The organism is Enterococcus sp. GC34 (assembly GCF_040886645.1).
Classification (GTDB): Bacteria; Bacillota; Bacilli; order Lactobacillales; family Enterococcaceae; genus Enterococcus; species Enterococcus faecalis.
Map to the genome: position 1 here is coordinate 57,672 of NZ_JBFOEF010000009.1, position 55,640 is coordinate 113,311.

At 34.8% G+C, this 55,640-nt stretch carries 49 protein-coding genes, 11 tRNA genes, 1 pseudogene and 2 riboswitches (1 of these 63 only partly in view); of the genes and pseudogenes, 8 read left to right on the top strand and 53 right to left on the bottom strand.

The window, feature by feature from the left end; all coding sequences use genetic code 11:
- On the bottom strand, window positions 1–1,060 hold the 5' portion of the coding sequence (gene ebpB / locus AB3I72_RS10365) for an endocarditis and biofilm-associated pilus minor subunit EbpB (RefSeq protein WP_016614403.1). The gene continues 371 nt to the left of window position 1, outside the view; the window shows 1,060 of its 1,431 coding nt (coding positions 1–1,060); the start codon lies at window positions 1,058–1,060; its stop codon lies off the left edge, out of view.
- A 3-nt stretch (window positions 1,061–1,063) separates the two neighbouring features.
- Entirely contained in the window at window positions 1,064–4,528 is a 3,465-nt protein-coding gene (gene ebpA / locus AB3I72_RS10370; RefSeq protein WP_154641458.1) for an endocarditis and biofilm-associated pilus tip protein EbpA, read from the bottom strand.
- A gap of 174 nt (window positions 4,529–4,702) precedes the next feature.
- On the opposite strand from ebpA, the gene AB3I72_RS10375 reads away from it, so the two are divergent.
- Window positions 4,703–6,124 (top strand): helix-turn-helix domain-containing protein, encoded by a 1,422-nt coding sequence (locus AB3I72_RS10375; protein ID WP_016616830.1) that lies wholly within the window; start codon window positions 4,703–4,705, stop codon window positions 6,122–6,124.
- A 185-nt stretch (window positions 6,125–6,309) separates the two neighbouring features.
- Here AB3I72_RS10375 and AB3I72_RS10380 read toward each other — a convergent pair whose 3' ends face one another.
- From AB3I72_RS10380 to AB3I72_RS10470, 19 genes are all read right to left on the bottom strand, one after another.
- Window positions 6,310–6,705, bottom strand: a complete 396-nt coding sequence (locus AB3I72_RS10380; RefSeq protein WP_002358131.1) for a DUF805 domain-containing protein — start codon at window positions 6,703–6,705, stop codon at window positions 6,310–6,312.
- A gap of 70 nt (window positions 6,706–6,775) precedes the next feature.
- Window positions 6,776–7,489 carry a DsbA family protein gene (locus AB3I72_RS10385; protein WP_016614407.1) on the bottom strand — a complete coding sequence of 238 codons (714 nt, stop codon included), beginning with the start codon at window positions 7,487–7,489 and terminating at the stop codon, window positions 6,776–6,778.
- Between the two features lie 139 nt (window positions 7,490–7,628).
- Entirely contained in the window at window positions 7,629–8,075 is a 447-nt protein-coding gene (locus AB3I72_RS10390) for a GNAT family N-acetyltransferase (protein ID WP_002396414.1), read from the bottom strand.
- Between the two features lie 369 nt (window positions 8,076–8,444).
- Window positions 8,445–8,687, bottom strand: coding sequence for a hypothetical protein (locus tag AB3I72_RS10395; protein WP_002358134.1), 243 nt, complete (start codon window positions 8,685–8,687; stop codon window positions 8,445–8,447).
- A gap of 69 nt (window positions 8,688–8,756) precedes the next feature.
- Complete coding sequence (locus AB3I72_RS10400; protein ID WP_002391595.1) at window positions 8,757–9,188, bottom strand: universal stress protein; 432 nt, start codon at window positions 9,186–9,188, stop codon at window positions 8,757–8,759.
- Window positions 9,189–9,240: 52 nt separating this feature from the next.
- Window positions 9,241–9,546, bottom strand: a complete 306-nt coding sequence (locus tag AB3I72_RS10405; protein WP_002375233.1) for a hypothetical protein — start codon at window positions 9,544–9,546, stop codon at window positions 9,241–9,243.
- Between the two features lie 17 nt (window positions 9,547–9,563).
- Window positions 9,564–9,761, bottom strand: a complete 198-nt coding sequence (locus AB3I72_RS10410) for a hypothetical protein (protein ID WP_002360617.1) — start codon at window positions 9,759–9,761, stop codon at window positions 9,564–9,566.
- A 71-nt stretch (window positions 9,762–9,832) separates the two neighbouring features.
- On the bottom strand, window positions 9,833–10,222 hold the full coding sequence (locus AB3I72_RS10415; protein WP_002382082.1) for a hypothetical protein: 390 nt from the start codon (window positions 10,220–10,222) through the stop codon (window positions 9,833–9,835).
- 4 nt (window positions 10,223–10,226) lie between these two features.
- Window positions 10,227–11,549: a Y-family DNA polymerase gene (locus tag AB3I72_RS10420; RefSeq protein ID WP_033600808.1), complete on the bottom strand. Its 1,323-nt coding sequence runs from the start codon at window positions 11,547–11,549 to the stop codon at window positions 10,227–10,229.
- Between the two features lie 141 nt (window positions 11,550–11,690).
- Window positions 11,691–12,845 (bottom strand): multidrug efflux MFS transporter EmeA, encoded by a 1,155-nt coding sequence (gene emeA, locus AB3I72_RS10425; protein ID WP_002358140.1) that lies wholly within the window; start codon window positions 12,843–12,845, stop codon window positions 11,691–11,693.
- Between the two features lie 192 nt (window positions 12,846–13,037).
- Window positions 13,038–13,478, bottom strand: coding sequence for a GNAT family N-acetyltransferase (locus AB3I72_RS10430; protein WP_289864529.1), 441 nt, complete (start codon window positions 13,476–13,478; stop codon window positions 13,038–13,040).
- Between the two features lie 23 nt (window positions 13,479–13,501).
- Window positions 13,502–14,260, bottom strand: a complete 759-nt coding sequence (locus AB3I72_RS10435) for an aminoglycoside adenylyltransferase domain-containing protein (protein WP_061101024.1) — start codon at window positions 14,258–14,260, stop codon at window positions 13,502–13,504.
- 30 nt (window positions 14,261–14,290) lie between these two features.
- On the bottom strand, window positions 14,291–14,797 hold the full coding sequence (locus tag AB3I72_RS10440; protein WP_033592179.1) for a GNAT family N-acetyltransferase: 507 nt from the start codon (window positions 14,795–14,797) through the stop codon (window positions 14,291–14,293).
- Between the two features lie 72 nt (window positions 14,798–14,869).
- A complete protein-coding gene (locus AB3I72_RS10445) occupies window positions 14,870–15,169 on the bottom strand; it encodes a hypothetical protein (RefSeq protein WP_002390034.1) in 300 nt (99 codons plus the stop codon).
- A gap of 27 nt (window positions 15,170–15,196) precedes the next feature.
- Complete coding sequence (locus AB3I72_RS10450; RefSeq protein WP_002393496.1) at window positions 15,197–15,763, bottom strand: kinase; 567 nt, start codon at window positions 15,761–15,763, stop codon at window positions 15,197–15,199.
- Between the two features lie 9 nt (window positions 15,764–15,772).
- Window positions 15,773–16,777, bottom strand: coding sequence for a LacI family DNA-binding transcriptional regulator (locus AB3I72_RS10455; protein ID WP_002360622.1), 1,005 nt, complete (start codon window positions 16,775–16,777; stop codon window positions 15,773–15,775).
- 6 nt (window positions 16,778–16,783) lie between these two features.
- Window positions 16,784–18,274, bottom strand: coding sequence for a UDP-glucose--hexose-1-phosphate uridylyltransferase (gene galT / locus AB3I72_RS10460; protein ID WP_176944890.1), 1,491 nt, complete (start codon window positions 18,272–18,274; stop codon window positions 16,784–16,786).
- Between the two features lie 14 nt (window positions 18,275–18,288).
- Window positions 18,289–19,278 carry a UDP-glucose 4-epimerase GalE gene (gene galE, locus AB3I72_RS10465; RefSeq protein ID WP_002361578.1) on the bottom strand — a complete coding sequence of 330 codons (990 nt, stop codon included), beginning with the start codon at window positions 19,276–19,278 and terminating at the stop codon, window positions 18,289–18,291.
- 15 nt (window positions 19,279–19,293) lie between these two features.
- Window positions 19,294–20,457 (bottom strand): galactokinase, encoded by a 1,164-nt coding sequence (locus AB3I72_RS10470; RefSeq protein WP_010712274.1) that lies wholly within the window; start codon window positions 20,455–20,457, stop codon window positions 19,294–19,296.
- A 198-nt stretch (window positions 20,458–20,655) separates the two neighbouring features.
- Here AB3I72_RS10470 and galM point away from each other — a divergent pair, with 198 nt between their 5' ends.
- From galM to AB3I72_RS10485, 3 genes are all read left to right on the top strand, one after another.
- The gene (galM, locus tag AB3I72_RS10475) at window positions 20,656–21,714 is read left to right on the top strand and encodes a galactose-1-epimerase (protein WP_368023903.1); all 1,059 of its coding nucleotides are present in this window, start codon (window positions 20,656–20,658) and stop codon (window positions 21,712–21,714) included.
- Between the two features lie 130 nt (window positions 21,715–21,844).
- The gene (locus AB3I72_RS10480) at window positions 21,845–21,991 is read left to right on the top strand and encodes a hypothetical protein (protein WP_002384758.1); all 147 of its coding nucleotides are present in this window, start codon (window positions 21,845–21,847) and stop codon (window positions 21,989–21,991) included.
- Window positions 21,992–22,111: 120 nt separating this feature from the next.
- Window positions 22,112–22,750, top strand: coding sequence for a sugar O-acetyltransferase (locus tag AB3I72_RS10485; protein WP_176944888.1), 639 nt, complete (start codon window positions 22,112–22,114; stop codon window positions 22,748–22,750).
- A gap of 45 nt (window positions 22,751–22,795) precedes the next feature.
- Here the strand turns inward: AB3I72_RS10485 and AB3I72_RS10490 are convergent, their stop codons facing one another.
- From AB3I72_RS10490 to AB3I72_RS10510, 5 genes are all read right to left on the bottom strand, one after another.
- A complete protein-coding gene (locus tag AB3I72_RS10490) occupies window positions 22,796–23,227 on the bottom strand; it encodes a VOC family protein (protein WP_002382065.1) in 432 nt (143 codons plus the stop codon).
- A 66-nt stretch (window positions 23,228–23,293) separates the two neighbouring features.
- On the bottom strand, window positions 23,294–23,773 hold the full coding sequence (locus AB3I72_RS10495) for a GAF domain-containing protein (RefSeq protein WP_002360627.1): 480 nt from the start codon (window positions 23,771–23,773) through the stop codon (window positions 23,294–23,296).
- 234 nt (window positions 23,774–24,007) lie between these two features.
- On the bottom strand, window positions 24,008–25,225 hold the full coding sequence (locus AB3I72_RS10500) for an amidohydrolase (RefSeq protein WP_002406990.1): 1,218 nt from the start codon (window positions 25,223–25,225) through the stop codon (window positions 24,008–24,010).
- On the bottom strand, window positions 25,222–26,472 hold the full coding sequence (locus AB3I72_RS10505) for an amidohydrolase family protein (protein WP_368023904.1): 1,251 nt from the start codon (window positions 26,470–26,472) through the stop codon (window positions 25,222–25,224). The genes AB3I72_RS10500 and AB3I72_RS10505 overlap by 4 nt, the downstream gene beginning before the upstream one ends.
- Window positions 26,473–28,134, bottom strand: a complete 1,662-nt coding sequence (locus AB3I72_RS10510; RefSeq protein ID WP_368023905.1) for a peptide ABC transporter substrate-binding protein — start codon at window positions 28,132–28,134, stop codon at window positions 26,473–26,475.
- 380 nt (window positions 28,135–28,514) lie between these two features.
- Between AB3I72_RS10510 and AB3I72_RS10515 the strand changes: the two genes are divergently transcribed.
- Entirely contained in the window at window positions 28,515–30,185 is a 1,671-nt protein-coding gene (locus AB3I72_RS10515; RefSeq protein ID WP_002358159.1) for a PucR family transcriptional regulator, read from the top strand.
- 54 nt (window positions 30,186–30,239) lie between these two features.
- Here AB3I72_RS10515 and AB3I72_RS10520 read toward each other — a convergent pair whose 3' ends face one another.
- The 3 genes from AB3I72_RS10520 to AB3I72_RS10530 all read right to left on the bottom strand — a co-directional run bounded on the left by AB3I72_RS10520 (window position 30,240) and on the right by AB3I72_RS10530 (window position 33,047).
- Window positions 30,240–30,665: a universal stress protein gene (locus AB3I72_RS10520; protein ID WP_002358161.1), complete on the bottom strand. Its 426-nt coding sequence runs from the start codon at window positions 30,663–30,665 to the stop codon at window positions 30,240–30,242.
- On the bottom strand, window positions 30,665–32,263 hold the full coding sequence (locus tag AB3I72_RS10525; RefSeq protein WP_002382010.1) for an Nramp family divalent metal transporter: 1,599 nt from the start codon (window positions 32,261–32,263) through the stop codon (window positions 30,665–30,667). Before AB3I72_RS10525 ends, AB3I72_RS10520 begins: the two co-directional genes overlap by 1 nt.
- Window positions 32,264–32,531: 268 nt before the next feature.
- Window positions 32,532–33,047: an AAA family ATPase gene (locus AB3I72_RS10530; RefSeq protein WP_061101031.1), complete on the bottom strand. Its 516-nt coding sequence runs from the start codon at window positions 33,045–33,047 to the stop codon at window positions 32,532–32,534.
- A 314-nt stretch (window positions 33,048–33,361) separates the two neighbouring features.
- A riboswitch (M-box (ykoK) riboswitch) is annotated at window positions 33,362–33,529 on the top strand.
- Window positions 33,530–33,570: 41 nt separating this feature from the next.
- Between AB3I72_RS10530 and AB3I72_RS10535 the strand changes: the two genes are divergently transcribed.
- The 3 genes from AB3I72_RS10535 (at window position 33,571) to AB3I72_RS10545 (ending at window position 36,758) form a co-directional block, all read left to right on the top strand.
- The gene (locus AB3I72_RS10535) at window positions 33,571–35,382 is read left to right on the top strand and encodes an ABC transporter permease subunit (RefSeq protein WP_368023906.1); all 1,812 of its coding nucleotides are present in this window, start codon (window positions 33,571–33,573) and stop codon (window positions 35,380–35,382) included.
- A 50-nt stretch (window positions 35,383–35,432) separates the two neighbouring features.
- Complete coding sequence (locus AB3I72_RS10540; protein ID WP_002360638.1) at window positions 35,433–36,212, top strand: ABC transporter ATP-binding protein; 780 nt, start codon at window positions 35,433–35,435, stop codon at window positions 36,210–36,212.
- A gap of 62 nt (window positions 36,213–36,274) precedes the next feature.
- Window positions 36,275–36,442, top strand: a riboswitch (M-box (ykoK) riboswitch).
- Window positions 36,443–36,506: 64 nt separating this feature from the next.
- Window positions 36,507–36,758, top strand: a complete 252-nt coding sequence (locus tag AB3I72_RS10545) for a hypothetical protein (protein ID WP_061101032.1) — start codon at window positions 36,507–36,509, stop codon at window positions 36,756–36,758.
- A 171-nt stretch (window positions 36,759–36,929) separates the two neighbouring features.
- Here the strand turns inward: AB3I72_RS10545 and AB3I72_RS10550 are convergent, their stop codons facing one another.
- The 24 genes and pseudogenes from AB3I72_RS10550 to AB3I72_RS10665 all read right to left on the bottom strand — a co-directional run bounded on the left by AB3I72_RS10550 (window position 36,930) and on the right by AB3I72_RS10665 (window position 55,599).
- A complete protein-coding gene (locus AB3I72_RS10550; RefSeq protein ID WP_368023907.1) occupies window positions 36,930–38,078 on the bottom strand; it encodes a tyrosine-type recombinase/integrase in 1,149 nt (382 codons plus the stop codon).
- Between the two features lie 50 nt (window positions 38,079–38,128).
- The gene (locus tag AB3I72_RS10555) at window positions 38,129–38,500 is read right to left on the bottom strand and encodes a DUF771 domain-containing protein (protein ID WP_061101034.1); all 372 of its coding nucleotides are present in this window, start codon (window positions 38,498–38,500) and stop codon (window positions 38,129–38,131) included.
- A gap of 1,238 nt (window positions 38,501–39,738) precedes the next feature.
- A complete protein-coding gene (locus AB3I72_RS10560; RefSeq protein ID WP_197736185.1) occupies window positions 39,739–40,293 on the bottom strand; it encodes an ABC transporter permease in 555 nt (184 codons plus the stop codon).
- 160 nt (window positions 40,294–40,453) lie between these two features.
- Window positions 40,454–41,317 (bottom strand): ABC transporter ATP-binding protein, encoded by an 864-nt coding sequence (locus AB3I72_RS10565; RefSeq protein ID WP_010824512.1) that lies wholly within the window; start codon window positions 41,315–41,317, stop codon window positions 40,454–40,456.
- 54 nt (window positions 41,318–41,371) lie between these two features.
- Window positions 41,372–41,710: a hypothetical protein gene (locus tag AB3I72_RS10570; protein ID WP_010824511.1), complete on the bottom strand. Its 339-nt coding sequence runs from the start codon at window positions 41,708–41,710 to the stop codon at window positions 41,372–41,374.
- Window positions 41,700–41,942: a helix-turn-helix transcriptional regulator gene (locus tag AB3I72_RS10575; protein ID WP_010824510.1), complete on the bottom strand. Its 243-nt coding sequence runs from the start codon at window positions 41,940–41,942 to the stop codon at window positions 41,700–41,702. The genes AB3I72_RS10570 and AB3I72_RS10575 overlap by 11 nt, the downstream gene beginning before the upstream one ends.
- Before the next feature lie 474 nt (window positions 41,943–42,416).
- On the bottom strand, window positions 42,417–43,502 hold the full coding sequence (locus tag AB3I72_RS10580; RefSeq protein WP_050444132.1) for an alcohol dehydrogenase catalytic domain-containing protein: 1,086 nt from the start codon (window positions 43,500–43,502) through the stop codon (window positions 42,417–42,419).
- 3 nt (window positions 43,503–43,505) lie between these two features.
- On the bottom strand, window positions 43,506–46,268 hold the full coding sequence (gene lanM / locus AB3I72_RS10585; RefSeq protein ID WP_172616627.1) for a type 2 lanthipeptide synthetase LanM: 2,763 nt from the start codon (window positions 46,266–46,268) through the stop codon (window positions 43,506–43,508).
- Between the two features lie 2 nt (window positions 46,269–46,270).
- Entirely contained in the window at window positions 46,271–48,430 is a 2,160-nt protein-coding gene (locus tag AB3I72_RS10590) for a peptidase domain-containing ABC transporter (RefSeq protein WP_010824507.1), read from the bottom strand.
- A gap of 1 nt (window position 48,431) precedes the next feature.
- Window positions 48,432–51,353: a type 2 lanthipeptide synthetase LanM gene (gene lanM / locus AB3I72_RS10595; RefSeq protein ID WP_033600438.1), complete on the bottom strand. Its 2,922-nt coding sequence runs from the start codon at window positions 51,351–51,353 to the stop codon at window positions 48,432–48,434.
- Window positions 51,354–51,378: 25 nt separating this feature from the next.
- Complete coding sequence (locus tag AB3I72_RS10600; RefSeq protein ID WP_010824505.1) at window positions 51,379–51,576, bottom strand: class II lanthipeptide, LchA2/BrtA2 family; 198 nt, start codon at window positions 51,574–51,576, stop codon at window positions 51,379–51,381.
- 23 nt (window positions 51,577–51,599) lie between these two features.
- Window positions 51,600–51,794 carry a plantaricin C family lantibiotic gene (locus tag AB3I72_RS10605; RefSeq protein WP_010824504.1) on the bottom strand — a complete coding sequence of 65 codons (195 nt, stop codon included), beginning with the start codon at window positions 51,792–51,794 and terminating at the stop codon, window positions 51,600–51,602.
- A 756-nt stretch (window positions 51,795–52,550) separates the two neighbouring features.
- Window positions 52,551–54,263: pseudogene (locus AB3I72_RS10610) on the bottom strand (collagen binding domain-containing protein); the annotation flags it as partial.
- Window positions 54,264–54,565: 302 nt separating this feature from the next.
- A tRNA-Leu gene (locus tag AB3I72_RS10615) sits at window positions 54,566–54,649 on the bottom strand.
- A 13-nt stretch (window positions 54,650–54,662) separates the two neighbouring features.
- Window positions 54,663–54,733, bottom strand: a tRNA-Cys gene (locus tag AB3I72_RS10620).
- Window positions 54,734–54,758: 25 nt separating this feature from the next.
- Window positions 54,759–54,830: transfer RNA gene (locus AB3I72_RS10625), tRNA-Gln, on the bottom strand.
- A 14-nt stretch (window positions 54,831–54,844) separates the two neighbouring features.
- Window positions 54,845–54,917, bottom strand: a tRNA-His gene (locus AB3I72_RS10630).
- Window positions 54,918–54,953: 36 nt separating this feature from the next.
- Window positions 54,954–55,027, bottom strand: a tRNA-Trp gene (locus AB3I72_RS10635).
- Window positions 55,028–55,031: 4 nt separating this feature from the next.
- Window positions 55,032–55,112, bottom strand: a tRNA-Tyr gene (locus AB3I72_RS10640).
- A gap of 5 nt (window positions 55,113–55,117) precedes the next feature.
- Window positions 55,118–55,190: transfer RNA gene (locus tag AB3I72_RS10645), tRNA-Phe, on the bottom strand.
- Between the two features lie 45 nt (window positions 55,191–55,235).
- Window positions 55,236–55,311 (bottom strand) — tRNA-Asp (locus AB3I72_RS10650).
- 10 nt (window positions 55,312–55,321) lie between these two features.
- Window positions 55,322–55,394, bottom strand: a tRNA-Val gene (locus tag AB3I72_RS10655).
- A 27-nt stretch (window positions 55,395–55,421) separates the two neighbouring features.
- Window positions 55,422–55,493 (bottom strand) — tRNA-Glu (locus tag AB3I72_RS10660).
- A 17-nt stretch (window positions 55,494–55,510) separates the two neighbouring features.
- A tRNA-Ser gene (locus AB3I72_RS10665) sits at window positions 55,511–55,599 on the bottom strand.
- Window positions 55,600–55,640: the final 41 nt, after the last annotated feature.

Sequence of the window (55,640 nt, forward strand, 5' to 3'; positions counted from 1 at the left end):
CATTGAGGTATTCCCCCGCTTGATTTTTGACGATAAAAACAGCCTCTGGCAAGGTGATTTTCGCATGTTCACTATCAACTTTGACAAAAGACTTGCCACCTGTACGAACTGTGGCTCTTTTAGTCAAGGTATGTTTGTCCGTGACTAATTGTCCTTCGTTGTTAATCGCAGTGTCAGGTTCAGCGGTCTTTTCTAAACGCATTTGATACGACACAGTCATTGTTTGATTTGCAAAGTTTTGTAAGTCTTTAATTGAAAAATCAAGCGTAAATCCATGCTTTTGCGTCGTCAGTGTGTAACCTGTAGTAACTGTTTTTCCAGCCACTTTTACCTCAATTGATTCTGGTAAAAGTGTCAACGTTGTATCCGCCTTATCTGACAAACGGAATTCCTGATATCCTAAAATATTCGCTGGAATCTGAGTCGTTAACTGATAGTTAATGTGCTCTCCTTGATTAAAGCCTTGTTGCTTATCGAGTACCGTTTTTTCAAGTGGTGGTAAGTCATAGGCATTTTCTTCATTTTTTGGATATAAATGAATATGCGTTAACGATTGCCCTTGTGGATCTTGAACAGGCAAAATCACTACTAGGTTGCTAGCTTTTTCCTTTACCACTTCCGGTGCTTCCGCTTCAACAAATAAATAGGCTTTATCTCGTTGCTGCGAATCTTTGCTAGCTAATGAAAAAGAAACCACTCCATCTTCTCCATTTATTGTCTGTGTTTTATCTTCTGCAATCGGTTTTCTATTTGTTGCACCGGTTTCTGCTAATTGACGCTGTGCCTCTTGGACCGTTTTTCCTTCAGAACGAAGCTGATAAAACGGATCCGTCACATCATAGACTTGATAAGTGACGTCATTTAAGCCCCGATAATTTTGAAGCAGCGTTCCCTCTTCCCCTGTGTTTTGCTGCTGTTCTGGTAATTGACCATCAGGGAACAATAATTTGTGCAACGTAACTTGAACGCTTGCTTGCGATGCCTCTGCTAATGCTTGCTGTGAAAACCCGAAAAGAGCGAGTAGCATGACGCAAATACTTAACCAACGTGCGTTTTTCATTGATTACACACTCCCTTCTGGTCGTCTAATAAAGAGATAAACACCCGCTATCACGAATGTACTAATCGCTATCAAGTAAAACCACAAGCGTCCTATGCCACCAGTTTCAGGTAAAGGAACCTTTGCTTGGTTCGTAACATCTAAAGTAATTTGATTATTCTTCTCTCCAGAAATTAAAACATCTGCTACTTTTTCCCCATCTATCGTGACTGAACCATCTTCACGAATTATTAATTCGATTGGTTCTTTTAACCCCTGATATCCTTCTGGCGTAAAGGTTTCTGTTAGAACATATTTCCCTGGTTTTAAGTTTTCAAAAACAAAAGTATCCGTTTCTTTGCCATCTTTTGGTAATTCAATATCCGTATCTGGTCCTGTTAAACGGAATTTCGCTCCTTTAAGTGGCGTCTGATTATCGGCTTTTTTATGAACCGTTAAGTCAAAAGGTTTCAAATGATTTTGATGTGTCAGTGTCCATTCTGGCGCATTTTCTTCAATATTTTTGCCTGCATAGTGAATTTTCCCATATTTATCAACAGTAAATTCATAATTTCCAGCAAGAGTGTCGTAGCCTAATGGTCCTGCTTGTTCCACCATTCGATACTCACCAGGTTCACTAATTTTAAAATAGCTCAATCCTGCAGTATCTGTTTTTTGAGTTGCCACAGTTTGATAACTTCCTTGAGCATTTTTTCTTTGCAACGCAAAAGTCGCCTCTGCTAAGTTCACTTGTTTGCCATTTTGCATGGTGTATTTTCTAATTCTGATTGGCAAAGAAGAAAATTTATTTTCAATTTCCAATGGAATAACTTGATTTGTGGTGGTCACTTCTTGTCCATCGATGCTTACTTTGCCTTGCTCACTCACCTCAATTTGCCAAGTCGTTTTCTTGCCTAACTCATGTCCTGCAGGTGCTTTTACTTCAGTTAATGTATAGCGTTCCCCTTTTTGTAGGCGCACATCTTTTGGCAAGGAATAGCTACCATCTTTATTGTCCACTAATGTTGTCTGAACATTTTTACCACTCAATTCAAAGACGGCTCCCACTAAGTTTTTCTCACCTGAGGAAGAATTTTTGATTACTTTTAAATCTAATGGCTTGAACTGCTTCGTGTTTTTCCAAGTAGTATCGTCGATTTTTTCTTGACTGTAACCAGGAACTGCTAATTCACGGGTTGTTTGATAATTGAAAGCTTGTCCTTGATTATTGTATTGGGGAAGCCCAAGAACTTCTTGATAGCTTTCATCCGCGGTTTTGGAAAGTTGGGTTACATTTTTGCGCTCCCAACTATTGCTGGTATCATTTTCTGGTTTTGATAATTTAATATATCCAGTTTGCCAGTTGGCTGTGTCAGTTACTTGCTTTCTACTAATTTCATAAATCACATTATCTGGCCGACTTGTTGGGTCTTGATCATACTCTTCCCAGATTTTTTTCACGTTTAACTTCACGCCAGGTGCTTTTCCAGAAGGAACCCCAAAATCAACTTTTTCAGGGGCCGTGGCTAATGGCTGAAACGTTGTCCGACCATTCATTTGATACCAAAAATCAGGTTTGAAGTTTTCTGACTCTGTTTGAATACGTACTTGATAATGAATTTGAATTTCTTGCCCTTTACCCAAATAAATCTCATTACTATTAATTGTAGCGCCTGTTAGCGACACTTCTGGTAATGTTTGAACCTGAACAGGACCCACACTTTTCATTGATAATGTATTTGGCTCGTATTTAAAAGGTTCAGCAATTGGATCAGCTACTTTTCCGTTTACAACCGTTCCTGAAATCTGAACGGCTTTTTTCGCTAAATAATCAGAAATGTCTGGTGCATAATCCGCGGATTCATAATAAAGGTCTCCATTTTCATCGGCTGACACCATCTCGCGCATTTTATCTTCAACTTGTTGTTTAGATAAATTAGCTCGTGGATCGCTTTGCAATTGAATGCCCAATCCATGTATTTCAATCCCACGTTGTTTTAAGGCCATTGCCTCACCTATCGTGGCGATAAACGTACTGTTAATTCGTTTATTGATATTGTTTTGATCTGGCGCATTATAGCTACCAGAGATATAAGAAGTGCTACCTGGTTGGTCTTGTCGATTCGTAAATTGTGTCCCGTAAAAGCGACCATCCGCCTCTGTTTGAACTCGACTCACTTTATAAGAGAAGGTTGGGACGCCATCCGTTAAAAGTACAATAACTTTCTTATGTCCATTTGGCGTTGCTAACATATCACCAGCATCTCTTAATGCTTTTTGAGTGAAAGTTCCTCCTCTAGTGCTACTTGGCGTAATATTTTTAATTGGATTTTTGACTGTATCAAACGGCCCCATTTGAATGGCGTTGTTATTATAACCGTCACTTGAGTAGCCAACATAGCCCATGTTGATGTTATTGGTAATACCGCTATCTGCCAATGTATCAACAAAACGGTTCACTCCTTTTTGTACTTCACCAATCCGATTGTTTTCATTCATACTACCGGACCAGTCAACGACTAAGACCAAATCCAATGGCGTGATTTCTTTCTGAACATTCCCACGCACATTAAGATATACATCAAAAAGCCCTGGTGTTGTTGTTTCTCTAGCATATTTTCGGATAGCATAATCGGCTTGGTCTCCTGTACCGCCATACTCAATATAAGAATTTGTGCGATTAGTAGGTTCCCCATTCCAACTCGTTTGACCATCCCATTGTGCACCACCGTCTTTATTCCCTTGATGGTTTAACACATTTTGATTGCCTGTGGGCTGCCAATTAGCTGTCGGATAAGTACCAGAATTATCCGTCGTGTATTGTGGTGCAATTAAAGGTAGTGCCAGATTCGCTCTCAAAGTGGCTGGCGCCATTCTTGCTTCTGCAAATGGATTGGTTACCTCTTCTGTTGCGGTCGGCTGTTCTGTTTTTTCTGGAGCCGAATCATTTTTGTTAGTTTCTTTCGTATTTTCTGGTACAGTTATTTTTTCTGGTTCAGTTGATTCTTTAGCAGAATCCTCTACTGTTATTTTTTCAGAAGTAACTGAAACATCATATTCGTTGTTTTCATACAATAACTTAGGTGGCTGAGCTGTTTGAAGCGAACTTTGCTCAACAGCTAACGAAAGCTGTACCGGCTTTTTTACTTGTGCGTCCAAAGTCAGATAAAGCGTACCATTAGTCACTTGGTAAGAATATCCGTCTTTTTCAATTACAGCAGTATCCATGAACTGTGCATTTTTCAATTGAATTTCTCGTTGTAATGGCTGCTCTGTTTGGTTGAGAAGATTTAACTCGATATTAATATTCGTTTTATCATTCTCATCTGTTATCATTTGAGCGGATGTAATTTCAACTTCTTTGGCTGTTTCTGCATAGCCAATGAGCGGTATGAAATAGGATGAGACAAGTAAAAAGACTACGCCGAAAACCCCAAATTTCTTTAGTAATTTAATGTCTGTTCTCTCCTTTCTTTTATGAATTAACAGTTAAATTAGAATTGCCTAGCACGTAAAATTTCATTATTCTAATCTGATAATTATTATACAGAGAAGGAGCTCATTAAATCACACCAGCTTTCATACCAAGCGGTTTCATTTCTGAAATTGCGTTATTGTTTCGATGATTGTTTCATTAAAGTAAAGGACTTGGGAGGAAACAATATGATTAGGTTTTTAGAAAAAAATTATCGGAAAATGGAAGAAATCATTCGTGTCTTATCCATTTCTGATAAATGGATGACTAAAAAAGAACTTGCAAAATATATTGGTAGTTCTGAGTCTACTTTTATTCGTTATATTGAGGAGATTAAACAGCGTTGGGGCGAAAGTTTAACCATTAAAACATCGCATAAATTAGGCTATCGTTTAGAAAACTTTAATGTGTCCTTATATTTAAACGTGCTGACGGATATGGCAAAAACGTCAACGACCACCCAATTGCTCCATGAGTTTATCCAAAATCCTGGCAAAACCATCGAATATTATTGCGATACCATCAATATTAGTCGCTCTTCTTTTGCTCGAAAATTGAAGCAGTGTAATCAGGTCTTGGAAACTTACTCTCTTCGCGTTATCGTTGATCAAGGCTATCAATTAACTAGCCAAACAGAAGAATTGCCTTTACGTATTTTTACAACCTTTTTCTTTTTAATGTATTATGGTCATTATGAATTGCCTTATCAATTAGATAAGCAGGAAATCAAACAATTAATGCGTCGTAATCAATGCCAATTAAATATTATTAGTATGGATAACAGTTATGAACACGATTTCTTTATTATGTATTTTATTGTTGATTTATTAAGAGAGCATCAAGGATTTCAACAACGTTTCCAGAAAAAAACAGATAAAAAGAGTCCAATCAAAATGGAAGATTATCTTTTACTCAGTCGTCATTTCACTGGACTCAGCCGTGAGACCTATCGAGAAGTTCTCCGGTATTTTCAAAGAGGCGCTTTTCAGCAATACTACTCCGAAGACCAAGAAGTCATCAGTCAAAGAATACGTGAAAATTTAAAATTTAATGCTTTTTCACAGATTGAACAATTAACAGAAGAAGTCGTCGACTTCGCTGTTCACTTGTTAACCTGTCTTTATTTGTTTTCTCAATTAGTGCCTTTTGACACCTCCGAATTGACACAAAGGGCCACCTTTTTCACTCGACAAATTCATTTTACTCAGCTTCACTTATATGCACGATTAAAAGCAGAATTGCATTTCTTTTCCGCTCTTTTAGAAACAAATCTATTAAACTATTCATCTTCTTATATTTTTTGGTTGCTTAATACTTTTCCAGAAATTAACCAGAGTTTCGACTCAAAAAAGATTTTGATTATTAGCGACATGGGCCTGAATCATAGTCAATATATTGGAAACTATGTCCACGATATTTTAGCTTTGCATCGGATTCGTTCAAATACGTTAGCAATTACGGAAGAACAATTAGGTGACCATCAACTTGAAGAATTTGATTTGATTATTACCAATCAACCAATTATTGAAACCAGTGTTCCAAGTATTTTAATTAATGATGCTATCTTATTTTCTAACAAAAGAGAATTGCTCGATTTATTAAACTTTTAACGTCTTAATGGTTTTCCCTATCTACCAAAAAGATAGCCCTTTTATCAAGAACCGCGTAATGTGAGGTGCCATCATACAGAAGATATTTTTATTTTTCTGAAATAAAAAAGAAAATAGGACATAAGTCGAAATGACTTATGTCCTATTTTCACTCTTAAGATAATCAGCTAAACGAAACCAGCAAATTAAATTTCTGATTGATTCACTGGCCATCTTGTGTGACTTTTACTTGGCAAAATTAATGTAATGAAGATCACTAAAGTACCGATAAAAGGAAGTAAATAGAATAAAATCCACCAGTTACTGTGGTCGCGATCATGCAATCTTCTTGCTCGAACAGTAAAGTTTGCCAACCAAATTAAAGCAGTCAGCAAGAAAAAGATAATGGTCACAGTATTCCATTCTTTAATGATTGTTCCATCATTGGGTGTTACTTCAATATATCTGTAAACGCCCGTAATTGCTGAATAAATCCCTAACACCAAATAATTAATTAATTGTGGCCACCAATATTGTGCTCGTGTTGCTGACGCATTCATTGTTGTAATATTATTCCAGTATTCTCTATACGCGTTAAACATATTATCACCCCCGCATTAACTATTACAGAAGTCTTTCGTTTTGTCAAAGAATAACGTTATTTTATGCCGCTTAATGACACGTCCATGTGCCTTCCTTAAACTCACACGAAGCGGACTCTTCAGAAGAAGGAGTTAATGAAACTAACGGTTGCTGTTGTTTTTCTTCTGCGAGAATTTTTTGAATAGTTTGGCTGATTTGCTGTTTCGGTACTGCACCATTAATTAAATATTTTTGATTAATGATTAGTGCGGGAACTCCTTGTAAACCATAAGCAGAAGCTAGCGCGAAATCTTCTTGAACCGCCGTCCAAACAGCCTCGGAAGCAACAGCTTCTTTCCATAAAGCAAAATCAATCGTTGTCTCTTTTACTAGCTCCTCAATTACTTCTGGCTCTTCAATATTTAAACTTCTCATAAATAAACCTTCTTGTAACTTATCAAACAGTAACCAATAAGTGTCTTGGTTGCCAATGTATCCAGCTGCTTTTGCTGCTAATAATGCATTCTTTGATGTTGGAAAATCAAATCGTTGCTTCCTCATCCCTTCAATATTAAAACGATGCTTTGAATCGTTTTGATTGGCATACACCCAATGCGTCAAAACTTCTTCTTTTACTGCTGCTCGTGAGCCAAACATTGTTTCAAAATCGTTTGTGGACCACCCCAACGCAAACGACCGATGGATCAATTCAATTTCAGGAAATTCTTGTTGAATCTCATGCATGCGGTCAGACATTGGAAAACAAAAACTACAAATAACATCATGGAAAAATTCTATTTTCATCCTTACCCTCCAGTAACTCTTTTTTCAAAACAGATTGAACTAAATTTACCATTTTACTTACTAAAAGTAAACAAATGGAGCCAATTAAAAGAAAAAGGTGAAACAAAATGCGCTATGGCTTTTGTCTCACCTGTTCTATCTACTTATTCTGATGTGTCCATTCCATTACCCGCTCACCATTCGTATCTAATTCACCATTAAATACAAAACCAAGTTGTTGATACAACCGAATTGCTGAGCTGTTCGTATCATAAACACTCAAGTATAGCTTGTTTGTTTGGTATTTTTCTATTAGCATTAACATTAAAAGTCGACAGGCTGCTTTCCCATAACCTTGTCCTTGGAACCGTTGATCAATTAAAAAGCGGTCTAGCCAAACGCGCCCATCTTGCCAACGTCCATACATGGCATAGCCGATTAATTGATTGCCGTCATAAATACCTGCCGATTCCCATTCTGGAAATTGGTCCGATTCTTTTAGATTTTCTGCCATTGATTCAATGAAGGTTTGTTGTTCAGCGAAAACTTGTAAGTTTTCCACTGCTTTACGATTATCGCTTGTTACTTTTTCAAAATGTATTTCCATTGTTTTCACCTAATTAGTTGTTATTTTCTGCATACTTGTATTCTTTCTTGCTTCTTATTTTAACATACTTATTTCCCTCTGCTTTCTCTAACTCTCTGTGATTATACGTTTCTCTTTTTTATGGGAAATCTTCCCTATAAATGGAGACTCTTTTCAAGAGATTTCTTTTTACACTACCCGTTTCAAATGATATAAAGGATATATAGAGTGTTTTAACTATGTGCAACATGATTAAAAGTTAACTGTTGGGGAGCAGTTAACTTTTTCTTTTTAACCACAAAAGAGAGGATCCGCTGTGAGAAATAACTGCAGTGGATGCTCCCTTTTGTATATTATTTATTTACTAGCCGATAGTTGAAAGCTTTCCCGTTACTCAGTAGTATCGATTTTGTCTTCTTGACTATCTAAAGAACGGTCAACTTTTTCGTCGTAACTTTCCATGGAATTTTCATTTTTATGTTTCTGCTTATCGACCGTTTTATCGACTTTTTCTTTCTGTCGATCAATTGTTTTTTCCATCTCTTCGCCAGCCGAGGTACAACCACTCAGTAAAAGGAAACTTGTGAATAAAAACGCTGACAAGATAACTGTTTTTCCGATTTTTGTTTTCATAAACTCACCTCTCGTTTAATTAAAAAAACGCCCCGATAAAACATCGTTCCCTTGATTATTTACTCACAATTAGCGAACGACTAAGACATTGCACAAAGCATGGTTAACCACATAATCTGTAGTAGAACCAATCAAGGTTCGTTGAATAGCACCTCTTCCCGTGGCACCTAGCACAATTAAATCTATGGCATAATTTTCAGAAATCGTGTTGGCAAGATAACGTTTTGGGCTCCCAAGCTCAACAATTTTTTTGACTGTTTTTACACCAATTTCACTCGCTTGTTTTGCCTTTTCAGTGAGCATCTCTTCTGACTTGTGTTTTTCTAAATCATACAATTCTTCAAAAGAAAATGGACTCGTCGTAAATTCAGCATCATTAATAATTGTAGCTAAATAAAGAGTGGCTTGTTCCTCTTTGGCAATCCTGACAGCTTCATGAAAAGCTTTTTCAGATTGATCTGAGCCATCAAGAGCAACCAAAATATGTTGATATACTGACATTTTATCCGCCTCCTTAACCAAATTAAGAATCAAAACTAACACAACAGCTGTGTTACATTTTAGTGGCTATCTGTTGTAATTTTTCCACGGTTAATGCTTGATAATTTGTTTCTTCAAGTAGTCCCGTTTGAATTTCAACAGAAACATCTTCCGTACATGTTTCTAAAAACATTGTGGCATAATCAAACTGTTGCTCTAAGAATGTTTCATACTCCCGTCGACAACGTAAAAATTCTTTCGCGGTATCTGAAACATGTAAACACATGCGGCGCTTATTCGCTTTCTTGGTTATCACAAAATAGGTTCCTTCTAAAATCGTGGTAATCTCTTCAATAATATACGCTGCATCTTTTACCATTCCGTCAATCCAGTCCTTTATTTGTTTTCAGTATCGTTGCTTTTTTCTTTGTCGTCACTTAACAGCTCTTTAATTTTTTCACGATTGTCGTATAACTTTTTTCCTACGCCCACTAAGGCACCACCAGCCAATAACTTTGTTAAAAAGCCGCCATTTGCATTTGTTTTTTTGCCATGGTGTCCTTTTAAATGATGTCCCATCCTAGCCACCTCCATAATTTTTATTTCTATTACCTATGAACATTATCTCATATGTTTTCACAAAACGCACGTATAACAATAGTTTTTTAATCAAGGCTCGACCACTTGGTAAACTCATGACTTTTAATATGACGAATATCTTCAAATAAAATATGTGTATTTCCAACTTTTGCATACTCCATTGAACTCATCCCTTCAAAAACACCAACAATTGGCGGTTGAACACGGCCATAATCATCCAATGTATTCAATTGGATTTCTAAAACCTGGTTATTTTTTAAAGACTGCTCTAAGTATTCTTCAATTTCTTCTGTTGTCTGTTGCGGTAAGCGTTCAAACGCTCTCTTAGAATATTCGTCAGAAGCTTCGATTCCTTCTTGTAACTCCCCCAATGCAAAAGCGGTCGCCCATTTCAGTTCAAAGGGCCGATCATGGTACTCATTATAAGGTGTAAATTCTTTTTTTGTTCGTTTCATGATGTTATCCTCCTAAACCGACATTTCCTCCAGCATGTCCACCGACTAATCCTGAACGATGAATTGCCGTCGCGCCTTCCAACAAAGAAGAGGCGTGGATTAAAGCTTGAAAGCCAAATTTTTGTCGGATTTTATCAATCAGATAGTTTAACTCCATTTCACTAATTTGCTCTTCTGGTTCCGAAAATAAATCTAATTGTAAAGATTCATTCCAAACTAATTTTCCATATGAAAGCCCTAATTGCCGGACATCGGTTCCCGCTAGATAATGTTCTCTAAAAAGGGCTAATACATAGGTAATCAAAACTTTTGTATTGTTTGTTGCAGGAATCGTTTGTTGTTTTCGCCAACCAGTTCGTCCTTCACGGTCAATTTGTCCTTTGGAATAACCAACGTAGACTGTGATACATTCCGTTTGACAATGCGCTTTCCTTAAACGAGCAGCCACTTGTTCTGTCAGTTCCTTTAAGACTAGTTCAATCTGATCTCTTCGCGCATAATCTCTCGGCAAAATCTGACTATTTCCAAATGATTTTTCAGCTTTATGTTCCGCTTTTTTCCCTAAAAAGGTACGATCAATCCCCCATGAATGAGCATACAATTGAAGCCCCATCACGCCAAATGTTTCTTGTAAAAGATGCGGATTCGCTTGCGCTAACTCATATACAGAATCAATTCCTAAGCGATTCAGTCGTTTAGCCATTCTGCGACCAATCCCACAAAAATCTGTCAAAGAAGGCAACTGCCAGACAGTATCTGGTACACGATCATACCGCCATTCTGCAATAAAATCTGGCGAATGTTTGGCGCCATTGTCCAACGCCAATTTAGCCAGTAACGGATTGTCCCCTATCCCAACGGTCACATAAATACCCACATGATTATAAACGACTCTTTGGATAATCCGAGCCATCTTATAGGCGGTTTCACAATGAAAATAACTTAAAGAAGCCGTTACATCAAGAAATGATTCATCTACACTAAACACAGAGTGATCTTCATCTGCGACAAACTTTTTATATAAATTATTGATTTCTTGATTTTTTTTCATGTACAAATTCATTCGTGGCGGAACCACATATAAATCAGGATGAGCGGGCACTTGATTTTTACGCGTAACATTTGAAACACCTAAAACTTTTTTTGCCATTGGCGATGCTGATAAAACTAATCCCCCCGCATTTTCGGCATTACTCATCACTACTAACATCGTTTTCAACGGATCTAACCCACGTTCTGCGCATTCTACACTAGCGTAAAAACTTTTGCAATCAATACAAAGAATATCGCGACTAGGTTCTTTTTCATAATCAAATTTCACAAACATCACCTCACTTGCAAAATCATTATACGAACAAACGTTCGATTAATCAAGCGAACACTGTTTATTTTTTTTTTTCAAGAACGGTTGGCGATCAAAAAAAATAAGTATTCGGAATTATTATATTCCAAATACTTATTTTTTCTTTTACATCTTATTTCGATTTAAAAATAACGATAAAAAGCCCGTTCCTAACAGAATTACTGCTGAAACATAATAAGGGAAAAAGTGATTGATATCAAATAAAGCTCCTGCTGCCATTGGTCCTAAAATATTACCAAAACTTGTAAATGTCGAATTTAGTCCGTTGATGGTTCCTTGTTGATCTCCAGCATGTTTGGATAAATAAGTAGTTACTGCTGGTCTAAACAAGTCAAACGCTAAAAAGACAATAAACGTTGAAAATACAACAACTAAATTATTTTTTGTAAAGGCAATCACGGCAATAAAAATGGCACTTGCAAAAAAGGTTAATTGGATTAAACCCATTTCACCTATTTTTTGGACGATTGCATCAAAGAAAAACAACTGACAAATCAACGCTAAAATACCACTAACCGTAATCACGATTGCTATTTCACTTGTGGTAAAGCCAAAATTAATAGTCGCCATAATACTATAAATAGATTCGAACGCTTGCAGGCCAAAAGAGGAAATTAAGATAATCACAAATAATGAGGTAAACATTGGATTTCTTAAAATATCCATAAATGAACCTTTTTTCGCTTCAACAGCGGCTAAAATTCGTTTCTCCGGCTCCTTCAAAACAGTTAATGTCAAAATAAAACCAATAAATGCTAAAAATGCGGCCGCAAAAAATGGAGCGCGAATACCTAAATAAGCGATAAAACCACCAACTCCTGGTCCGATAATAAAACCACCACTAATTGCAGCTGACACAAGTCCCATCGCTTTCGGACGTTCAGAAATCGTGGTCATATCTGCCACAAAGGCTGTCACTGACGGCATTAATAAAGCGGCGGCAATCCCGCCTAAACCACGAGAAATATAAAAACCGCTTTTCGCTTGAGCTAAACCAAATAATAACTCAGAAATTGAAAACACCAACATGCCCGTTGCAATCATTTTTTTCCGACCAATTTTATCCGAAAGGACACCTGCGATTGGCGATGTGATTAATTGGGCAATCGCAAAAATAGAAATCATCATTCCCATTGTGGTACCAGAAAAATGCATTTCTTCTTTTAATTGGGGAATTACGGGAATGACTAGGCCTACGCCTAGAAAAACAAGAAATAAGTTAGAAATTGCTAAGTACATCATACTATTTTTTTTCGTCATAATTTGCCTCCTCCATAAAAAAACAGCCATCAAAAATGGCTATTTCTGTTTCTTTGTATGTACTTTCTTTGACAGTGTTTCGGCTGAAACACTCGTTGAGTCATTGAGATACATTTTACACTAATTCGCTGAAAATTTCACTAGTTTTTACTTATTTTTTTAAAGGAAATTGTTATTTTTTAAAGACATAACTTAAGTATCCAAGTATTTAATGAATCGCTTTTGTTTTTTATCAGAAACATAGCCAATGTGTTCATAAAATTGATGTGCTGCTGTACGCTGTTCCCCTGAATTTAAGCGAATCGCAGACAAGTTACACTTTTTAGCTTCCGTTTCTAGTTTAGTCATTAATTGTTTGCCAATTCCACGGCCTTCTGCTTCTTTTGCCACTGCTAACCCCAGAACGTTCAATAACGTTTGGGAATAAATTGTTTCATACAGTTGCGCATGCACATAGCCTAAAATCTTCCCTGTCTTCGTTTCTTCATAAACATATAAAAACTCTCTGTCACTGGCTAGTAGTAATTTCTCAATCTGTTTACAGGTCACGTCAACGGGAACTTCATAGCCCAATTGTTCTTTATTAATGATAGTTAACTCCGCTGCATCTGTTGGCTTCATTTTTCTAATCAAGGGTAACCCCCTCCTTTACATTCTTACTTAAATAATAACGAAAGCGTAATATCCGCAAAATCATTTAATTCTGAATCATTGTATTGCTCTAACAAAACTGTTTCGCCTTGATACTCTTTTAAAGCTAGTTGTATCAGCGAATGATAATTAGTAGGAAAATGTACTAGGCCCCATTCCCCGCCAGCCCTTTTTGATAAAATTTTATTCTCTTGCTTAAACGCCATTACTCTACACAGATTTAAAATAACGTACATAGGTTGTTGAACAATTTCTTTTTTTGCCTCTTTCACATCAGCTACAATACTTTCAAAATATTTCTTTTGATCTATCCAGCCAAAAACGGAATCAATCGGTTTTCCTACGAGTACTTTTCCATATAATTTTGTAATCATAAAATGTGCCACTAGATCCTCATCGTATCCCATCATATCTTCAATATATTTATTTTTATTAGTCAGATATCTGGAACGATGTATCGGAGAAAAATGTAAATCGAAGGGAATCGGATAACTCAAATTTATTGTATCTTTCAATTGTAGCACATGGAATTCTATCCCTTTTTTTGGTGCCCACTTATCTAAAATATTAATTGTATAATCTAATAATTGTTTCTTCTCATCAATAGTAAGCTTTTCATAAACCACAATCAGTACATCCAAATCACTTACTGAATGACAATAGGTTCCAAAAGCATAAGAACCATGAAGATATATTCCAACTAAATTTTCTTTTATTATTTTCATATATCCATTTTCCATTTGAGCCAATAATTGATGAACCACGATTATTCCTCCATTATTGATTGACAATTGCTATAGTTTTTTCGATAAATAAAGAACTAACTCATCATCATTAACACACCGTTCGTTTGGTTTCAGCTGCTTATTTTGAAACCAAACTCCTGAACCGTCTGGCACATATCCTTGTTTGATATATAATCTTTGCGCTGCACCATAACCAGGATGCAGGCCTACTCCCAAGGAAACAGTATCTGCATAACTTTTGGCAACATTTTCTGCACGATTTAATAATAACCGCCCCACTCCTTGTTTTTGAAATGGTAAGAATACATTGAAATCAGCTATTTCAGGATATAAACTTTTAAAAGGACCTTCCTTAGCTAATGGCAGTAACGTCACATAACCTAACAGCGTTGCCTTTTTCTCCGCTACAAAAACCGTTCGTTGCTTGACTAATTGTTCTTCTAAATAGTTCATCAAAATCTCTTGGCGACTTGGCCAACCTTGTTGGACAAATTGAGTATCCAGCGCTAAGATATCTTTCTCTTGCATTTCTCTAATAACCACTAGCTCAGACATCAGCCTTCCCTCCCAAAAAACGTTTTCATTTTATACAACGAAGCGAATAATTCTTCGCTCCCTTATTCATTTTCAAAAACCATCGAGTTGATGATATTTGGGCAAAACAGCAACACATGTTTCTTCTGAATTAACAGCAATAACGAACCCTTGCCATAAGGACCACGTCACCGCTTCACCTAATTTCTCTTTCACTCGTTGAATCATTTCAGCTTGCGTTAAGTCTCGTGCAGGAAAATGTTGAACTTTGTCGTTACTGATTAAAAAAATAAATGATTCTGAAAAAGCTGTCATGACTTCAGGTGGTAAATTTTTTAATCGTTCTTGGTAATCCATTGAAACCACTCCTTCTTTTTTATCATACCACAACATCCATTTCTCTAAAAAGCGCAGCACTTACTACTGAATATCTGCTAAAATTTGCCTGATAATCTGCTTTTCAGACAGTTGTTCAGATAACCGCTGTTCTCCCGCAAGCCCTAAATAATCTTCTGGTAGCCACCAACGTTTCATTTCCACGACACCAAATTCTTGATTCTTGTTTCTCTGGCTATGTCTTTTCAGCGTTTCTTCAAAAGAAATATCAAAATAATAAACCTGAACGTTACCTTCAAAGAGATGGATTATTTCCTGAAAAAAGGAATGATAAATAGCTTTTTGAAAAATCCCTTCAACAATCACATACTGGCATTCTTGATACCCAAAAGCTACCAACTGTTTTAACAAAGCAATACTTAGATTACCTGTTTCATCTTTAACACGAAGCATTTCTCTGCGCACCACATCTTGAGAAATCAATAACGATTGTTCTTTAAGACACTGATGAAGCGCTTTAGCTATCGTTGTTTTACCACTACCAGAATTACCACGTAAAATAATTAATTTCGGTTGCATCTGTTTCCCTCCATTTTCTTGATTGTTGAAAACCAGCAGAAAAGAGCAAAAAACTTGGAAAAAACTCTCCAAGTTTTGCTGTTATTTTGATGAATGTTTCGTTGAATCTCGCTGAATGAATTCCGTTCCGACAATAATTTTTCTAGGAACTGGTGGGGTATTCAAGCATAACTCTTTCATTGTCTCAACGGCTAGCTCACCCATCCATTCAGTATGAACTTTAACTGTTGTTAATGTTGGTGAAACATATTTTGCGACACTAATATCATTAAAACCAATGATAGAAATATCTTCTGGCACACGAATGGCTGCTTCTTGTAACGCCCGCATCGCACCAATGGCCAACGTATCACTTGCAGCGAAAAAAGCGGTTGGACGAGTGTCCGCTTTTTCAATAAAGTCTTTCATCGCTTGATAGCCTTCTTCAACAGAAAAAGCTGCTTCGACAACCCATTCTTGATGATAAAGGTCCAAATCTTTTAAGGTTTCTTTAAAAGCGACAAAACGTGGATCAACCAATGCCACGCGGGACTCTTTCGTATATTCTTGCCCAGAAAGCATACCGATTTTCTGATGCCCTTGCGCCAAAAATTCTTGCACAATTGTTTTAACACTTCCAGCAAAATCAACAACAATGGAGTTTTGGCCAAAAGCCATTGCATCAAAGTCTACAAATAGAAGAGGTGCGCCTAAGGCGGCTAAGGCCGCCACTTGCTTTTCATCAAATTTCCCTAGGGCAATTGTCCCATCAAATCTTTTTTGAGACAGGTTTGTCAGGGATTCTTTGACTAAAAGAAAACCCAATTCCTCTGCCCGCTTTTCAACACCTAAACGAATCGATAAATAGTAAATATCATCCAGTTCTTCTGGATCGCTGAACCATTGGACAAACCGAATTTTCTTTTTGCCTGCTTGTTTTTTTCTGGCTCGCTTTTTATAATTTAACGTTTCTGCTGTTTCAAATATTTTCTTCTTCGTTTCATCACTAACTGATAATGTTTCATCATAGTTCAAAACTCTCGAAACTGTCGCTGAAGAAACACCGACTTGCTCTGCTATATCTTTAATGGTTACGATGTTCCTCACCTCAAATTAATCATTTTCAATACATTGAATAAATCGTTCAAAAGCACGACGGCCTTCTTCGTCACGTTTAAAGACGCCGGCATCTGTTAAAATTTGAACAAAAATTGTCCCAATTCCTTGTTGGATCACTTCTTTGACATTGGCTTCAGTGATGGTTTGCTGACTGAGTTCATCCGCCCAAGCTCGATGGCTTTCAGCAATTTGATTGGGTTGCTTTAATAAATACTTTTCGACTTCTCTTAATTCTTGTGCCAGCCTTGGTGGCAAAATAGCTAGTCCCATTACTTCAATTAAGCCAATATTTTCTTGCTTAATATGTTGTACTTCTGGATGTGGATGAAAAATGCCATCTGGAAATTCCTCCGAAACATTATTATCTCGTAAAACTAAATCCAATTCAAATAATGACCCTTTGCGTCGGGCAATTGGCGTAATCGTATGATGCGGTGTGCCATCTTCTGAATAGGCCCGAACTGAGACACGTTCATCAGAATAATTGCGCCATTTGGTCAAAATTAATTCGGCCGCCTCAACTAGTTCCTCTTGACGATCACTTTGAAGACGAATCACAGACATCGGCCATTTTAAAATACCAGCAGTTATCTCAGGATATTTTTTCAAAGAAAATCTTGTTTCCATTGGTGCTAAATCCATTGGAAATGTATGACGTCCTGCTTGGTAATGATCATGAGATAAAATAGAACCACCAACAATTGGCAAATCTGCATTAGAGCCCACAAAATATTCAGGGAATAACTCCGTAATTTTAAGGAGCCGCTGGAACGTTTTTTTCTCGATTTTCATTTCTCGATGTTGTTGGTCCAAGAAAATCGCATGCTCATTATAGTAAGCATATGGCGAATATTGAAAGCCCCAAGCTTCGTCCTCTAAATTTAGTCGGATAATCCGATGGTTTGTCCGTGCTGGATAATTCACACGGCCATAATAGCCTTCATTCTCCATACATAACATACACGCTGGATATTTTTTTTGACTCATTTTCTTTTCAGCCAAAATTTTTCGAGCATCCTTTTCTGGCTTCGATAAGTTAATGGTAATTTCTAGTTTACCATAGGGTGAGTCCATTGGGAAAATAATATTTTTGGCGATTGCTTTCGTTTTAATGTAGTTATTCGTTTTACATAACTGATAAAAATAATCCGTTGCTTTTCGTGGAGACTCTTGATAATAATCCATAAACTTCCGATTAATGATGGTTGGGGTCGGCGTAATAAAATCCATTAACTCCGCTTCTAGTTGTTCTGCTTCCGTAATTGAGTCATCGATTTGGTGATTGGCTTTTGCAATGTTTAAAAGATGTTCCACCACACGCAACGGTTCCTGCTCACAAGCAACCGCTTCTGGTTGTTCAAAAAAATCACAGCCAACTAGTTTGGCAATCCGATTCGTCAAATAATAGCGGTCTGTTTCCGTCCAATCGCCATTTTCTATGATTATCTCTACAAATGCAGCAATCCATTTACTACTTTCTTTCATCATCTGATGTTCTCCTATTCATTATAGCCTTGAGGATGTTTCACATGCCATTGCCAAGCGGTGGCGATAATGTCCTTGACCTCAGTTACTTCTGGTTGCCAGCCTAAAACTCGTTTGGCTTTTTCACTAGAAGCAATTAATGTACTAGGATCCCCTGCTCGGCGTGGCGCGATTGTCGCAGGAATTTCTTGGCCTGTCACTTCGCGAGCAGCATCTAACATTTCTTTAACAGAATAGCCGTTGTTGCTTCCCAGGTTAAAGACGTCACTTTCGCCGCCATTTTTCAAGTATTCTAAAGCCAAAATATGTGCTGCAATCAAGTCTTCAATGTAAACATAATCTCGAATGCACGTGCCATCTGGTGTATCATAATCATCCCCAAAAATACTTAGCTCTGCTCGTTGGCCTAATGCTACTTGTAAAATAATTGGCACAATATGCGTTTCTGGCGTGTGATCCTCACCAATTGAGGCATCTTTTTTTGCTCCCGCAACATTAAAATAACGCAAAGCAACATATTTCATTCCATAAGCGTTGTCGCACCATTTCATGATTTTTTCCATCATTAATTTACTTTCCCCATACGGGTTTTTAGGATTCGTTGGGGTTTCTTCTGTAATAGGCATTGCTTTTGGTTCGCCATAAGTGGCCGCTGTGGAAGAAAAAACAATATGTTTCACTCCAAATTCTTGCATGACTTCCAAGGCAATTTGCGTGCCGTGAACATTGTTATTGAAATACATTAACGGTTTCTCCACGGATTCTCCTACTAAAGAATTGGCCGCAAAGTGCAACACCCCTTCAATTGATTCCTTTTCAAAGACACTACGTAAAAAAGCTTTATCACGAATATCGCCTTCATAGAAAGTCGCTTGTTCATGAACTGCTGAACGATGTCCCGTTAATAAATTATCAACAACCACAACGGCATATCCTTTTGAAATTAATTGATCGACGGCATGTGAGCCAATGTAGCCTGCGCCACCTAATACTAAAATAGACATTTAAAGCCTTCCTTTCTAAAATAACTTTCTGGCACCGTCATCAATTGATGCAGGATAAAAATCAGCAGCATAGCCAATTTTATCTTGATAACTCTGGCCAACAGCTTCAATAAATGCATCTATATTTTGCTTTGGTACCAAAGCAATACTACAACCGCCAAACCCTGCACCAGTCATCCGTGCGCCCAAAACGCCTGGTTGTTCTTGCGCACAAGCCACTAAGGTATCTAACTCAATGCCAGTTACTTCGTAATCTTCTTTTAACGAACGATGTGAGGCATTTAATAATAAGCCAAATTCTTCCAAATCCCCTTCAGTTAGCGCTTGTTTTGCCAATAAAGTTCGTTCATTTTCTGTGACGGCATGACGCGCTCGTTTAATCAACGTTGGATCTCCAATCAATGCTTGATATTGTTCAAATGTCTCGCTGTCTAATTCACCTAAAAATTCAATAGATAACTCTTTTTGAAGCAAACGAACGGCTTCTTCGCATTCTGCACGGCGTTCATTATATTTTGAATCTGCTAATTCACGACGTTTGTTAGTATTCATAATAACAATCGTATACTCACCTAATTTGGCGGGAACCATTTCATAGTGCATATTATTGGTATCTAGTAGAATAGCTTGATCTTTTTCTCCCATCCCCACGGCAAATTGGTCCATAATTCCTGAATTAACGCCAATAAATTCATTCTCCACTTTTTTACCGATTTGCACCAATTCAAGCATTGGACAGTGTAAAGCATATAAATCATTACAGATCGTCCCCATTAAAAGTTCAATAGAAGCAGAAGAAGACAAGCCAGCACCATTAGGAATCGTACCGTAGAAGAGCACATCTAAGCCAGAATCAATATTGTGTCCGCTTTCAATCAAGTAATTTAAAACACCTTTAGGATAATTTGCCCAATCATCTGAATCTGAATAGGTTAAATCTTCTAATGAAAATTCGATGAGACCAACCTCTTTAAAATTATCAGAAAACATCCGAATTTTTCGGTCGTCTCTTTTTCTTGCCACACCAAATGTCCCTAACGTAATAGCCGCTGGGAAAACATGACCGCCATTGTAATCTGTATGTTCACCAATCAAATTAATTCTTCCAGGGGCAAAATAACAGGCTGTCCCTTTCTCACCAAATATTTCTACAAATCGATTCATTAACAGTTCTTCCATCACTAATCGCTCCTTTCACTAGTAAACAAATTGTATAATATTTACTAAACTTTTGCAAATATTTACTTAATATTTTCTTAATTGTCATTTCGTCTGAAAACGTGTACAATACAATTAAATAACGATTTATTTTCTTAGTGTTTCTTTTTGACTATTTAAATAATCTAAACAACAAAGTTAAATTTACTAAATATTTACTTGAAGGAAGGATTGATTATTTTGACTATTTCAACTGAATCATTTGGACAAGGAATGCTTCTTTACACACTGACGAATAAAAATGGTGTGACTTTAAAAGTAACAGATTTTGGTGCGCGAATTGTTGCGCTTGACGTTCCTCTTACAAAAAATGAATCCCGATCACTCGTGCTAGGCTTTCCCTCAGCAGATGAATATTTGTCTAAAGACTTATATTTTGGTGCAACAATTGGTCGAACAGCTGGTCGAATTGCCGATGGCTCCTTTGAACTAGCGGGTAAAACGTATCAAACGATGATTAATACTCCTACTCAAACAACACTTCACGGCGGCACACCTGGGTTTGAAAGTAAAAAATGGCACAGCGAAATCCAAGAGGCACAAGTGAATCCTTCTGTGAAATTTTGGCTAGAGAGTCCTGCTGGTGAAAATGGTTTTCCTGGAAATCTCACTGTTTCAGTCACGTATAAATTGACTGAAGAAAATGAATGGCAAATTGAGTATCAGGCAACTACAGATGAACAAACACTTTTTAATCCAACCAATCATGTCTACTTTAATTTAACTGGAAATCCCGCAATCCCCATTGATGCGCATGAGTTGCAAATAAATGCCCAAAAGTATGTCCCGCTTGATGAAAGAGTTTTACCACTTGGAGAATTAGCTTCCGTCGACCAGACAGCTTTTGATTTACAAAAACCTAAAAAATTAGCTGAGGTTTTTTCAAGTACCGATGAACAAATTCAAAAGATGAACGGCTTCGATCACCCTTTCATCTTAACCAATCATGATTTAATTAACCCAGATGTTATCTTAAAAAGTCCTACTAAAGATATCACCTTAGAAATGTTCACTGATCAACCTTCAGTTGTTATTTTTTCAGCAAATTTTGCTGATAACGGTCCCGATATTCAAGGGCAAAAATTAGTCAATCACGGAGCGCTCACATTTGAAACCCAAGTCTGTCCTGGTGCTGAAAGATTTCCCTTGTTCGGTTCTATCACCCTCTCACCTGAACAGGAATTTCACTCAACGACCCGTTTCAAACTAATTTATTAAGTGAAAAGATGCTCTTAACCAAGCTTATCTACGAACTAAAAAAGATAAGAATGGTTAAGAGCACTTCTATTATTTGACATTTTTAATCGCTCCATTTACACTATTTTCAATTAGAAAGGTGGTGATGTCTATGTATGCAATCAAATTTTTTCATGGCTATTTAACTGCAGATGGTAAACGTACGCGAGATAAATCAGGTTGTTTAGTTTACCACTCTGAAAAAGAAGCACAAAAATTAGCAGATAAAATTGGCGGGAGAGTTAAAAAAATTGGATAACCTTAGGTAAAGGATAGATAAGCAAGGCTATTTTGCTATCTGTCCTTTTTTATTTTACATATTCCTCGACTTATTGTATTGATTTGATACAATAGAGAAAAAGCCTAAAGGAGCGCTTACATGAAACAAAATGACTTTGATTATATGCAAATGTTAAAAGGTGAATTATATTACGCCCCCACCATTTTACCCGAAAACAAATCAACAAAAGGCAAGGTGTTAGCTCAAAAAATCAATCAACTTCCTATCGATAATGTGAAAGAAATTGTGGCCCTAGAAAAAGAATTATTAGGAAAAACTGGCAATGAGTTATATATCAACCCACCCCTCCATGTAGACTACGGTCGCCATATTGAGGTAGGAGAAAATTTTTATGCAAATATGGATTGCATTTTTTTAGATGTAAACAAAATCATCTTCGGTGATAATGTCATGGTTGGCCCTCGTGCTAGTTTTTATACTGCCGGCCATCCAATTGATCCAACGATTCGAACTGCAGAATTAGAATTCGGTACGCCAATTATTGTTGAAGATAACGTGTGGATTGGCGGAAGTGCCACCATTTTACCTGGCGTTACAATTGGAAAAAATGCTATTGTTGCTGCTGGTGCTGTGGTTACAAAAGACGTTCCTGCCAACACGATTGTTGGGGGTAATCCAGCAAAAGTCATTCGCAAAATTGATGAAAACGATCAGCAATTTTGGACAGAAAAGCAACGGCAGTATCAAATCGCTAAGAAGCAATTCTTTCATGAATAAAAAATCCCCAATCCAATGAAAATAACGGATTGGGGATTTTTTATTTTAATCTTCTTCATAATAATTAAACATCCAATGGATGCCAAACTGATCTTTTAGGGAACCATACTTTTTGGACCAAAAAGTTTCAGACAATGGCATTGTAACAGTGCCACCTTCAGATAATCGTTTAAATAAGCGATCAATTTTTTCATCATCATCTGTGCTAACCACGAGCGAAAGGTTATTTCCTTCCGTAACTTCAAAACCAAACATATCAGGAACATCTGAAATCATTACATAGGTTCCTTCAATAATGATACTTGCGTTCATCACTAAATCCTTTATCTCGTCGTTTATAGGATGCTCAGGATCTTCAGGTGCTTCGCCAAAAGTCATTAAATTTTGACATTTTGTATCAAAAACATCTTCATAGAACGCAATTGCTTCTTTTGCTTCACCTTTAAAATTTATATACAGCTCTAACAAATGACTCACCTTCTTTCATGATCAAATTTTATACTTTATTTTCTCATGATTTGTCAGAAAGCAAAAATAGTCTGCTTAAAAATCTGATTTTTCTAGTAACAAGGTAACAAATTTTTCCAAATACAGTTGGTCAACCGCATCATAGCTATTTGTTACACCACTATCAATATCTAAAACACCGACCAATTGATGATTTTTTACCATCGGTACAACGATTTCAGACATCGCAGCTGAGTCGCAAGAAATATAATTGGCGTGTGTCTTCACGTTATCAACAATCAATGTAGCTTGTTTTTCCGCGGACTCACCACAGACACCTTTGCCCATTTTAATTCTGGTACAAGAGACTTTCCCTTGAAAAGGCCCCAAAACTAATTCTTCATCTTTATATAAATAATACCCAGCAAAAACGGTATCTGGTAATGTTTGTGCAAGTAACGCGGACGAGTTTGCTAAATTTGCAATAGCATCCGTTTCTATTTCTAACAAACCGCTCAATTGTTGTAAGCACAATTCGTAGGCTGCTTTTTTGTTTTCTCTCGTTTGTTCAGTCATGCTTGGTTCATCTCCTTCATTTTGTCTTATTATAAAGGAAGATACGCAAAAGTGCTATGTTAAAGTGAGTCAAACAAACTTGAAAAGCTGATACACGTTGTGAGCAGAAGTACTTTATACGCATTAAACTGTGACGAGTAACCGCAGGACTGACACTGTGCGTTGCTCAGAGCTGAACCCCGTTTCCTCTGTTTGACTTTTTAGCATTCTATTTCTACCTAATTTTAAAGCAAGTTAAACCCATTGTCCTTTCAACATAATCTGGCGTTTCTGTGGTTTTCTAGCAATCACTTCTGCTGTAGAAGCTGCTTCTGTAAAAATAAAGTTTGCTTCGTCGCCTTCTGTAAACCAAAGGCGTTCTTCTTCAAATGAAAAAGGTGCTTCTTTGCCGCAGCCATGGACGTAAGCTTGAGTAAGTTGCTCTTCTGTAATCTTTCCTGTCATTTCACAAAAATTACGTAATTTTTCAAATAAATCACCTGAAACATTAGAACTCCAAGAATCAAAAAAGCCATCACTACCTAAATGAACCGATACACCAGCTTGGCGTAACACGTCAATTGGTGGCAATAAATAACGAGGATCATAGGGAATTGTAGACATAATCGCCGTTTGATGCGTTGCCAAACGTTGGTATAGTTTTTCTTTTTCTGCTGGTCGTACATCTAGCAGCGCAAAGGCGTGACTGATAGCGGTTCGCTGAGTAAATTTTCGTTCTTCCAAAATGTCTAAAAATTTATCAATTGTATAAACACCAACCTCCCCCGTATCATGCAAATGGATATCGATTCCTACTTGAAATTCTTCTGCCAGATCAAAAATAGTTTCTAAAGATTCTTCAATTGCATAATCAATGCCTGCAGGATCTAAACCACCAACCATTGTTCCACCATTTTTTAGAGCTTCTCTCATGAGTAAAACCGTTTGGGGATTTTTTAATAATCCATGCTGTGGAAAGACAACAATATCATAATCAATCACATGCGCATATTTTTCTAAGGCTCTTTTGACGCCCCAGAAGTTTTCTAGTTCTACATAAGGATCAATGTTGACATGTGTCCGAATATAAGAGGCTCCATAACCAATCAATTTTTCAATCATGGCCGTCGCTCGTTGTTCTGTTGACGGCGCTAACAATTTAAGTTCACTGGCTTCGTCTGCTAAACGCTCTTTTAAATTCTTAACAGGTTGGCTAGCACGCCAGCCTAATGAAAGGTAGGTTTTATCTAAGTGATTATGGCTCTCTTGAAAAGCGGGAATAGCCAGTTGTCCGTTTAAATCAGTGCCTTGTTGCTTTTCAGTGACTTGATTTTGCGGAATAATCGCTTGGATTTTGCCTTCTTGAATCGCTAAAGTATAGCGTGCGGTTTTAGTATACGTTAATTCGTGGTGGTCTTTAGCAAAACCAGTTTCTAAACGAACATTATTCAAATAAACAATGGATGCTGTCATTCTCTTTCCCCCTTTTGAACGGCTTCAACCAGTTGTCCTTTTAGTATCAGTTGTTGGATTGGCTGTTGGCGTGCAATCACGTGAGCAGTGCTCTCAGCATTAAATAGTAGGAAATCTGCAGAATCGCCGACGTTAGGCCAAATGCGCTGACCGTTAGGATCAAGAGGCGTTACAAAATTACTCGCTAAACCCCATAAACGATTCAAGCGATACTCATCGCTAATTTTAAATCTTTGAGCGGCTGTATTTAATTTTTCTATTGTATTGCCACTGCCGAAAGGCGACCAATGATCCGTCAAACTGTCATGAGCCACGGAGATCTTAACACCTTGTTCAACCAAGGTTGGAATCGGCATGGTGGGCATTCCAATCGGTACAGTCGAAGTCAAATCAATCCCTGTTTCGATGAATTTTTGCGCAATGTCTCTAATTGCTGCTTCTTCTAAGCCCCCTAAGGCTAAAGCATGACTTAAAGTGACTTCGCCAAACATTTTTGCTTGTTCTGTATAATCAACAAATTTATTAAATTCATAAAGTCCCAAAGTATCACGGGCGTGTAAATGAACATCAATTTTTTTATTAAATGTGGTAGCTAATTCAAATATTTTTGCGATTGAATGATCCACATGACGATCCACAAGGGCTGGATCAACGCCACCGACATGAGTTGCCCCCATGCGTAAGGCTTCGCGCATCAAAGGTTCGACTTGTGAGCGGAGTAATCCGTGTTGAGGAAAAGCCACAATTTCATGAGTAACGTATTGTTCATATCGACTAAATGCTTCTTTAGTGATTTCAATATGTTTCGTTCCAATAGATGGATCTACATTACAATGACTGCGAATATGATAATGGCCTTGTTGAATATACTGCTCAATAACTTGGCAAGCACGTTCTAAACTAGTTGGTAATTGTTCAGGTAACAGCCAAGTTTCTTCTTCAATACGTGTTAAAATTCCTTTCGTTAGTGGACGACAGGCCTTCCAAGGTCCCCCAAAATACGTTTTATCAATATGAATATGCATTTCTCTTAGAGCAGGTAAAACGAGTTGCTGATTCACATCGATAACTGTTTCGCTCTCTAAAGGCCTTAACTGCGGTGCGACCGCAGTACAGACCTCGTTTTCAATTCGAATATCATAGCTAGCTGTTTCTGTCGCAACAATTCGCTGATTCACAGTAGAGAATCCTGTTTCTAATTTACAGTTTTTTAAAAGCATGACAAACCCCTTCCTACCTTCATTCAATTAGTTAACATAGGCCCATTTTAAACTGTACGTAGGTCCAAATGAATGCCAATACAGATCCTTGATTTTTTGATTAGCTAATACAGAAATGCTTCGATTGTAGATTGGTGCTAAAACCGTTTCCTGATTCACCAAAATATCTTGTGCTTGAGCAAAGTCATTTAAACGAGCCTCTTGATCAGCCGCATGTGTTGTTCTAGTCTCTTGGATTAATTGATCATACGTATCACTCTTGAACGTTACGCCGCCCAAGGTACTATCCGAAGTAAAAATGCGCATAACTGTTAATGGATCACGATAATCGGTTCCCCAACCAGATAATTCTAAATCATAGTCTCTCGTTTGATCACGATCAACACGAATAGTAAAAGGAACTTGAGTAACATTCACTTCTAATCCGTCTAGATTTTCTTCCAATTGAAATTGAAAAAACTCAGCAGCTTTTTTTGCGCTGTCTGTATCATCTGTTAAAAATTCTAATTTGATTTTATCCAGCCCAATTTCTTTTTTCCCTTTTTCCCAGAATTCTTTTGCTTTCGCTGTATCGTAGGTTAAGTAGTTATTTTTCTTAGCAGCTAGTTTTGTGAAATCTATTCCATCTGGCGCAATCGTTTGTCCCGGTGGAATTACTTGATCTGTAGCCGTTGATTGATCTTGCAAGACTTCTTTTACAAAACTTTCTTTATCAAAAGCTTGCGCCAACGCTTTACGAATATTGTTGTTCGCTAAAGCCGGATTTTCTTTTCCATCACGAACGCTGTTCATTTTTAAAAAGTATGTGACGAATTGAGGAATTGAAAGAAAGGCTGGATTATCAACATAACCAGGAATAAATTCACCACTTAGCTTATTCACTACATCCAATTCATTCGAGTCAAACAAATTCACCGCTGTCGTTGGGCTCTTAATTACTGAAACTTTCGCTTCTGTTAATTTAACTTTTTCAGCATCCCAATACGTATCATTTTTTTCGTAGGTCCAGTCATCGGAAGAGGCATTATCCCATTCTTTCAATTTAAAAGGACCATTATAAATCAAATGTTCTGCATCAGTGGCATATTTATCCCCTTGTTCTTTGATATATTTTTCATTTTGTGGAAACAAAACAGGAAACGAAAGTAATGATTTCAAATAAGGGGTGGGCCGCTCTAAAGTTATTTCTAACGTTTTATCATCTAGTGCCTTAACCCCAAGAGTATTCACATCTGCGCCTTCTAAAGCAATTTCCTTAGCATTTTTAATGACATCAAAAAATAACGCTTGATGAATCGACCCTGATTTAGGGGAAGCAACTTGTTGCCATGCATAAACAAAGTCGTTTGCTGTTACTGGATCATCATTCGACCATTTGGCATCTTCTCTAATCTTAAATGTATAAACGGTTTCATCTTCAGAAATCGCTGGTTCTTCGGCAGCGACCCCCAACTCTAACTCGTCTTCTTTACCTAAAACATAGAGTCCTTCATAAACTTGATTCATGACTAAAGTCGAGGTCGTATCCCCCGCTGTGTGTGGTTCCATTGTCGAAATAGCTGCTTCAGAACTAATTGCAATTTTTTGTTCCGCTGCTTTGTTACTATCAGCCGAGTTTCCCGTTCCCGCCTGACAAGCCGTTAAAGCTAAAAGCAAACCGACGCATCCTAACATTTTTAATTTCTTCATACCGATCCCTCCATTTTACAAACTATAACCTTCAAAGTTACCAGAATTTTCTGATAAAACATAGAAAAAGAAGCATATCTGATAAGAGTCTCAAAAAACTTACAGATTATAGAAATACTTGAGAAATTTAAAGTAGCTGAAACAATAGTAAAAGCATTAAAAATTAAGTATACTATTGCTATATCTTTAAACGATGCGTTTCTATAGGTTGTAAGCGCTGATTGTTCTTATTTGGTCACTTGTGACTACCAATCACGTGATGACTTGGAACTTTTTTCTATTAGTATAAGGATACCTTATTTTCCCTAAAATAGTTTTGTAACATCTTACAATAAATACACTTAATTTTTAGATAATTCATACAAAAGGAGGTCTTGCTAATGATGACGGTCAATGATCTACTCCATGCAGAAGAACTACCTGGTTTAACCTTATTAACGCACGAGACCAATTTAGATGCGCCAATTCTACAAGCAAATATTTTAGAAAATCCTGATGCTTTTGACTGGTTAACGCCAGGAGAAATTTTATTAACTACCGGCTATATTTTCAAAGATCAGCCTTGCTTGCAAAAACGTCTTATTCAAGAACTAGCAAATATGAACTGCGCTGCTCTAGGTTTTAAAGTCCAACGTTATTTCAATGAAGTTCCACAAGAGATGATCCAATTAGCGAATGACGTCGGATTACCAATTCTCTCAATCCCTTATAATTACAACTTTTCTCAAATTATTTCATTGGTCAATCGCCGAGTCAATCAACCTGACGAAACGATTAGCCAACATTCTGTTCATATGCATAATAAATTTTATACAATTATCAAAGCTGGCGGAAAAAGTACCCAATTACTGGAAGTATTAAGTGCCGCGATTCAAGCGCCTGTAATGCTTTTAGACGAGCGTTTTCAGATTATGAATCATTTTGATTTACCTGATGCGCCAACAAGAATCACCAGTATTTTAAACAACGCGACTCTCAAAAAACAGTTTGAGACAGCTTTAAAAGCCCAGAACAATGAGCTCCTATTATTTTATAAAGAACCATTGACTGTTGAATTTTCCTTAGCGAACCATCAGTTATCTTTGCGAATTTTACCCATCAAAAAGAAAAATCTCAGCTTATCTTACTTAGTGATTTGGCAAACTACCAAAAAATTACAGACGATTGATTTATTATCTGTGGAGGTCTGTGCTCACTACCTTTTACCACAACTTCAATTAGAATCTTCGGAAAATTTAACAACGAGGCAAAAGATCGGGGCGCTGTTTCAAGACCTTATCCAAGAAAAAAATACCAATCCTCAAGCTTGGCAAGAATTTAGTAATTATCTGCAATTAAATGAAAAAGATACATTTAGTCTCTTGCTTGTAGCCATTGAACAATTGGAACAACTGTTTAATCCGACTATTCAAATGAATAGCATTGGCCATCAATTGAATCATATTTTAGAAGGATATCGACAAAAAATTACTGCCTTTCCTACACAAACTGGCTTTATTTTATTACTAGAAAATCCAGCGCAAGAGGAAGCCACCTACCTTGCACAAACCACTCATCTTGCCAAGAATTTACTAGAGCAACTAATGAAATTGAATCCAAAATTATCATTTAAATTAGCGATTGGTCCAACTGTCAAAAAAATCACCAATCTGTGTGATTCTTATAAATTAGCACAAGAAACATTCCACTTAGCACAAGCAAGTCAAGAATTACAACAACGAACTATTTTGAATTATGACGACCTCTTTTTTTATCGTTTAATGATCGAAACCCTGACCAAACAAGCCAAACAAAAAATATATCAACGATTGATTGAACCATTAGAAAAAGAAGATCAAAAACATGAAAGTTCCCTACTAGAAACCATCAACACCTACTTTCAATCGAATAAAAATATTTCGTTGACTGCCACAAATATGTATGTACATCGTAATACAATTATTTATCGCTTAAAAAAAATAGAAGAGATTCTTCACTTAACTTTAGAATTTCCTGATAGTTCGCTACAACTAAGTTTGGCTGTTTATTTATATAAACAAAAATTACTATAAAAAAGCCACCACGAATAGTAAATCGTGGCGGCTTTTTTAACTGTTTCAATTTTGTTAGCGAATAATCATTACAGAAATTGGGGCATATCGAGCCATATAAGCTGCTTGGCTACCAAAAAAGCTTTTTAATTTGCTAGTTGACTTGGAGCCAATAATTAACAAATCTGGTTTATTCAAAGGAATAAGCTTATTAATAATTAATTCCCCTGGATTTCCTTCATTGACAATTACACTTACTTTATCGATGCCATTCGCTAACGCTTCTTGTTGATATTTTTCCGTTTGTTTCTCTAATTTCGCCAACTGTTCTTGCCAATAATTTTTATCTAACGATTGGTAAACATTAATCTCTTTCTCTTCTAAAATCGAAACAATAACCAATTCAGCTTGTTCTTCTTTTGCTTTTTGGATAGCATAATGAAATGCTTTTAACGCATCTGGCGACTCTTCAACACCAACCATAATTTTTGAAAATTTCATTATTTAACCTCCTCTACTTGTTGCTCCATAGCTGCAAGCTGCTGTGCGTATCGTTTATCGCCTTTATATAATTCCACAACCGTCCAAACTAACAAGAGGATGACGAGTGCTATGATGACATAAGCAATATTATCGGCTAACGTAATTTGACTCGCTGTCGGATTATCACCGAAGAATCCTTCAATTTGATCAGGTAAGCCTTTCATATTGAGGTAAATTAAGCCAATGACAGAAACCCAGCCTAACAATTTAATTAACCACGAGTTTTTAAAATGTTCACCCATTTCAACACGGCTATCTGTAAACATCAGTAAAGGCAACATCGAAAATGGCAAAGCAAATGCTAGAAAAACTTGTGAATTGTTCATTAAATTATTAATCGCGATATGCTCCTCCACTGTACTTTTTCCGCTGGTCATTAAAACACAAATTAAGACAGGAATAACAGATAACAAACGTGTGACCATCCGACGTAACCAAATTGGTACGCGCATATGAATAAAGCCTTCCATAATGATTTGACCAGTTAACGTTCCTGTAATTGTTGAATTTTGTCCTGATGCCAATAAGGCTACCGCAAATAAAATTGATAAAATTCCAGAACCTGCAATATGCGCTAAAATAGAATTACTCATAACCGCTGGATTTGATAAAGCATCAAACAAACCAAAGAATGAAGGATCTTTGACACTGCCGGATTTAAAAACGGCCACCCCCATAATCAATAATAAAGAGTTAACAAAAAATGCCATCGTTAATTGAATATTAGAATCCCAAGTTGAAAAGCGTAAAGCGCGTTGAATATCGGTTTTATCTTTACGATCAATTTTACGACTTTGTACAACAGAAGAATGCAAATACAAATTATGAGGCATCACTGTTGCACCAATAATCCCCAATGCACCTGTCAGTGGCGTTTGCCCATTCACCGCATGTGATGTAGAAAAAGCTTCTGCGCTAGGAACCAGCCCTTTAATTACATCTCCCCATACTGGATTTGACAATGCCACTTGATAAGCAAAAATCACAAAAATAACAACAATTAAAGCAACAACAATAGCTTCAATTTTTCTAAAACCAATTTTTGTCAATAACAACAAAAGTAAAACATCAAATACCGTAATGAAGACAGCCAGACCCAAAGGAATATGAAATAATAAATATAAGGCAATTGCGCCCCCGATAACTTCAGCGATATCTGTAGCCATAATTGCTAACTCTGTTAAAATCCATAATACAATACCTAACGTCTTACTAGTTCTAGCACGAATCGCTTGTGCTAAATCCATCTGTGAAACAATGCCTAATTTAGCAGCCATATATTGGAGCAACATTGCAATCAAACTGGAAATTAAAATAATCGACATCAATAAATATTGAAAATTTTGTCCCCCAGTAATTGAAGTAGACCAGTTTCCTGGATCCATATACCCCACTGCTACCAATGCTCCTGGACCTGAGTAAGCAAATAACGTTTTCCAAAAACTCATATTTTTAGGCACGTCGATGGTGCCATTAATTTCTTCAAGCGAAGGACCATTTGCATATTCAATCAAATGATGTCTTTGCTTTGGTTCATGTTCTTCTGAATTTTTCAATTCAATTCCTTCTTTCGTTTTGCAATAATTTTAAAAGGCCCTTCCCGTTAGAAGGTTAACCTCTAATATATTTTAGGTACACCTAAAATATACTGCTAAAAATAACAAAATGCAAGACTTGAAAGAAAATTTTGACAGTGTAAAAATAAGTTTTCGTAAATGTGCGATCTTAAAGTTTGAAGAAATCAGGGTAGCTGGTAGTTGATTATCTTAAGAAGTAGAAAATAAAGGACCTAAGTCATTTCGACTTAGGTCCCTTATTTTATTTTTATTCGGTTATTCTATTAAGAATGGATACTACAATTTCTGTCGTGTCAGCTGAATGATTTCTAAAAATCTCGGTAAACTGAATCTGACGAAAACCTTCAAGTACTTCAGGCAACTTATTTTTCCCCCATTCAAAAGTTCCATCATTTCTTTTCAATAATCTTTGTAAAATTTCTTCTTTCTCGACCGCTAACAAAAAATGATAAACGTCAATGCCTGCTCGTCTCAAATATCCAATCAGCTCTTCTTCATATTCTTTTTTATAAAGGGTCATTGGAACAATAATCGGCCGTCCAGACTCTTTGGACATTCGTTTTAATAAATGAGCATTCCAGCAACGCCATTCCTGATACTCTTGAAAATCATTTTCTTTCATTTCTTCGGGAACTAGCTCCATCAATGCACTACCAATAATTTCTGGATCATAAATGATTGCATTGGGAAGTTTTTGTTGTAACTCATGTGCAATGGTCGTTTTTCCGGCTCCAAACGCACCGTTTAACCAAATAATCATCATAATTTCCTTTCTTCTGAACAAATTTCTTTGTTGTTTAATTTAGGTGCTAGATTACTTTTAATTTTTTTATCCATTCACGTATAGTTACTACTTACATCTTTAACAGTAAACGAAACAAACTAAAAATACAACATCCTATGCTATTCACCTTGCGTTACATAACATACTCATCTGATAATTTCTCCCTAAAAAAACAGAATGTGGGCAATCTTTTTAAGAATCATTGAATAGAATAACAACAAACAGTAATTCAGGTATAACTAGCTAGAAATTGTTTTATTTTTAGTCACGAGTATGATAAGCATGTAAATCAAATAGAATCATATTAGGTGAGGTTACTCTGAAGAACACAGGTTATCGCTCGGAAATGTCGAGAGACAGTAACGAGTAAAGCAGGGATTGTCGAATTAAGGCTTTCCTAAGATAACTAGAATTTTTTTCTTACGTCTCAGAAAGCCAAAGCTCAATTATTGTGATTACCCTATAATCTTCTTTTATTCGGCGACCTCTTTAATATGATTAATTGGAGGTTTTTAAATTGAAAGCTGTCACTGCATCATCTAAGAAAAATACCCTACTTGCTAAAAGCATCGGGAATCTTACCTTGCTCATCATTTTAGGCATTTTCATTTTTATCATCGTCTTCTCTTGGCTAAAAATGAATCGCCCTCTTCACACCCTTCCCTCAGAAGAATTCCTCGCAACACCAAGTAAAACAGATGATTTCTTATCTCCATCAAATCTTTTTTACTTTTCAATTCGAACCATGTTTCGAATGATTGTAGGCATGGCTTGGTCCTTCCTGTTTTCCTTTGTTTTTGGTATTTTAGCCGTAAAATATAAAACGGCACGAAGAGTCATTTTACCATTAGTTAATTTCCTTGAATCTGTTCCATTGCTAGGTTTTTTGACCTTTACAACTGCTTGGTTACTTGGTTTATTTCCAGGAAATGTGATGGGCGCAGAAGCGGTTGCTATTTTTGCCATCTTCACAGGTCAAGCTTGGAACATCATGTTGACTCTTTATCAAATAATGGAAGTTATTCCTTCAGATCTAGTCAATGTGACCGATCAGTTCAAGTACAATGCTTGGGAAAAATTTTGGCGTCTTGAATTTGTTTACTCAATTCCTGGCTTACTTTGGAACGTTATTATTTCTCAAACTGCGGCTTGGTTTGCCTTGGTGGCTAGTGAGCAAGCTTCTGTTGCCTTTCCTAAAGAAACCAACCTTTATTTACCAGGAATTGGTTCTTATATCCAAGTAGCATTAAATCGAGCCGACTTTAAATCCTGTTTATGGGCTGTTTTTGCCTTATTAATCAATGTGGTGATTTTAAACTTTTTAGTTTTTCAACCTTTAGTTCGAGCCACTTATTATTTTAAATATGAAACAGATGTCGAAAGTACGACGCCACCTAAATCCATCATTTATCATTTATTAAAAAAAGCAACTTTAACGAAATACTTTTCAAAAGCTTTTGTGAAATTCAGTCATTTTTGGATTTACGATTTACCAAAAGTTTGGTACTTTTTCAAGCTAGACTATCTCTATCGATTACTAGCAAAATTACGCCATTTCTTCAAAACATTATGGTATGTCAGCTTAACCATTGTCGGGGTTTATTGTTCTATTAAGCTCTATCATTTCTTGCCCCATCAAGATTTCAGCATGATTCCTAGATTAACCCTTTATACTACACTACGGGTTACCTTGGCCATGGTCGTTGCTGGCATTATCTTTACTCCCTTAGCAATCTGGGTTGCGAATGATAATCGGCGCTTAAGTATCGTTCAACCGATTGGACAAATTTTAGGCTCCATTCCGTCAAATGTTTATACTCCATTCATTGTGTTGATTATTAGTATGGGCTTCAACAAATTAGAATGGTGGATTTTACCACTCATCATGGTTGGTTGCCAATGGTATTTTTTCTTTAATGTAATTGCTGGCTACTTAGCCATCCCTGATGATATTCGTGACGTAACCAAACTTTTTAAATTATCTAAATGGCAATGGTGGACAAAATTTTTGATCCCTTCTATTTTACCTTACCTCATTACAGCAATTATTAACGCTGCTGGTGCTGCTTGGAACGCTGATATCGCAGCAGAAAGCATTCAATGGGGCAAAAAATCAATAGATGTTACTGGCCTAGGACAATATATTGCGGCAAACGATGGCGTAAAAGATAAATCTGCCTTAGGAACCTTAGCGATGTGTTTCGTTGTTGGTTTATGTATTGCCTTTGTTTGGCAACCTTTATATCGAGCAGCAAAACAAAAAATTTCACTATTAATAGCTGGACGACTCAACTCGACTAAATTTTTAAGATAAACTAGAGAGGAGAACGATAGGTGATTTCCCTTTACCTATCTAATAAGACGATGGAAAATAAAGAATTATTAAGCATAAAATCAGTATATAAAGAATTTGAAATTGAAGGACATTCAGAACATTTAAAAGTCCTTGAAAATATTGATTTAACAGTTAAAACGAATGAATTTTTAAGTATTATCGGACAATCAGGAACAGGAAAATCAACGTTGCTCAGAAGTATTGCTGGACTTCTTCGTACAACTAGAGGTGAAATTACTTTTGAAGATAAAATCATTAATGAGCCTGATGCCAATATCGGCATGGTTTTTCAACATTTTGCCCTTTTTCCTTGGTTGACAGTTGAAAAAAATATCAGCTTTGGCTTAGAAAACCGTAAAGAAATTTCCCGTGAACAAATAAATAAAAGAGTCAGTAATCTCATTGAAATGATTGGTTTAACTGGTTTTGAAAAAGCTTATCCCAGAGAGTTATCTGGTGGAATGAAACAGCGTGTAGGCTTTGCTCGTGCTTTAGCCATCGAACCTAGCTTATTGCTCTTAGACGAACCTTTTTCAGCTTTAGATATCATTACAGCCAGCCAATTATCTAACGATTTATTAGAAATTTGGCTAAACAATCAAATTGCGACTAAATCAATTGTAATGATCACGCATGACGTTCAACAAGCAGTCCAACTTTCTGATCGGGTTGTATTAATGGATGCAAATCCTGGTCGTATTGCCAAAATTTACTCAATCGATATCCCCAGAAATCAACGTTCGCCAAAAACAACCATTGATATTGTAGAACAAATAACAGAAGAAATGGTTCGTCGCATTCATTTGTAAATAGAACTGTTTTGACTTCTGCTTATGTCTTGACAAAGAGTTACTTAAAAGACTATTATTTCTTTGTAATAAGTTAGGTGAGGCTCCTATACAAACATAGGCTATTGCTCAGAAATGTCGAGAGACACCAATGAGTAGAACAAGACTGGTCGAGGAGAAGGCTTTTCTCAAAATAGCTAAGAGTGATCTTTACGTTGTATAGTGCTAAAGCTCAACGTTCATGTTGATGTATACTTTTAGTCTCTAGTCAATCAGTTAAGTACTTTTATTTAAAATTAAGAGAGGAGTGAAAGTATGACTACTATGTTAGCAATCATTGGAACTGTTGTAATCATCACAGTTCAAGTTATTGAATATAATATGACAGAAATTCATATTCCTACTGCAGGAACATTTAATGACGATGATGCAGAACCCCCACATTCTTCTGTAACCCTTGTATTTATTCGCACTATACTTATCACTCTCTCACTTAACTTTCCATCTCATTTTTTTGAGATGGTTTTTTTATGTATTCGAGAAAATAATAAAAAAAAAGACTGTTAAATCAATGATTTAACAGTCTTTAGTATACCGGCGGCCAGAGATTGTTTACCTAAAATACCGTCAAATACTTTATAAAAACTGTCATTTCAACGTTTCACTTTAAATATTTTTAACTATTTTTCATTTTCTCGCACCATCTTTGCACCAGCTAATTTAGTATTAAATAACAAATTAAAAGAGTGAATTCATCAATTTGCGGGTTTTAGATCGTGTTCTAACTTCATATTCCTGAAAGACATGATAGTATGTTTTTCTTATTTCTTCTGGTTTATCTCCAACAATTAAAGCAACTTCTTCTACTGAATAGCCTTGATAGATTAAAAAAGAAACAAAAGTATGTCTGCAACAATGCATAGAAAATTTTGGTTTATCAGTTATTCCACATGTCACAAGAATTTTTTTAATCTCAATATTGGCCTTTCGGTTGTCACAGGAGCCTTCTTGCCAATCAAAAAAAATTTGTTTACGTGGATTTTTAATTTGATGAAACTGGCATTTTTCCTGTTGATATTGCCAAAACTCTTTCAATAGTTCTGCCAAATTCTGTGGCATTTCTACCTTACGATAGCTATTTTTATTTTTACAGGGAAGCCAATCGCTTAAATTAGACGGCGGATTCATATAATCGTACGTTTTGTTTATATCTACAAACCCTTGTTCAAAGTTTAAATCATCGATTGTAATCCCAACTATTTCAGAAAAACGGCAACCTGTAAGTAGAGAAAAGATGATTACATAATAAATAGAAGATTCTTTATCTCTATGTTGAACAACATACTGTAAAACTTTTTTATACTGAGTATCATCAATATACTTTTGATAAATTGGTTTCTCTTTAGACTTATCTCCAAGGCCTCTCAAAGAACTACCTGAAGTAAACTCAATAGGAATATGCCCCAGAGCAAAAGCCTGTTTGACACAAGCACGCATATGAGTATGAAACTTTTCTAAAGTAGCTGGCGAATAGTCTTTAGAAAACTGATTCAACAATTCTACGTACTTATCATTTGTTAAGTCAGATAATGGTGTATCACCTAGATACTTTTTAATATATTTTTTAGTGTGTTGATAGTGTCCTTGCGTTTTTTTGGAACAAGCCTCTTTTTTATATTTTTGAAAAAACCATTCAAAATACTCATAAAAAGGGACCGCAAACGCCATACGTCGATCTTTTGAAGCGACTGATTGCGCATATTCTACTGCTTTTACTGCTTCAAATTTAGTATCAAAACTACCTAACGGCTTATTTCTATATTTTCCGTCTTCCTTCTTTACACTTATAAAAGCACGCCACTTTGTTCCTCGTTTACTAATTCCCATTTAAATCGCCTCTTTTAAAAAGGGCTTTTAAATAGCTATGGTCAAGATAATTATATCGCATCTATCTGTAAACCGGTAAAAATCTCTGAAAAATACTCTTCAATAAACGTTAACATCTTACTTTCTAATATATAATATTTGCCAGCACTGCCACCTTTCGGATACGAGATACAACCATTGGGATTTTCTCTTATATCTAAGATTTTTTTAAATCTCGGATTCAAAAGAATTCGTTCATTAAACATTGGTCGACTTAAACAAGTATGTTTTTTCCTAAACGCTTCTACAGAAATACAGTTTCCTTTAAAACCCGCTTTTTTTAAATGATTGTACTCCTCTCTTTGAATTAGAATGAAATTTTTTGGTAAAATTATCTGAGCACTATATTCTATCACTTGTTCCAATTTTTTCACTTCTTTCATCCATTTAGTTTAAATTATTTATTTTTCTTTCTATTAATAAATATCTCTTTAAATCTATCAGCTGCTTTTGTCAGAAGCATCATAGGAATTTCACCTCTCCCCTCATTATGGTGAGCCTCACGGAAGTATCATTAGTTCATTTACGAATCTTGGCCTTAATTGACAGTTAAGTTGCTTTAGAAATTATTCGCTCAAAGATTTTTTTCTTTGTCTTGGCGTAGCTAAAACATGCTCCTCGTAGATGGAAGGTACTGGTAGATTTTTATTTAGTTGTCAAAGAACACAGGCAGGAAATTTAATGGTTATTTCCTGTTTCATATCTATAACAACCAAAACATTCTCTTTTTCAAGACACTAAATAGATTAAAAAAAGTATACTCAAAATTGACACAAATGACGTATGCCCAACTTGAATATCCTACTGTTTACCTGTAAACAATCAGAATATGAAAAAGAACCGACAAGGTATGCCTCAGTGTCATTCAGTTAAGAAAGCAGGAAAACATTTAAGCTTTCCTGCTTTTCCTATGTAAAAATAATAGAACTTAACAAAGAAGAATTTAATCCAGTTTTGTATTTTGATAAAGAAGTAAAACAAAATAACAATACTAAGTTCTAAAATATAACAAGTTAAAAATAAAAAAGTAATTCTTGTAGAACAAGTTGTACCCCCCTCTAGAAGACATGTCTTCTAGAGGGGGGTATTGTTAAAGATCACTTAAATTACAACTTAATTTTATTCAATTACACACTATTGTATATACGATTTTTCTTAACTTAATGACATTGAGATATACCTTGTTGATTCATAAATCATAATAACCTCTAACTCTAATCACCTTGTTATTCAATCCAATTAGTAAAAAATTTTGAAAAACTACCAATTCCACTATAGAAAGACTAGTAACTTTAAAATATAATTGAATATTGGGACGCAATCAAAGAAATTTACGATATGATTTTGGATTCCTACACGTTTATATTTCAAGGTTTTTGTCACCTTAAATTTAAAAAATCAATCCTATTTAAACAATCGTAAACCAATATTTGTGTAAAATGATACCTATGATTCCGGCAACAACACAACATATTAATCTAGAAATCCATATATTAATTATTGTTGAGTCCAATATTTTATAAAAATATGATGCTGATTTAGAGGATATATACATAAGTATTAACCATTTAATGATATCTTTATACTCCATATGAGACACAACTTTCGTTAGTAAACTTAATCAAACTTCTACCCGTAAACTTTTTTTTAATACAACTGTAAATAATACAAATATTGTTATTAAACTAATTATATATTGTAATAGTGTAAATACATTCGATCCTACGGTAATCGGCAAATAGTAGCCAGGAAAATTTTCTACTACCGCTGATAAAAAAGGATTTGAATATCCATAAACTATATTAGAAAGCAAATTAGGGATAAAAAGCAAGAAAAGTATTAATATACCATACACTGCACCACTACGAAATCCCGATAAAAATAAACAGTATCCACATAAAAAATAGATTACTATGACTAGAATTACGTCAAGTATGAATCCTAATAAAAATATTATCTCTAATTCTCCTGGTACACCTAAGTATTTAGATATGATAAATAAAATTATTCCAATAGCAGAAAATATTGCGCCTACAAATATAGAAATAAGTATGTTACCAATAATATAACCTAGTCTATTTTCTTTTGAATTATATATCAAACTAATAGTTTTGTAAGAAAAGTCATTATTTATTAAATACGTAGACTGGAGAACCATTGCTGTTATCCCTAACATACAATAGAAATTCGAAATATGTTTAATTGTAAATGGTGCAGAATTAACTAAAATAATGTAACACATAATAGATGCTGGGAGTATACTTATCATCAATCCTAGTGGTAAATAGCCACGCGTTATTAGTCTTTTTAGATTATACGAGACGTACCCTGTTATATTAAACTTCATTTTTTTCACCACCAAATTTATCTAAATAAATATTACGAAGAGTATTTTTTTCAGTATGACAATCAATTATAAATATATTTAACTCTTCTAATAAAGTAAAAACGTCACTACTATTTAAGCTTGTCTGTAATGTCAACGTATCTTGAGTTACATTATAAATATTCCCTAATTCTTGCTTATTGATAAACATAGTTAAATCATCATTGTTGGAAAAGATAATTTTTATTATGTTTTGCGAACTCTGATTAATTGTTTCTTCTCCAATAAGAACACCATTTTCTAAAAATAGAATCCTATCACAGATTATTTCTATATCTTCTAATTTGTGGCTGGAAATTAATATACCTAAATCCGTTTTAATAGCAAGTTTTTTCAGAGCGTTCAACATTTCATATGATGATTCAACATCCATTCCATTAGTGGGCTCATCTAGTACAACATAATCTGGATAATTTAAGATAGAAATAACCACTGCTAATTTTTGCTTCATTCCCAAAGAATATTCTCTAACCTTTTTATTCAATATTTGATATAAATTTAGACTTACTAATAAATCTTTGAATTCGTTTATATCAAATTTATTCCCATAAATTCTAGAAAAATATATTAAATGTTCTAACCCAGACATACTTGCTATTAGTTTTGGCTCTTCAATTAAATATCCTATCGAGCTATTTCTCATAATAGATCCATTAAAGTTAAGGATATTTTCAGTAATAATCTTCATTAACGTACTTTTCCCTGCACCATTTCTACCAACTAATCCTATTATTTCACCTTTTTTAAAATTGAAAGATATATTATCTAATACACTTGTATTATTATAAGATTTAGATACTTTATTAATATTCATATTCTTTCTCCTAACTGCTAGTCAGCATATTCATCCTATGATTTTTATAAGTAATTAACATAAATCTTGTTTATATTTTTTAAGTAAGTAAATTAAAGATATAGAAAATGCTAGTGCATATTTGAATAAGAATAGTATATTTTGCATGTATTCTTTAGGAAAGAATAAGTCACACAAAACAATGGTTACCAACATATAGCAACATACATTTAAATGAATTTTTGTTGTGCGCTCATCTCTTTGTCCCAACTTTAATAACAGATATACTAAAGTAATAGAACTAATCATTACAAGTAAAAAACCAACACCAATAAGTAAATTATAATTCCCAATACTTTTTTCTGACCATTCATTTAAGGCGTTAAATGAAAATCCAATAGATTTATTCATCATTATTTTGTCCTCCTAAATCGTATTCAAAAATCTCTGTAAGCGGTACATTAAAAAAATTTGATATTCGAAATGCTAATAGTAACGACGGTACATAGTTTCCCTTTTCCATAACAAAAATTGTTTGTTTAGATACACCAACTCTATCAGCTAATTCTTGTTGTGATAGTCTGGCTAAAACTCTATATTCGTAAACTTTATTACGTATAGATTCTTCGTGTATTTTTTTCTTCATATAGTCACCCTACTTATAGTTAATTAACCGTGTGAAAAACGTTTAAACTTAGTATTCATAAGCAGTTCAGGGGAAAATTTTTCCTTTGTTATCTAAATTTACAAAAGTAATATACTAGTATTCAGACAAAGATAATCACTAGGGACCAGTTCTTTTAACTGATAAAACGATGTAGAGAATATCGTAAAGATTAATTATTTATCCAAAAAACAGTCCTAACTAAAATTAAAAGCACTTAAACGAATTATTTGAAGTTATTCAAGTAACTACCGAGTATTTTCATAGCTTTCCTTACTTTTATATAGTTATGATTCAAAAATCTTTTTTCGTGTTGAAAAAGAGAAAACCCCTAGCTTTTGAACCAAATTTAACAATTTTTTCACATCTCTACTCAAATATTAAAGTAAAGTTTAACAAAAGTAAAGTTAAATGTATTAAAAATCTGAATAATTTTAAATTTTTAGTACACTGTAATTAATGGTAGGTTAAAGACACCTTACCTATTTTATTAGCGTTAAAAAATGAACGATTTATAAAATCTAGGTATTGGTTAACGTTATAAGATTTATCAATTACAGGTTTCACAGAGAATCTTTCCTCTAAACTGATAGCATTTTGCAAATCTTCATATGTTCCTAAGCAGTTTCCTATAAATGTAATATTTTTCATTACTCCCATACTTAGTGCTCTTCTTAAAATTGGCTCATTTTCTATAGGTATTTTCTCAGATAAAAGAGGGTGTTGATTTAAAAGCCCACAAGTTATATAAGTGCCTCCAATTTGTAATAAATTTACTGCATTTTCTACATTAAGATCAAAAAAAGGATCAAAAACGTGCGTAATATTTCGCTTCATAGCTTGCAAAGATACGTCTTCTAAACGTTCCACCTCACAAGGATATATATATTCTTTTTCAAAATCTGTCCATGAAGTAGTAGATATACATATAGGTGTAATTCCTTGTATAAGTAGTTGACGAATAATAAACATAGAAGTTGCAGAGCGTGCGCTGAAAACTACTGGATTACCACTTTCTTTCAAAATATTAGATCGTCTAATCATACTGGAAGCAGTTTGTGAGCCTAAAGAAAAACATGCAGCTTCTTCAAGACTTAGACGTGCTGGAATTTTAATAACTTTACTTTTGTGAATTTTTAACCATCCTAAAGATGCAAAATTACTCGGTATTCCTGGTTTTACTCCATGAGGATATTCGCAGTTTGGCATGACAAAATCTCCAACATTGAAATTATTAACATTTTTTCCAATCTTAATAATTTCAGCACTAAATTCTGAACCAAATGGAAAGAATAATCTATTTTCGTTTTTTTCAGAAATATAGGCTTCTAATAAGATAGATTTATCTCTATAGTTACAAGAAAAATATTTAACTTTTATTAATATATAATCATCATTTTGAAGATTATTTATATCAAAATCGGGTTGATTTAACTCTACTAATCCAAATAGAACATTAGTAGATCCGAATTTAACTGTTTCCATTTTTTTAAACTCTAATGAATTTTTGTATCTGGGATTTATTGCAACTAGGGCTTTCATAGTTTACACCTCCATCAGCTTTTTCTGATAATCTAAGGAACTCAAATTTAGAGGAATCAAAGGAGAGGACCCTTCATTGTACATTTTTAATAATAATGCTGAATCAGCCATACCACTCCAGCCTAAAAAATATCCAAGTAAATAATCCCTGTTTTTTTCACCTGTATAGTAACCATTTATGTCTATTAGTTTAAGGACGGATAACCAATACTCGTTAGCTAGCATTATATACTCAGATTTTTTTGAAACTTTAAAGGAAAAAAGCAGTGATTGAAGAACACCTGATACTCCATGACAGATTGATAAATCTAAAGGAGTTTCTAATGGAAGAATAGTAGATTTTTTGGCCAAATCAAATAAATTTATGTCAACTTTTAATAGAGTAGCCATTTCTGTCAGTACCATTAATAGACCCGAATTTCCGTTGCACCATCCAACATTTTCAACAGATTCCTCAAACTTAATCCGAGTCGTTTCATGAAATATATTTTTACATATATCTAATCTGTCCAAGGCATAATTTAATCTGAAATTTGTCCATAAAACACCTAGATTTCCGTGAGCTATTCCTTCACTAGGTAATTTGGTATTATGGAATTTTTCTGTAAAATAAATGATATTATCGATAGACGTATTAGGAAAAGTAGCATTTACTAATGCAATACCTATTGGACCTAAAAAAACATCTCCACTTTCAATATTCTCTAATTGAATTTTTGATATAGTCTTATCAAGATATTTCAGTTTTTTTTGTTCATAGTTAAACAGAAATTCAAGAGAATTTGATCCTGAAATAATTGACATTGGGGTATTTGAAACTTCTGTAGAACCATAAATAGTATTTTTAAGAGAGTTGACACCTTTAGAAGCACGAATATATAATTCATTTGTTTCTATATCATCAACGCATTTTTTATATTCTGTTAAATGTTTAAGTAGAAATAAAATACCACCAGCATCATGCAACGAAATACATGATATAGAATTGTAAGCAATATTCATGTCTCCATAAACCCCGTTTAACCAACCTGTTTCAGCATTTTTAGATTTTGTAGTAATAGATTGATTTATTATTAACTTAAATAATGCATCTGGGTTGTCTATTGTCACTTCTTTTAAAACATCAGTGAACATTTTAGCTTGTGATTTTTTAGTTTTATTATTTTCAAATGTTGCTTCATGAATCCTAATTTCAGAAAACCCCTCTGCAATTAAACGTTTATCAATTAAAAGTGCCCGATCAGAAAGATTATTTAAAGAATATAAAGCATTTTCTATTGGAGACATTTCAAATGTATTGGTATTTATGTTCATTAAATTAATTGTATGCTTATTCGACCCAATTGAAAAATACGGAATATCTCCTTTTTTTAAAGCTTTTTTTTCTGCCTCAAGTACTTTACTTGCATTTTCCGATTCTGTAAACATTTTAGAAGGCTTCATATAAGATAATATTTTATCTATAGCAGACTCATCAATTAAATTTTCGGGATACAAACATGCATCCAGTAAGAAAAAATATTGAACAGTTGGTCTCACAATTATTCTACTGGTGCAAGGAAAACTACTTAATAAATCACTAATCTTTTCACGATTTACTATTACAGATTTAATACCTTCTTCATAGCCGTTAACAAAGTCTTGCTGGTATGGAAGAGGGCTAGGAAATTTATTTTTTTCTAACATTATAGGAGCTGAATCTCTAGAAACTATAATATTTTGTTTAGATATATCTACTGCATCAGTTCCTGGATTGGTCAGAGTGAAACATAATTCTTCTGTTTTTTGTGGATAAGGTGTATTAATAGCCCCAATTAAGATATTATGTGGTGCTACCATTAACTTAGCTGGAATTATACAAGTATTAGCAATAGAATTAGAGAGTTCTTTATTTAATACGTCCCATATAGAATCCTCATTTATTTCTTCGTGTGATGGTTTTAAACTAGTTTCTAAATCAATGAAATAAGGAGTAGTTCCGTTAAAAATCACATTTTCATCATGTAAATCGGTGGCACCAATACTTCTGAATACTGCTGCACACAGCCCCAAATTATAATAAGCTTCTGATAAGTCTGCCTCATCAATAAAAGTATGAGAAATAAATTTTTGCCAACCATAGCTATTTCGACATATTGTTTGAGCAATTGGTGTATTATATTTGAGCCCTTTAAACTTTAGAATATCAGAAAATATCGTGTCTATTAATTGGTCTATTTCTAGAGAACGGGGTTTATATAAAATTTTTTCTTCATTTGAAAATTCAAAACATAAAACGATTTTTGAACCATTGTGCGGATCAGAATCTAATGCATTTATAGCAGTTAAATAAGAATTTTTACTAATCATCTCATTATTATTTAATTGATCTATATCTTCCTTGAAATTTTTGCATACTGCTATAATGTATAAGCTTGTATTATTTATAATTGTATGAATAATTGTTCTTAAATAGCTGTATTTGTTTAGCCATTTTTCAACCATTTGTTTATCCAGTTTCTGTAAAAACAGATCAAATGCAACGGAAGAATTTGGATTAGCAGGCATATTTAAACTCTTTCGAAATTCATGGAATTCGTAAATAAATGTTTTCTGAACGACTCTATTTATATGATATTCTATTAAAGCATGAAAACACTTTATAAAAACTTCTGTTTCTTTTTCTTGAAATGTTGTAAAAGATCTTTTTAAGGTAGTGTGTGTGTGTTCAACTATATCTTTAAAGATATCTTCTATAATATTAACTAATTTATTATCATTGTGCACAGTTATTTCTCCTTTTCAATTACCGTATTAAATAAATCCTTATAGTCTCCAGGTTGTTGGACTAGATCATTATGGTGACCTGTTTGCACAATTTCTCCGTCTCTAAGAACAAATATTTTATCAGCATTTAGAATCGTTTCTAGACGATGGGCAATTACTATTTTTGTACACTCTAGTTTAGATAGTTCTGTATATACAGAACTTTGAGAAATATTATCTAATGATGATGTAGCCTCATCCATGATTAGTATTTTAGGATTTTGAAGAATTGCTCGTGCGATATGAATTCTTTGTCTTTGTCCACCAGATAAATTTGCTCCCATTTCAGAAATTACAGTATTGTATCCCATTGGTAGATCAGAAATAAAAGATAAAAATTCTAAAGAACTACATAATTCAATTATTTTTTCTTCACTTAATTGACTTCCTAATTTCAAATTTTCTATTATTGTGCGATTATGCAAATGAGCCTCTTGAGGAATATAACTAATTGATTTTCTTAATTGATCAAGGTTATATCGTTGAAAATTAATATCTGAAAAAAATATATCTCCTTTAGTAGGTTCAAATAAACTACTACATATTTTGGCTAGTGTTGTTTTTCCGGATCCGGATACACCTACAAAAGCAACTGTTTCTCCATCCAATATTTTTAAATTAATATTTTTCAACGCTGGTTTTGTATCAGAAGTATATTGAAAATACAAATTATTTATCGAAAGATTTCCAGACTCCATAATATGATCACTTCTAACACTTGATTCAATAGGATAGTCAAATATATCCTCAGATAACTCAATATATCGTTCTACCACCATAATGTTTGAAAGGGTACTAAATATTGTATTTGAATAATTAAATAACATACTAACAGTCGATTGAATAGCTATTACTTGACCTAATGATAATGTCCCTAATTTTTCCTGATATAGACTAATAACAAGAATAATTAAAGGAAAAATAGTTTGCATTCCATATAAAACGGATCCAACAATACCTTGTTGAAGATACATCCTATGTGAAGAAGCAGATAAAAGTTTTGTAAGCTTATCTTTCCAATCAGAAAAATACGACTGTACATAGCCCCCTAGTTTTACACTATTTATAGAAGCTAGAGCATCTAATTGGATACTCTGAACACTAGATCCTTCACGCAATTCTTTATCTGTTGCAGAGTCTACATATTTTTGAGTTATAATCAAAAATAAAAACATAAACATTATTAATGTGACGATAATAATTCCCAAAGTCCAAGAACTCCAAAAAATATATCCAAGTATTACAATACTACTAACTATGTCCAGAAAAGTTTGTACCAAAGTAATTCCTAAAACATCTTGAATTCTAGTCAATGAATTTAACCTAAAAATAACTTCTCCTGGAGATCGTACTGTAAAAAATTTAGCGGGTAATGATAAGGTATGTGCGAAAGCTCCAACTAATAAATGCCAATTGAATTTGTAACTAATTTTAATTGAAAGGTAACTTCTGAAGGTGTTTAGACCAATCATCGTAATTATTGCTAATAGTAGTAATTCTATTGTTTTTACAAACGATATAGAATTTAAGTAACTACTCTTATCTATCAACGATTGTGTAAATATAGGAATAGATAAAGTCATAATTACTAAAATAATACTAGTCATTAGCAAACCTAGATAGAGACTCATCATATTATTCGGCCAAATGTAGTCTTTTTTCCAAGTATCTAATTTATTTTTTTTAACTTTTACAAAGTTTTTATTGGGTTTAGCTACTAAGATATACTGAGAAAAATCTTTTTGAAATTCATTAATTGATATTTTTATTCTTCCTATTGACGGATCCATAATGATAACATATTTTTCGCTGAATAATTCTATGCACACAAAGTGATATCCTTTCCAAAAAGCAATTATCGGAAAATCTACAACTTCAAAAGCTCTCAAGTCTTTGATTTTATAAGTTTGAACATCCATCCCCATGTGCATTAACAATTCTTTTAATTGAGTTAAGCCGAGTCCATCTCTTCCAGGTTCTTTTATTTGTCTAAGGTCCGTAAGTTTTTTATGACATCCATAAGCTTCTAAAATAGTTCGAACACAACATAAGCCACATTCCGTTTGGGCTACCTGAATAGTAGGTTTTAATTTTCTTTTATTTTTAAAAATAAAATTTTTCATTTTATACACCTAACAATAAAGGTGATATTTTCAAATCACTATTTGCTAGTTTACATAAGTGTAACAATGCCCCTGCTTTTCCTGACATTAAGCCTGGACTTAGTGTATATCGACCTTTCCCTTCTTTAAAATATTCATAGATATATGTTGGGGAACAAAATGTATTTTTTATATTATGAATCAGTATTTTTGTTTCTTCTGGAAAAGATTCGTGGACATATTCTAAAGCAGTGAGAACACCCAAACTCCCATGGCAAAGGACAGGAACGCATGAGATCGGTATGGTTTTCAATTGATTTATAACAGATATTACTGATACTTTTGGTAATGCATCCGCTTTATAGGCCTCATAGTAAGCAATTAGTAAGCCTGACAACCCATTACACCATGAAGAGGACACATGCTCATTCTGTTCAGTTAAGTAAGTTTCGATGACACCTTCTTTATTTGTGTAATTCTTCTTGATAGCAGTATCTATATCTATAATTAATTTTTTTATTTTATTATCTTTTATTCTTTGATTAATTATAGAAAAAAACCAAAGTAAATGTCCTAATCCGTGTGCAACTCCAGAAGTCATATAACTATCAATTTCGTTAATTTTTTCATAAGCTAAATTAACACACTTATCTAAAAATTCTTGTTTTGGATGGAAAGTGTCTTGCATCTGTAAGCGCATTATAATCGCACCACTTTTTCCATTAATCATATCAAAAAAATTATTGTCAACAGTTTCTAAGTCCATTCTTAAAAGTTCCCAAGAATTAATAGCGACGTTTTTCCATCGTTGGTTATTTGTAATGGTACCTGCATGATACATTGCCCAAAGTAACCCAGAGATACCTGAAAAAGCTCCAGTACCTGACAACAACACATTCCTTAATTCAAAACTTTGATTTTCGAGGATTTGAGCAGATTTTTCAAATATATCGTTGGAAATATTTGTAGCCTCAATATCAGAAAACTGATTACCTACAATAGATAGCACTAGTGCAGGACCTATTCTGCCACTATATAAATCGTATCCTAAAACTCCAGGTGTCCATCCATTATTCCCGTTTTTAGCTACTGCACCTACCCAAGTTTTTGGCAAATGTTCATATCGATCATCAAGTACTGAATTTAATAAATTTTGAGAAAACCATTTAATAGTTTTAATTATCTCTGTAGTCTTTTTTAGTCCATCACTTTTTTTCTCTATAGCTTTTTGATTCCCATTCTCTAACTCTTCTAGTTTTAATTTTCCTTCCGCGTGTGGGTCTGCTAATTTAGCAACAAATGCTAGTTGTATAATTTGTTGCTGATTAATTAAATCTTTTTGTGATAGTTTTTTCATCTTACGAATAAATTCGGATTGAGGGCTATTTTTAACTGTGGATACAATATCATTATTACTATGAATTTCTGTACCATCAAAATTTATTGTAAAGTAAGGAATATCTCCCTTCCACAATTGACTACATTCGGATTTAGTAATATTTTTATCACTAGTCATACTTAAAATACCAATTCTAGATAATAGTGAATGTGCCATATCTAAATCTTTCGAAGGTTCTGTTGCTGTTAAAACTCGTAATATTTGCTCATATCTATAAGTCATATTGTGGATATAACGAAGTTTAGCACCTTTAAAAGATGTTATTACTTCTTTACTAAAAAATTCTTTGTTTTTTAGTATTAATAAGTAGACATCAGTAAAACCATCGACAACTTTAGCACAGTTTTCATAAATCTGTTTTTCATATTCCGAGTCATTTATAAGATCTTCAGAAACAGTGGCTGAGTTATGCCATACAACTTTAATGTTAGAATTAAATCCGTTGATTAATTCAAAGGTTTTAAAAGGACTAACACTGTTTTTATCTCTAATTCCCGTGAAACCAACGTCAACTGAACCACTTTTGTTTTTATCGCTAATAGAAATTGGTAGTACTCCAGTACCATAAACAGACTTTTCTAAAGAGTCATAGGCACTATTGCTAGATTCTGGTATACCGGATCTATTGCGAGACGGGTGGAATAACGTTTCGAGATCTATTGGCAACGGTCCTTTATGTGTCCATAATATATTACTATAATGCATATCGGACGCATTCAATAAGTACATTAAGCATGCGAGTTGGCCAGCTTTATACATATCAACCTGAGTTTCGTCACTAGTTTCAAATGAGGTAAAACCGTAATTTCCACAATTAATCACAGATAACACAGGTAGATTCAAATTAAATTTATAATTGATAGCCATAATTAATTTGGTGTATCCGGCTTCTCCAGAAACAGAACGTGGTTTATAGATAATTTTTTGTTTGTCTTCAAAATAAATAATTGACACTGATGATCCGTCATTATGCGTATCACCATCAGACTTCACATACACTATTTTTAAGTCTCTATTAATATTAAATTTTTTCTCAATATCTATTCTGTATTGCTGTATTCTTTTGACAGTATCTACAATAGAGTTTATTCTACTTATTATTAAGTTAATACATCTATTCCAAGTAACAAAATACGTCTCAGAAAATTCTTTCATCTTATTTCTTTTTAGTGTTTCATTATAAAGTAAATACGAATTTTCTAATTCGACATTTTGTAATAATTTTATATGTTCAGAAAATCCTCGTATCATATAAGAGAAAGCTACTTGCGATAAATCATCGCAAATAGCTTCTTTGAAAGATAATGGATTGTGAACATAGGCGTCTAATTTGTTATTCCAAACTTTATCCCAAATTTCGCTAGTAATGGACATACATACATTATAGTATGGATATTTTTCCTCTGTTTTATAATTTACTATAGTTGGCAGTTCAATTAATTTTTTTAAATTTAATTGTTCAATATAATGAACTATGGGTAAAATATGCTCATTATAATCTTTTAACTCTAATTCGGGATAAACTTTTTTGCTGTAGACAACCATTCATTCACACCTCACATTCATTTTATTAACAAGCCCTCGTACAAACGCTTGTTGGACATGTTTTATCTGAAATCCAACCTGAAACAGCGATAGAAATAGGAATAGTAATTGTGGGTGTTCCTCCTCCTGTAACTTCATCGTCTGTTAAAGAAATTAAATCTGCCTCTAGGTATTTACCCAACTCTAAATCCACATTTGGTTCATTTTGTTTGTCATTATTCATTATAAAAGCTCCTTTTTATAAAATTATTTACACCAACCCATACATTCGTGTGTAGCTGTACACCAATTTCCTTTGTTTCCCCAATAATCACTTAATGAAAATGTATTAGTAGTGCAGGCACCGAAAACGTCATCGTCGAATGATTGATCGGCTACTTCTTCGAACCAAGCAACTTGTTCATTATTGATCAAAGTTTCGTTGTTTTCTTCATCACGCATATAGTTCACCTCCTTAGAATGTCATTATTCGTCACATGAAAACGTATAAAATTCAATGTTAATAGACGTTTCAGACACGTAACTTTTCCTTTTGTAACTTTATTTTATAGAAACAATCAGCTCCAAACTGGTAAATCAATTTACTAAAATTTATGAAGAAGCTGATTCGTATCTATCGTCAAGAAATAAAAAATACCTGTTGTGTCAATAAAGATCATTTGCCATTTACAGAATAATCAAAATAAAAAGTATGACTATCTTTTTATGCTTAAACTCTGTTCACCTTGATATTTCGTAATGTTATTTGTATGTTAGTAATTATAATTTTAGCAATATCCAAGCTAATTTATTGCCAGAATTCCCTATTTAACATTTATTCCACCCTAAAAGAACACAATCCTCTTAGAATTGTGTTTTCTTTTATTCTTATTTTATTTTAAAACAGAAAACTGAGTTATACATAGTTTTCTACGTTACAACAATATTTTAGCTTTTCATCTCTTAGGATTTGATGGAATTTGATTAATCGTCAGATCTATCTTCTTTAACAGATGTAGCTGCTGTTGCTGGAGCAGGATTTACTGTATCACTTACTACAAATACACTTCCTCCTAGTAATGTTGTTGAAGCTAATGATGTAGCTCCCAATAAGCTAATACTTTTTTCATTGACTTTTATTAGCAGGTTTCTTTTAATTTTAGGCTTTACGCTTACGAATTCTAGTCTAACAATAAAATTATTTTATAATTACAAAGAAGGTGCCTTGGTTTCTTTCCAATAGTAGTTGGAAATGGCTAAGTGTTTCACCCCCACTTGATTTTCTTTATCAATGGTTAACGTTACTTCTTGTTCAGAAGCTTTCTTACCTTTTATAACTTCTGGATGACTTTCATCTTGCCATTTTACAGGTGTATCTTTAGCATGATTTTGATTGGTTTCTCCATAGAATAAAGTATATTGTGCCCCTTTAAACGTAGCATTTCCTTGCGTGTCCGCTCCTGTATCTTTGTCTTCTTTGGTTAAAGTGGTTTGTCCTGTAATTTCTTGGTTGGTCCCTTTTACATATTCTACTGAAATAGGCACGGTTTGATTTTGATAAGCTAAGACCACTTTGACTGGTTTAAACGTATTTACAAACCCAGCACTAGCTTTGCTCTCAGTTACATAATAAGTTCCTAATTCTAATGCTTTCAAAACATCTTTTGACGTTTCTGCATGTCCTTTTGCATCCGTAATTATCGTTTGAACAATCGGTCCATCTGAGGTCTCTTTACGTATCTCAAACTGATTACCCGCTAATGAGTAATGTTCGTTCCAAAGGGTGGTTCCTGTTTCAACACCTTTTTTATCTAAAACTATCTGTCCTTTTTCTCGAAGGTTCTTAGATACTTTTTCAATCGTTTCACCTGCTTTGATGGTGGCAGAAAGCGGCGTTGGGTCAATCGTATACGGCGCTGGAACAGATTTTTCAGTAATAGTCACTTTTGTGTTATGAGGAATCCCTTCAATTAGGCTGGTTCCATCATCCCCTGTTGTCACTTCTTGTGTAGGAAACTTTCCACCGAAATCTAAATGAAAGACGGTTCCTGGCAATTTTTTACCTGACTCTTTATCTATTTTTGTAATTTTTAGTTTGCCTTTTGTTTCTATGTCCAGTTTGACTGTATAAGTCGTTGGTTTATCAATGGCACCTGCCATCACGGTTTGTACACCAGCTTTTTTATAAGCAACTGGCGTGCCTTTTCCTTCTGACTTTTCTAGTGTGAGTACACCCGATTTTGACTGTTCATTCGTACTCAAAGTTAATTGGTTCCCGTTTACATGATAGTCAATGTTCGCAGTATTTTCGACCACTTTATCAAATTCGGACAAGTTTAATTGATTCGTATCTGTTAAAACAGTCGATTTTCCTAAGTTTAGTTTGGTTGTCGTTCCATCAAAGCTGGGTTTCTTTTGATAGTCTTGGACAACTTTATTGATTTTTGCTTCAATGCTTGGAATATCTACTGTACTGCCATCTGGACGAGTCATGGTATGGATGGTATAGCCATTGGCTGCTTGCCAAATGATTTTTTGCGCAACAGCTTGGGTATCAGGATCTTGACCAACCTTTTTCCATAAAATGGAAACTAATTTTGCGCGGTCTGACATATCAGGTAAAGGATTTTTTTCATAACCTGGATTGACTGGATCGATAATATCTACCTCTGGCTCAATGCAGAAAACAGGTTGCTTCTTCCCTTTATAATTAGCATAGGTAGGGGCTGTATGCGTATTAAAAACTTTTCCATTATTATATACCCCCGAAACATTGTAAATATTATTAGCATCATACTCAATTGTTACTTCTTCAGGATAATCTCTTTCTTCTGCATGAGCGATAAGTGGTGTTATACCAGTATTTACAGTTTGGAATAGCAATACTAAAGCCGCTAGCAATTTACTATTCTTTATTCTTGGTCTTCTCACTTTTATACTCCTCTCTGATTTTGAATATAAAAAAAGACGCTCAAATTTTGAACGTCTTAATTTCTTATTTGATTATATATTGATACATTTAAACCTTCATTTGTATATTACTTTTAACTTAGTTATTTTATATTTTCTAGTAAAATAATAGTGACCATATTCAATAACTATTTAAAGCCCTTTGTCTAATTAAATAACTACTTTTTTTTACAAGAAAAACTATAAAAAATTTCATTCGCACCATTTTCGCACCACTATAACGAAAAAAGACTGTTAAATCAATGATTTAACAGTCTTTAGTATACCGGCGGCCGGGGTCGAACCGGCACTCCCGTGAAGGAACTGGATTTTGAGTCCAGCGCGTCTGCCAATTCCGCCACGCCGGTAAGATATTTTGGAAGGCGGTAACCGGATTTGAACCGGTGATGAAGGTTTTGCAGACCTCTGCCTTACCACTTGGCTATACCGCCATATTCCATTTTTGTTACAAAAAAACTGGGGTAGCTGGATTCGAACCAACGCATGACGGAGTCAAAGTCCGTTGCCTTACCGCTTGGCTATACCCCAATAAAATTACAAAGGGCGACCGATGGGAATCGAACCCACGAATGCCAGAGCCACAATCTGGTGTGTTAACCACTTCACCACGATCGCCGTAATCTTAAAAAGTGTATCTATTAAATAATTAAATGGCAGGGGCAGCAGGAATTGAACCCACACCAACGGTTTTGGAGACCGTTGTTCTACCTTTAAACTATGCCCCTAAAATGGAGGAAAGTGGATTCGAACCACTGAACCCTAAGGAACGGATTTACAGTCCGTCGCGTTTAGCCACTTCGCTATTCCTCCATAAATGGCGTGAGACAGAGTCGAACTGCCGACACACGGAGCTTCAATCCGTTGCTCTACCAACTGAGCTACCACGCCTAAAACAAAAGCTTGTTCAAATAATTTTCAAGTAACAACATTAAATGGCGGTTCCGACGGGATTTGAACCCGCGATCTCCTGCGTGACAGGCAGGCATGTTAACCCCTACACCACGGAACCAACCGAGTAATGGAGGTTAACGGGATCGAACCGCTGACCCCCTGCTTGTAAGGCAGGTGCTCTCCCAGCTGAGCTAAACCTCCAAAAAGGAATGTTACTATTAAAATAAATGACCCGTACGGGACTCGAACCCGTGTTACCGCCGTGAAAGGGCGGTGTCTTAACCGCTTGACCAACGGGCCAGTTTGTAAATATGAAACGGAGAGTAAGGGATTCGAACCCTTGAGACAGTGTTTACCGCCTACATGATTTCCAATCATGCTCCTTCGGCCTCTCGGACAACTCTCCATAGCTGAAAGAAGCACATACTCATGATATTTCATATGTTA

What these genes read in the sequence shown, in the direction of transcription:
- AB3I72_RS10565 (WP_010824512.1), bottom strand. Translation starts at nt 41,317, where the DNA reads ATGAATATTAATAAAGTATCTAAATCTTATAATAATACAAGTGTATTA.
- AB3I72_RS10500 (WP_002406990.1), bottom strand. Translation starts at nt 25,225, where the DNA reads ATGACAGCATCCATTGTTTATTTGAATAATGTTCGTTTAGAAACTGGT.
- AB3I72_RS10515 (WP_002358159.1), top strand. Translation starts at nt 28,515, where the DNA reads ATGATGACGGTCAATGATCTACTCCATGCAGAAGAACTACCTGGTTTA.
- AB3I72_RS10395 (WP_002358134.1), bottom strand. Translation starts at nt 8,687, where the DNA reads ATGAAAACAAAAATCGGAAAAACAGTTATCTTGTCAGCGTTTTTATTC.
- AB3I72_RS10600 (WP_010824505.1), bottom strand. Translation starts at nt 51,576, where the DNA reads ATGAATAATGACAAACAAAATGAACCAAATGTGGATTTAGAGTTGGGT.
- AB3I72_RS10420 (WP_033600808.1), bottom strand. Translation starts at nt 11,549, where the DNA reads ATGTTTGTGAAATTTGATTATGAAAAAGAACCTAGTCGCGATATTCTT.
- AB3I72_RS10410 (WP_002360617.1), bottom strand. Translation starts at nt 9,761, where the DNA reads ATGGAGGTGGCTAGGATGGGACATCATTTAAAAGGACACCATGGCAAA.
- AB3I72_RS10540 (WP_002360638.1), top strand. Translation starts at nt 35,433, where the DNA reads ATGGAAAATAAAGAATTATTAAGCATAAAATCAGTATATAAAGAATTT.
- emeA (WP_002358140.1), bottom strand. Translation starts at nt 12,845, where the DNA reads ATGACGAAAAAAAATAGTATGATGTACTTAGCAATTTCTAACTTATTT.
- AB3I72_RS10580 (WP_050444132.1), bottom strand. Translation starts at nt 43,502, where the DNA reads ATGAAAGCCCTAGTTGCAATAAATCCCAGATACAAAAATTCATTAGAG.
- AB3I72_RS10545 (WP_061101032.1), top strand. Translation starts at nt 36,507, where the DNA reads ATGACTACTATGTTAGCAATCATTGGAACTGTTGTAATCATCACAGTT.
- AB3I72_RS10400 (WP_002391595.1), bottom strand. Translation starts at nt 9,188, where the DNA reads ATGTCAGTATATCAACATATTTTGGTTGCTCTTGATGGCTCAGATCAA.
- AB3I72_RS10555 (WP_061101034.1), bottom strand. Translation starts at nt 38,500, where the DNA reads ATGAAAGAAGTGAAAAAATTGGAACAAGTGATAGAATATAGTGCTCAG.
- AB3I72_RS10560 (WP_197736185.1), bottom strand. Translation starts at nt 40,293, where the DNA reads ATGTTAGGGATAACAGCAATGGTTCTCCAGTCTACGTATTTAATAAAT.
- AB3I72_RS10405 (WP_002375233.1), bottom strand. Translation starts at nt 9,546, where the DNA reads ATGGTAAAAGATGCAGCGTATATTATTGAAGAGATTACCACGATTTTA.
- AB3I72_RS10480 (WP_002384758.1), top strand. Translation starts at nt 21,845, where the DNA reads ATGTATGCAATCAAATTTTTTCATGGCTATTTAACTGCAGATGGTAAA.
- AB3I72_RS10575 (WP_010824510.1), bottom strand. Translation starts at nt 41,942, where the DNA reads ATGAAGAAAAAAATACACGAAGAATCTATACGTAATAAAGTTTACGAA.
- AB3I72_RS10510 (WP_368023905.1), bottom strand. Translation starts at nt 28,134, where the DNA reads ATGAAGAAATTAAAAATGTTAGGATGCGTCGGTTTGCTTTTAGCTTTA.
- AB3I72_RS10520 (WP_002358161.1), bottom strand. Translation starts at nt 30,665, where the DNA reads ATGAAATTTTCAAAAATTATGGTTGGTGTTGAAGAGTCGCCAGATGCG.
- AB3I72_RS10550 (WP_368023907.1), bottom strand. Translation starts at nt 38,078, where the DNA reads ATGGGAATTAGTAAACGAGGAACAAAGTGGCGTGCTTTTATAAGTGTA.
- AB3I72_RS10390 (WP_002396414.1), bottom strand. Translation starts at nt 8,075, where the DNA reads ATGGAAATACATTTTGAAAAAGTAACAAGCGATAATCGTAAAGCAGTG.
- AB3I72_RS10570 (WP_010824511.1), bottom strand. Translation starts at nt 41,710, where the DNA reads ATGATGAATAAATCTATTGGATTTTCATTTAACGCCTTAAATGAATGG.
- AB3I72_RS10380 (WP_002358131.1), bottom strand. Translation starts at nt 6,705, where the DNA reads ATGTTTAACGCGTATAGAGAATACTGGAATAATATTACAACAATGAAT.
- AB3I72_RS10495 (WP_002360627.1), bottom strand. Translation starts at nt 23,773, where the DNA reads ATGACTGAACAAACGAGAGAAAACAAAAAAGCAGCCTACGAATTGTGC.
- AB3I72_RS10485 (WP_176944888.1), top strand. Translation starts at nt 22,112, where the DNA reads ATGAAACAAAATGACTTTGATTATATGCAAATGTTAAAAGGTGAATTA.
- galE (WP_002361578.1), bottom strand. Translation starts at nt 19,278, where the DNA reads ATGTCTATTTTAGTATTAGGTGGCGCAGGCTACATTGGCTCACATGCC.
- AB3I72_RS10470 (WP_010712274.1), bottom strand. Translation starts at nt 20,457, where the DNA reads ATGGAAGAACTGTTAATGAATCGATTTGTAGAAATATTTGGTGAGAAA.
- AB3I72_RS10590 (WP_010824507.1), bottom strand. Translation starts at nt 48,430, where the DNA reads ATGAAAAATTTTATTTTTAAAAATAAAAGAAAATTAAAACCTACTATT.
- galT (WP_176944890.1), bottom strand. Translation starts at nt 18,274, where the DNA reads ATGAAAGAAAGTAGTAAATGGATTGCTGCATTTGTAGAGATAATCATA.
- AB3I72_RS10385 (WP_016614407.1), bottom strand. Translation starts at nt 7,489, where the DNA reads ATGAAAATAGAATTTTTCCATGATGTTATTTGTAGTTTTTGTTTTCCA.
- AB3I72_RS10530 (WP_061101031.1), bottom strand. Translation starts at nt 33,047, where the DNA reads ATGATGATTATTTGGTTAAACGGTGCGTTTGGAGCCGGAAAAACGACC.
- AB3I72_RS10445 (WP_002390034.1), bottom strand. Translation starts at nt 15,169, where the DNA reads ATGTTGTGGTATGATAAAAAAGAAGGAGTGGTTTCAATGGATTACCAA.
- AB3I72_RS10440 (WP_033592179.1), bottom strand. Translation starts at nt 14,797, where the DNA reads ATGTCTGAGCTAGTGGTTATTAGAGAAATGCAAGAGAAAGATATCTTA.
- AB3I72_RS10375 (WP_016616830.1), top strand. Translation starts at nt 4,703, where the DNA reads ATGATTAGGTTTTTAGAAAAAAATTATCGGAAAATGGAAGAAATCATT.
- lanM (WP_033600438.1), bottom strand. Translation starts at nt 51,353, where the DNA reads ATGGTTGTCTACAGCAAAAAAGTTTATCCCGAATTAGAGTTAAAAGAT.
- AB3I72_RS10605 (WP_010824504.1), bottom strand. Translation starts at nt 51,794, where the DNA reads ATGCGTGATGAAGAAAACAACGAAACTTTGATCAATAATGAACAAGTT.
- AB3I72_RS10415 (WP_002382082.1), bottom strand. Translation starts at nt 10,222, where the DNA reads ATGAAACGAACAAAAAAAGAATTTACACCTTATAATGAGTACCATGAT.